Annotated in this window: 52 protein-coding genes (1 of these 52 running past the window's edge); 20 read left to right on the plus strand and 32 right to left on the minus strand. The window is 38.5% G+C overall.

Features of this window, described 5'->3' with window-relative positions; translation table 11 throughout:
• Positions 1-853: 853 nt before the first annotated feature.
• From AC0IWT_RS10730 to AC0IWT_RS10780, 11 genes are all read left to right on the plus strand, one after another.
• Positions 854-1,789: an outer membrane protein assembly factor BamD gene (locus AC0IWT_RS10730; RefSeq protein ID WP_056870171.1), complete on the plus strand. Its 936-nt coding sequence runs from the start codon at positions 854-856 to the stop codon at positions 1,787-1,789.
• Between the two features lie 3 nt (positions 1,790-1,792).
• Positions 1,793-2,119: a DNA-directed RNA polymerase subunit omega gene (locus tag AC0IWT_RS10735; protein WP_056094546.1), complete on the plus strand. Its 327-nt coding sequence runs from the start codon at positions 1,793-1,795 to the stop codon at positions 2,117-2,119.
• A gap of 19 nt (positions 2,120-2,138) precedes the next feature.
• Positions 2,139-3,335 (plus strand): bifunctional phosphopantothenoylcysteine decarboxylase/phosphopantothenate--cysteine ligase CoaBC, encoded by a 1,197-nt coding sequence (gene coaBC, locus AC0IWT_RS10740; RefSeq protein ID WP_471797216.1) that lies wholly within the window; start codon positions 2,139-2,141, stop codon positions 3,333-3,335.
• Entirely contained in the window at positions 3,332-4,225 is an 894-nt protein-coding gene (porD, locus tag AC0IWT_RS10745) for a type IX secretion system protein PorD (RefSeq protein ID WP_471797217.1), read from the plus strand. The genes coaBC and porD overlap by 4 nt, the downstream gene beginning before the upstream one ends.
• Positions 4,226-4,257: 32 nt before the next feature.
• Entirely contained in the window at positions 4,258-5,361 is a 1,104-nt protein-coding gene (locus AC0IWT_RS10750) for a redoxin domain-containing protein (RefSeq protein ID WP_471797218.1), read from the plus strand.
• Positions 5,362-5,756: 395 nt separating this feature from the next.
• Positions 5,757-6,137 (plus strand): BlaI/MecI/CopY family transcriptional regulator, encoded by a 381-nt coding sequence (locus tag AC0IWT_RS10755; RefSeq protein WP_471797219.1) that lies wholly within the window; start codon positions 5,757-5,759, stop codon positions 6,135-6,137.
• Between the two features lies 1 nt (position 6,138).
• Positions 6,139-8,166 (plus strand): M56 family metallopeptidase, encoded by a 2,028-nt coding sequence (locus AC0IWT_RS10760; RefSeq protein WP_471797220.1) that lies wholly within the window; start codon positions 6,139-6,141, stop codon positions 8,164-8,166.
• A 100-nt stretch (positions 8,167-8,266) separates the two neighbouring features.
• The gene (recN, locus tag AC0IWT_RS10765) at positions 8,267-9,919 is read left to right on the plus strand and encodes a DNA repair protein RecN (protein WP_471797221.1); all 1,653 of its coding nucleotides are present in this window, start codon (positions 8,267-8,269) and stop codon (positions 9,917-9,919) included.
• Positions 9,920-9,961: 42 nt separating this feature from the next.
• The gene (locus AC0IWT_RS10770) at positions 9,962-11,200 is read left to right on the plus strand and encodes a carboxypeptidase-like regulatory domain-containing protein (RefSeq protein WP_471797222.1); all 1,239 of its coding nucleotides are present in this window, start codon (positions 9,962-9,964) and stop codon (positions 11,198-11,200) included.
• Positions 11,201-11,282: 82 nt separating this feature from the next.
• Positions 11,283-12,521, plus strand: coding sequence for a carboxypeptidase-like regulatory domain-containing protein (locus AC0IWT_RS10775; RefSeq protein WP_471797223.1), 1,239 nt, complete (start codon positions 11,283-11,285; stop codon positions 12,519-12,521).
• A gap of 64 nt (positions 12,522-12,585) precedes the next feature.
• A complete protein-coding gene (locus AC0IWT_RS10780) occupies positions 12,586-13,653 on the plus strand; it encodes a PA0069 family radical SAM protein (RefSeq protein WP_471797224.1) in 1,068 nt (355 codons plus the stop codon).
• A gap of 9 nt (positions 13,654-13,662) precedes the next feature.
• Here the strand turns inward: AC0IWT_RS10780 and AC0IWT_RS10785 are convergent, their stop codons facing one another.
• Positions 13,663-14,172, minus strand: a complete 510-nt coding sequence (locus AC0IWT_RS10785; protein ID WP_471797225.1) for a CAP domain-containing protein — start codon at positions 14,170-14,172, stop codon at positions 13,663-13,665.
• 125 nt (positions 14,173-14,297) lie between these two features.
• Positions 14,298-16,844 (minus strand): ATP-dependent Clp protease ATP-binding subunit, encoded by a 2,547-nt coding sequence (locus AC0IWT_RS10790; protein WP_471797226.1) that lies wholly within the window; start codon positions 16,842-16,844, stop codon positions 14,298-14,300.
• A 663-nt stretch (positions 16,845-17,507) separates the two neighbouring features.
• On the opposite strand from AC0IWT_RS10790, the gene ettA reads away from it, so the two are divergent.
• Positions 17,508-19,187, plus strand: coding sequence for an energy-dependent translational throttle protein EttA (ettA, locus tag AC0IWT_RS10795; RefSeq protein WP_471797227.1), 1,680 nt, complete (start codon positions 17,508-17,510; stop codon positions 19,185-19,187).
• 43 nt (positions 19,188-19,230) lie between these two features.
• On the opposite strand, the gene AC0IWT_RS10800 is transcribed toward ettA, so the two are convergent.
• The 4 genes from AC0IWT_RS10800 to AC0IWT_RS10815 all read right to left on the minus strand — a co-directional run bounded on the left by AC0IWT_RS10800 (position 19,231) and on the right by AC0IWT_RS10815 (position 21,884).
• Positions 19,231-19,956 (minus strand): GDSL-type esterase/lipase family protein, encoded by a 726-nt coding sequence (locus AC0IWT_RS10800; protein WP_471797228.1) that lies wholly within the window; start codon positions 19,954-19,956, stop codon positions 19,231-19,233.
• A 29-nt stretch (positions 19,957-19,985) separates the two neighbouring features.
• Entirely contained in the window at positions 19,986-20,216 is a 231-nt protein-coding gene (locus tag AC0IWT_RS10805; RefSeq protein ID WP_056870159.1) for a DUF1456 family protein, read from the minus strand.
• 94 nt (positions 20,217-20,310) lie between these two features.
• Positions 20,311-21,633, minus strand: a complete 1,323-nt coding sequence (locus AC0IWT_RS10810) for a DEAD/DEAH box helicase (protein ID WP_471797229.1) — start codon at positions 21,631-21,633, stop codon at positions 20,311-20,313.
• Between the two features lie 32 nt (positions 21,634-21,665).
• Positions 21,666-21,884 carry a hypothetical protein gene (locus AC0IWT_RS10815; RefSeq protein WP_471797230.1) on the minus strand — a complete coding sequence of 73 codons (219 nt, stop codon included), beginning with the start codon at positions 21,882-21,884 and terminating at the stop codon, positions 21,666-21,668.
• Between the two features lie 217 nt (positions 21,885-22,101).
• Here AC0IWT_RS10815 and AC0IWT_RS10820 point away from each other — a divergent pair, with 217 nt between their 5' ends.
• Genes AC0IWT_RS10820 through AC0IWT_RS10830 form a run of 3 tightly spaced genes read left to right on the plus strand, consistent with a single transcriptional unit; the run spans position 22,102 to position 23,653 of the window.
• Positions 22,102-22,575, plus strand: coding sequence for a ribonuclease H-like YkuK family protein (locus tag AC0IWT_RS10820; RefSeq protein ID WP_056870157.1), 474 nt, complete (start codon positions 22,102-22,104; stop codon positions 22,573-22,575).
• Positions 22,576-22,625: 50 nt separating this feature from the next.
• Positions 22,626-23,153: a TlpA family protein disulfide reductase gene (locus AC0IWT_RS10825; protein WP_471797231.1), complete on the plus strand. Its 528-nt coding sequence runs from the start codon at positions 22,626-22,628 to the stop codon at positions 23,151-23,153.
• A gap of 32 nt (positions 23,154-23,185) precedes the next feature.
• Entirely contained in the window at positions 23,186-23,653 is a 468-nt protein-coding gene (locus AC0IWT_RS10830; RefSeq protein WP_056870155.1) for an SRPBCC family protein, read from the plus strand.
• A 9-nt stretch (positions 23,654-23,662) separates the two neighbouring features.
• Here AC0IWT_RS10830 and AC0IWT_RS10835 read toward each other — a convergent pair whose 3' ends face one another.
• From AC0IWT_RS10835 to AC0IWT_RS10855, 5 genes are all read right to left on the minus strand, one after another.
• The gene (locus AC0IWT_RS10835; RefSeq protein WP_471797232.1) at positions 23,663-24,235 is read right to left on the minus strand and encodes a DUF4468 domain-containing protein; all 573 of its coding nucleotides are present in this window, start codon (positions 24,233-24,235) and stop codon (positions 23,663-23,665) included.
• A gap of 84 nt (positions 24,236-24,319) precedes the next feature.
• Positions 24,320-25,336: a porin gene (locus AC0IWT_RS10840; RefSeq protein ID WP_056870153.1), complete on the minus strand. Its 1,017-nt coding sequence runs from the start codon at positions 25,334-25,336 to the stop codon at positions 24,320-24,322.
• A gap of 36 nt (positions 25,337-25,372) precedes the next feature.
• A complete protein-coding gene (locus AC0IWT_RS10845; protein WP_471797233.1) occupies positions 25,373-26,779 on the minus strand; it encodes an ammonium transporter in 1,407 nt (468 codons plus the stop codon).
• Between the two features lie 343 nt (positions 26,780-27,122).
• Positions 27,123-28,070 (minus strand): tRNA modification radical SAM protein MnmL/YtqA, encoded by a 948-nt coding sequence (mnmL, locus tag AC0IWT_RS10850; protein ID WP_056870151.1) that lies wholly within the window; start codon positions 28,068-28,070, stop codon positions 27,123-27,125.
• Between the two features lie 137 nt (positions 28,071-28,207).
• Positions 28,208-29,620 carry an APC family permease gene (locus AC0IWT_RS10855; protein WP_056870150.1) on the minus strand — a complete coding sequence of 471 codons (1,413 nt, stop codon included), beginning with the start codon at positions 29,618-29,620 and terminating at the stop codon, positions 28,208-28,210.
• 262 nt (positions 29,621-29,882) lie between these two features.
• Here AC0IWT_RS10855 and AC0IWT_RS10860 point away from each other — a divergent pair, with 262 nt between their 5' ends.
• The 4 genes from AC0IWT_RS10860 (at position 29,883) to AC0IWT_RS10875 (ending at position 35,839) form a co-directional block, all read left to right on the plus strand.
• Entirely contained in the window at positions 29,883-32,129 is a 2,247-nt protein-coding gene (locus tag AC0IWT_RS10860; protein WP_471797234.1) for a sodium-translocating pyrophosphatase, read from the plus strand.
• 114 nt (positions 32,130-32,243) lie between these two features.
• The gene (locus AC0IWT_RS10865; protein WP_471797235.1) at positions 32,244-33,764 is read left to right on the plus strand and encodes an amino acid permease; all 1,521 of its coding nucleotides are present in this window, start codon (positions 32,244-32,246) and stop codon (positions 33,762-33,764) included.
• A 98-nt stretch (positions 33,765-33,862) separates the two neighbouring features.
• Positions 33,863-35,194: a porin gene (locus AC0IWT_RS10870; protein WP_471797236.1), complete on the plus strand. Its 1,332-nt coding sequence runs from the start codon at positions 33,863-33,865 to the stop codon at positions 35,192-35,194.
• A gap of 78 nt (positions 35,195-35,272) precedes the next feature.
• Positions 35,273-35,839 carry a MarC family protein gene (locus AC0IWT_RS10875; RefSeq protein ID WP_056870272.1) on the plus strand — a complete coding sequence of 189 codons (567 nt, stop codon included), beginning with the start codon at positions 35,273-35,275 and terminating at the stop codon, positions 35,837-35,839.
• A gap of 187 nt (positions 35,840-36,026) precedes the next feature.
• Here the strand turns inward: AC0IWT_RS10875 and AC0IWT_RS10880 are convergent, their stop codons facing one another.
• From AC0IWT_RS10880 to AC0IWT_RS10900, 5 genes are all read right to left on the minus strand, one after another.
• On the minus strand, positions 36,027-37,196 hold the full coding sequence (locus tag AC0IWT_RS10880; RefSeq protein WP_471797237.1) for an RsmB/NOP family class I SAM-dependent RNA methyltransferase: 1,170 nt from the start codon (positions 37,194-37,196) through the stop codon (positions 36,027-36,029).
• Positions 37,197-37,214: 18 nt separating this feature from the next.
• Complete coding sequence (locus tag AC0IWT_RS10885) at positions 37,215-38,435, minus strand: ABC transporter substrate-binding protein (RefSeq protein WP_471797238.1); 1,221 nt, start codon at positions 38,433-38,435, stop codon at positions 37,215-37,217.
• Positions 38,436-38,531: 96 nt separating this feature from the next.
• A complete protein-coding gene (gene guaA, locus AC0IWT_RS10890) occupies positions 38,532-40,064 on the minus strand; it encodes a glutamine-hydrolyzing GMP synthase (RefSeq protein WP_056870271.1) in 1,533 nt (510 codons plus the stop codon).
• A gap of 184 nt (positions 40,065-40,248) precedes the next feature.
• Positions 40,249-40,707, minus strand: coding sequence for a deoxycytidylate deaminase (locus AC0IWT_RS10895; RefSeq protein ID WP_056870144.1), 459 nt, complete (start codon positions 40,705-40,707; stop codon positions 40,249-40,251).
• 63 nt (positions 40,708-40,770) lie between these two features.
• Positions 40,771-42,204, minus strand: coding sequence for an MFS transporter (locus tag AC0IWT_RS10900; protein ID WP_471797239.1), 1,434 nt, complete (start codon positions 42,202-42,204; stop codon positions 40,771-40,773).
• A gap of 143 nt (positions 42,205-42,347) precedes the next feature.
• Here AC0IWT_RS10900 and AC0IWT_RS10905 point away from each other — a divergent pair, with 143 nt between their 5' ends.
• Entirely contained in the window at positions 42,348-42,974 is a 627-nt protein-coding gene (locus AC0IWT_RS10905) for a LysE family translocator (RefSeq protein WP_471797240.1), read from the plus strand.
• Positions 42,975-43,081: 107 nt separating this feature from the next.
• Here AC0IWT_RS10905 and AC0IWT_RS10910 read toward each other — a convergent pair whose 3' ends face one another.
• The 16 genes from AC0IWT_RS10910 to ubiE form a co-directional block, all read right to left on the minus strand.
• Positions 43,082-43,528 (minus strand): hypothetical protein, encoded by a 447-nt coding sequence (locus tag AC0IWT_RS10910; RefSeq protein WP_471797241.1) that lies wholly within the window; start codon positions 43,526-43,528, stop codon positions 43,082-43,084.
• 141 nt (positions 43,529-43,669) lie between these two features.
• Entirely contained in the window at positions 43,670-45,571 is a 1,902-nt protein-coding gene (locus AC0IWT_RS10915) for an amidophosphoribosyltransferase (protein WP_056870140.1), read from the minus strand.
• A gap of 87 nt (positions 45,572-45,658) precedes the next feature.
• Positions 45,659-46,483 (minus strand): glutamate racemase, encoded by an 825-nt coding sequence (murI, locus tag AC0IWT_RS10920; RefSeq protein ID WP_471797242.1) that lies wholly within the window; start codon positions 46,481-46,483, stop codon positions 45,659-45,661.
• Between the two features lie 162 nt (positions 46,484-46,645).
• On the minus strand, positions 46,646-47,221 hold the full coding sequence (locus AC0IWT_RS10925; protein WP_056870138.1) for an OmpH/Skp family outer membrane protein: 576 nt from the start codon (positions 47,219-47,221) through the stop codon (positions 46,646-46,648).
• A gap of 59 nt (positions 47,222-47,280) precedes the next feature.
• On the minus strand, positions 47,281-47,811 hold the full coding sequence (locus AC0IWT_RS10930) for an OmpH/Skp family outer membrane protein (RefSeq protein ID WP_056870137.1): 531 nt from the start codon (positions 47,809-47,811) through the stop codon (positions 47,281-47,283).
• A gap of 104 nt (positions 47,812-47,915) precedes the next feature.
• Positions 47,916-50,459 carry an outer membrane protein assembly factor BamA gene (gene bamA / locus AC0IWT_RS10935; protein WP_471797243.1) on the minus strand — a complete coding sequence of 848 codons (2,544 nt, stop codon included), beginning with the start codon at positions 50,457-50,459 and terminating at the stop codon, positions 47,916-47,918.
• A gap of 152 nt (positions 50,460-50,611) precedes the next feature.
• Positions 50,612-51,352 carry an isoprenyl transferase gene (locus AC0IWT_RS10940; RefSeq protein ID WP_056870136.1) on the minus strand — a complete coding sequence of 247 codons (741 nt, stop codon included), beginning with the start codon at positions 51,350-51,352 and terminating at the stop codon, positions 50,612-50,614.
• 19 nt (positions 51,353-51,371) lie between these two features.
• Positions 51,372-52,169 carry a type IX secretion system protein PorG gene (porG, locus tag AC0IWT_RS10945; RefSeq protein WP_471797244.1) on the minus strand — a complete coding sequence of 266 codons (798 nt, stop codon included), beginning with the start codon at positions 52,167-52,169 and terminating at the stop codon, positions 51,372-51,374.
• 2 nt (positions 52,170-52,171) lie between these two features.
• Positions 52,172-53,053, minus strand: a complete 882-nt coding sequence (locus tag AC0IWT_RS10950) for an NAD kinase (protein WP_056870134.1) — start codon at positions 53,051-53,053, stop codon at positions 52,172-52,174.
• 162 nt (positions 53,054-53,215) lie between these two features.
• A complete protein-coding gene (locus tag AC0IWT_RS10955) occupies positions 53,216-53,353 on the minus strand; it encodes a hypothetical protein (RefSeq protein ID WP_471797245.1) in 138 nt (45 codons plus the stop codon).
• Positions 53,354-53,429: 76 nt separating this feature from the next.
• A complete protein-coding gene (locus AC0IWT_RS10960) occupies positions 53,430-54,092 on the minus strand; it encodes a CBS domain-containing protein (RefSeq protein ID WP_056870132.1) in 663 nt (220 codons plus the stop codon).
• Positions 54,092-54,856 (minus strand): alpha/beta fold hydrolase, encoded by a 765-nt coding sequence (locus AC0IWT_RS10965; RefSeq protein WP_056870131.1) that lies wholly within the window; start codon positions 54,854-54,856, stop codon positions 54,092-54,094. Before AC0IWT_RS10965 ends, AC0IWT_RS10960 begins: the two co-directional genes overlap by 1 nt.
• A gap of 180 nt (positions 54,857-55,036) precedes the next feature.
• The gene (locus tag AC0IWT_RS10970; protein ID WP_471797246.1) at positions 55,037-55,483 is read right to left on the minus strand and encodes a GatB/YqeY domain-containing protein; all 447 of its coding nucleotides are present in this window, start codon (positions 55,481-55,483) and stop codon (positions 55,037-55,039) included.
• A gap of 66 nt (positions 55,484-55,549) precedes the next feature.
• On the minus strand, positions 55,550-56,311 hold the full coding sequence (locus AC0IWT_RS10975) for an SDR family NAD(P)-dependent oxidoreductase (protein WP_471797247.1): 762 nt from the start codon (positions 56,309-56,311) through the stop codon (positions 55,550-55,552).
• An 82-nt stretch (positions 56,312-56,393) separates the two neighbouring features.
• Entirely contained in the window at positions 56,394-57,170 is a 777-nt protein-coding gene (gene porT, locus AC0IWT_RS10980) for a type IX secretion/gliding motility protein PorT/SprT (protein ID WP_471797248.1), read from the minus strand.
• Positions 57,167-57,671 carry the 3' portion of a bifunctional demethylmenaquinone methyltransferase/2-methoxy-6-polyprenyl-1,4-benzoquinol methylase UbiE gene (gene ubiE / locus AC0IWT_RS10985; RefSeq protein ID WP_471797249.1) on the minus strand. Its footprint extends 227 nt past the window's final position, so 505 of the gene's 732 nt are visible here — the last part of the coding sequence; its start codon lies beyond the right edge, outside the window; its stop codon occupies positions 57,167-57,169. The genes porT and ubiE overlap by 4 nt, the downstream gene beginning before the upstream one ends.

A 57,671-nucleotide genomic window follows, 5' to 3' on the forward strand; every position in this document is an offset into this window, starting at 1 on the left:
ACCTCGCGGCGGCCTTTTATATATCGTTAAGCTTTTAATCTGCTGAAGTCTTATTAGTCTTCCGTTTCTTAAACGCTTATTTCAATCTTTTTTTCCCTTTCCGGCATCCGCCGTTCCGGTTTGTTTTCCCTTCGTAATCGTTGGGAGTGCAAAGGTAAGAATCTTTTTTTAACTTCCAAATAAAATATTTTTTATTTTTTCAGCCCTTTCAAATCCCTTAACCCAGCTTTTCATTCTTTCCCGTTCCTTCCGAACAGGGTTGCAAAGGTAATCACTTTTTCCTCACCCGCAAGAAATATTTTAAAATAATTTCAAGCCCTTCTACCTCATCCTTTCAACCTTTTCCCTTCCTCCGAAGCGGGATGCAAAAGTAGAAAAAAATTCCGTCTATACAAAACCATAGCATGAAATATTCTCTATTGCCCACTTAACTTATTTAAAATCAACAAGAAAAAATTCGATGAAATTCAGAACTTTTTTAACAGATGGGTGTTTGGTTACCTCGGCACTGCTTAATGCCTTAAATTAGCACTTGATTTGGTGAACGGCTCATTATATGTAGTGAGTTAAATAATACATGTATATATATAGGCCTGCCTGGAGAGATGGTTGTTTGGAACACGGCTTAAGGTTAACTAAACCCGACCCTAATGGAAAACCCGCAAGCTGAGGAACGAAGCGAGGATTTGAAATGGAGGGCGGGATTGACAATAATAGCAGCGCAGACCCTGCTTTTCTAAAAAATTTACAGATGTTAAAAATTGTTAACTCCTATTTACTACTCAATTGCTTTGCATAGCTTAGCGCCAATTGTTTTTATTGATGTTATCGTATTATTAATTATCTTTGCAGAATGTTTAAAGTTAAACACATAATTGTATTAGTATTTGTTGCTGCTATTGGTATGGCAGGGTGTAAAAGCCGTTTTGAAAAGTTAAGGGCAAGTAATGATGTAAAAAAGAAATATCAGGAAGGTATTAGATTGTATAACAGCAGAAGTTATAGTAAGGCACTAGTACTTTTCGAGGATTTATCGCAAAAATATCGTGGTAGAGAGGAAGCTGAAGGCTTAAATTTTTATTATGCCAATACCTTGTATAAGTTGCAGGATTACACAACTGCCAGGTACCAGTTTAAAAGTTTTGCAGATACCTACCCTGCAAGTAAGGATGCAGAAGAGGCACGTTATATGGCTGCCTATTGTTACTACTTAGAATCGCCTGTTTTTTCATTAGACCAGGAGAATACATATAAGGCGATTGATGCCTTACAGTTGTTTATAAACTTATACCCAACAAGCGAACGTGCCGCAGCTGCTGCTAAGTACATTACGGTATTAAGAGGCAAGCTTGAAGATAAGGTTTTTGAGAACGCTAAAATGTATTTAACTACCGGGCCAAGTAATGCAGACAACTATCGTGCAGCCGTTATTGCTTTAAAGAACGCTCAAAGAGATTACCCGGATATCAAGTATGCAGAGGAAATGGATTTTCTGATGATAAAATCTCAATATATGTATGCTAGAAATAGTGTTCCGGTTCGCCAGCAAGACAGATACAATGAGGCAACCGACTTATATAATGAGTTTACTGAAAATTATCCAAAAAGTAAGTTTACTGATGAGGCTAAAAGGTTAAAATCTGATATTGACGCAGGTATAGCATTTAATAAGCAAGAAATGGCTACCTTTGCAGCCGAACAAGCGAAGTATATGGAAATGCTTAAAAGAACCGGCAAAATAAAAGATACCACGAAAGTTAACAACACCACAGATATTAAAAACAAGTAACACATGAATACTAACAAACCTGCTGTACCAAATACTACGGTTACGAGAAATGTACACGATTTAGATAAAACTACTGATAACTTATACGAATCGTTAGTTGTTATTGCTAAAAGAGCAAATCAGATTTCTAATAACATGAAAGAAGAATTGCATGGTAAATTGGCAGAATTTGCTTCGAGTAACGATAATTTGGAAGAAATTTTTGAGAATCGTGAGCAAATCGAAATCAGCAAGCATTATGAGCGTATGCCTAAGCCTGTTTTAGTTGCTATTGATGAATTTTTGAATGAAAAAATTTACCATAGAAATCCTGCTAAGGAGCAAAAATAATTAGCATAGGGCACAAACCATGCTCAAAAATAAAAACATAATCCTTGGCGTTTGCGGCAGCATTGCAGCATATAAGTCGGCATTTTTAGTTCGGCTACTGGTAAAAGCAGGTGCAAACGTTAAGGTTATTCTTACCCCCGATGGCGCTAACTTCATTACGCCACTTACCCTTGCAACCCTTTCTAAAAACCCCGTTTACACCCAATATTTTGAGGAAGAGACAGGCGTGTGGAGCAACCATGTAGAACTTGGACTTTGGGCAGATTTAATAATCATTGCCCCAATTAGTGCAAATACATTGGCAAAACTTTCTACAGGGATTTGCGATAATCTTTTAACTGCTGTTTATCTTTCTGCAAAATGTAAGGTTTATGTTGCGCCCGCAATGGATTTGGACATGTGGAAGCATGAAAGCACGCAGCAAAACATACAGCGAATTACAGGCTTTGGGAATACTGTTATTGCTCCGGGCAGCGGCGAACTGGCTAGCGGGTTAGTTGGCGAAGGGCGTATGGCAGAGCCTGAAGAAATTGTTCGCTTCCTGGAGAATGCGATTAAGAAATCGATGCCACTCTTTGGTAAAAAAGTTATGGTTACCGCCGGACCAACTTATGAAGCAATAGATCCCGTTCGTTTTATCGGAAATCATTCCTCTGGGAAAATGGGTTTTGCTATAGCAGATGAGTTGGTAAGATTGGGCGCCGATGTAACTTTAGTTGCCGGTCCGACAGTTAATAATGGTGTTGAAAGCTATAAACGAATTGACGTTGTAAGTGCTGAAGAGATGTTTAAAGCCTGCTCGGCAATTTTTGAAACTACAGACATTACCGTTATGTGCGCTGCTGTTGCAGATTACCGGCCAAAGTTTGTTGCGAGCCAGAAAATAAAAAAACAAGACAGCAATTTTGTATTAGAATTAGAAAAAACCACCGATATACTGGCTGCACTGGGTATGCGGAAGAAAGGAAATCAAATTTTAGTGGGTTTCGCTTTAGAAACCAATGATGAAGAAAATTACGCGAAGGGCAAGCTGGAGAAGAAAAATCTGGATTTGATAGTTCTAAATTCTTTGAATGATAAAGGTGCTGGTTTTAAATCTGATACGAATAAAATTACTATTTTTAACAAGGCTTTGCAGAAGACGGTTTTTGAGATGAAGTCGAAAACTGAAGTTGCTAAAGACATATGCGAGGCGATTTTAAAAATATTAAAATGATAAAAAGAATTGTTTGTTTATTGCTATTACTTGGCCTTGGAAAAATCCAGGCGCAGGAGTTAAATGCAAGAGTACAGTTATTGGCTCCGCAGGTATCGAACATAAGTAAACCAACACTGGATGCTTTACAAAAAACAATTCGTGATTTTTTAAACAACAACAAGTTTACCAACGAAACCTACAAACCCCAGGAACGGATAGACTGCAATTTCGTTATCACGATAAACTCATGGGATGGCGGTTCCGGATATACCGCGGAAGCGCAGATTCAAAGCAGCAGGCCGGTTTTTAACAGCACATACAACAGCACGCTGCTGAATATGAGTGACAAAAACTTCGACTTTTCTTTTAATGATGGGTCAGTTATTGATTTTTCGGACCAAAATTATATTTCCAATATCAGTGCGCTTCTCTCCTACTACGCTTATACCATTATTGGTTTAGATAAGGATAGTTTTAGCAAACTGGGCGGAACAGCTTATTTTAAAAAAGCACAGAATATAATCAATCTGGCCCAGGCGTCGGGCAATTCGGGATGGAGAGCAGCGGATGGATTGCGCAATCGTTTCTGGTTCAATGAAAATGCGCTAAATCCAATATTTGGTGAATTAAGGAGTTTCATCTACAGTTATCATTCTGCTGGTTTAGATCAGTTAACCGACAATGACAAAGGATTAATGCCGATTGTTAATGCGCTCTCTGCACTTCAACAAATGGACAAACAAAAGCTAGGCTCTATTTTCCCAAATGTTTATTTTGCATCTAAAGCTGAAGAAATTACCAATGTTCTTGCCAAGTTAAATACGCAGGAGCGCATGAAGGCTTATAATCTGTTAGCAGAAATAGACCCGGCAAATATTGGAAAATACGAGGGTTTAAAACAGAACTAATCCTGGTTGCAACACTTATAATCTCTTAGAGGATGAAAAAGTTTTTGTTACTTACTATTTGCCTTCTTCCATTAAGTGTATTTGCTCAATCCTCTTTCACTATTCGTGGCTTTGGAAAAGGTTTTAAAGATGGTGATAAAATCTTTTTAAGCTACAGACAAAATGGTCAGATAGTTGATGATTCTACTTTAGTGAATAAGGCTACATTCGAATTTAAGGGAAGCGTTAACACAATAGTAAGAGGCTATTTATCCAGAAACAACAATCCCAGATATGCTGAAGAGCTATTTGATTCTTTTAGTATTTACATTGAGGCAGGAGAAATTATGCTAAACTCTGCCGATACCTTGAGTAACTCGATTATTTCTGGCACGCCATCAAATAATGATTATGCAGAACTCCTTGAAGTATTAGATCCTATTAATAAGCAAATAAAAAAACTGAACGATATTAATAAGGAATTGAAAGATACAGCATTGCTAAATTTGAACAAAACAAAATTAGAAGATGCATATTATGATACATTTCCTATTCAATTTAACTTTATAGCTAAGCACCCGGATTCTTATGTAAGTTTGCTCACTTTGGGGAGTATGGCCCGAACATCCAAATTTTTGCCACAGGTAGAACAAAGTTTTACAAAGCTAAGCACCGTACTTAAGGAAAGGCCAGAAGGCAAAGAAATAACCAGACGGATTATTGAAGGCAGAAAAATTTCGATTGGCATGCCCGCAAAGGATTTTATTCAAAATGACATACATGTAAAGCCAATTAAACTCTCTTCTTACAGAGGTAAGTACGTTCTTGTCGACTTTTGGGCATCATGGTGCGCTCCTTGCAGAGCGGAAAATCCAAATATTTTAAATCTTTATAAGCAATACAATTCCAAAAATTTCACTGTTTTAAGTGTATCTATTGATGTAGATAAAACGAAATGGCTGAATGCAATTAAGGAAGATAAATTTCCCTGGATGCAAGTTTCGGATCTTAAAAAAGAAAATGAAGTGGCTAAACTTTATGGTGTTACGACAATACCATCAAATGTATTAATTGACCCTGATGGTAAAATTATTGCCAAAGATATTAAGGGCAAAGATTTACGTGATATGCTAGCTTCGCTATTAGATTCGAAGTAACTTAACCCAAATGTAATTTACTTAACTCATTAGCCCCGACAAACACGAAAATACTTTTGGTTATAAAAACTTAACCCTTTGCAGAATCCTTAACCAAAAGATTGTAGTATTGGCGGGAAAGAGGTTAAAAAAGAACCACAGGTTTTGCGCTTTTACCTATTATTAAAATCGATAAGGCATATAACTATCTCTTGGTAATTTATTAATCAACTTAGAGCAGTTTCTTAAACCCTCTCCTCCCCCAGATAATTGCCGAAAATTACATGCAACATTATTGATAAAACGACGTCCTTTAGCAACATTATAGGTTCTCATTAAAAAAAATGTTAAAATATTTTGTTAATACGAATATCTTCGTACATTTGAATACGAAATAGTTCGTACATCTGTAACATATGAGTAACAACAACATCAAACCAACTGAAGGCGAAATGGAAATTCTACAAGTGCTGTGGCAAAAAGGGCTTTGCACGGTTCGGGAAGTGCACGAAGCTTTGGATAAAAAGGATTCGGGCTATACCACTACCCTTAAGTTGATGCAGATAATGCACGAAAAAGGAATGGTAGAGAGAGATACCAATCAAAAAACACACATTTATAAGGCCGTTGTAAATCAGGATAAGACCGAAAAACAATTGGTAACTAAGATGATTGACAATGTTTTTAACGGCTCGGCCGCAAGATTGGTAATGCAAGCCTTAGGGAACCACAGCGCAAGTGCGGATGAGATAGAGGAGATAAAAAAGTATTTAGAAAAATTAGAAAAAAACAACTAATATGGAAACTCTGGTACAACAATTTATTAAAGCCTTCGGGTGGAGCATTGTAAATTCGCTATGGCAAAGTGCATTAATTTATGGGGCTTTGTTTATCATCATGTTGGGCATACCTAAAATGGACGCAAGGCATAAGCATAATATTGCGTTCGGGGCTATTGTGTTAATGTTTGGTTGTTTTGTATATAATTTTATTGATCATTTATCGAAATTTAAAGTTGGAAATGCAAGTTTAAACAACGCTGCCTCACCCGCAACTTATCAATATTTTAACAACGTTCCGCAAAGTTTAAGCACTAAGGTTGAACAGTATTTTCCGCTAATCGTTGTTTTTTATCTTGTGGGTATAACCCTTCAATTGTTTGTAATAACTAAAGGCTATAGTCAGCTTTCAAAATTTAAAAGAAACGGACTTAGTAATATTCCAGAAAGCTGGAAACTTATATTTGAAAACGTTACCGGAAACCTAAAACTTAATAAGGCAATTCAGTTTCATATTTCGGAGCTGGTAAACGTTCCTTTGGTAATTGGTTATTTGAAACCAATTGTTTTGTTTCCGGTTGCGCTTGTAAATCAACTAGACAATGAACAGGTTGAAGCGATTTTGATACATGAACTATCGCATATAAGACGGGATGATTTCCTTTTGAACCTGATTAAAACGGCCATTGAAACGCTTCTTTTTTACAATCCATTTGTTTGGCTGGCGGGAAGGTTTATCCACATTGAACGCGAGCATGCATGCGATGATTTAGTGCTGAAAGTTACAGGCAAACCACTTAATTACGCTCATGCTTTGCTAAAGCTGGAGCTCTTAAAAGACAAAAGCAGTCCAGCTTATTCATTAGCAGCAACCGGCAAGACGCAAAATTTATATCAACGTATTAAACGAATAACCAATATGAAAACGAACTATTTAAATGCCAAGCAGCAAATGGCAGCCCTAACATTAGGCATTGCCTGCTTATTTTCAGTAGCATGGATTAATCCGGCTAAAGATAAAAGTGTAACAAAAAAACCTTTGAATAACCATGCGCTTCAGCTAAACGCAACAGCCGATAAACATGCTGTAGTTTACCTGGATACGACTAAAAAGCACAAAATAAGAATTGTGACAATTGATGCCAATGGAAAGAAAACGGAGTATAATTCCATTAAAGAAATGCCGGATAGCTTGAGAAAAGACATTTACGTAGATGAACTTTTTGGTGGCCGGAGGGCAATGATTTTCAAAAGCGATTCAGCATTTAAATTTAAAGATTCCTTGTTGAGGGCAAAAATATATCGCGATTTTTCTTCACCAGCAGCGCAGGCAAAATGGAAAAAGTTTGGTGAAGATGTTGCTAAACAATATTCATCACCAGAAGCCCAAGCAAAATGGAAAAAGTTTGGTGAAGATGTTGCTAAACAATATTCATCACCAGAAGCCCAGGCAAAATGGCAAAAGTTCGGCGAAGATGTTGCCAAAGAATACTCATCACCAGAAGCGCAGGCAAAATGGAAAAAATTTGGCGAGGATATCGCCAAAGAATACTCATCACCAGAAGCGCAGGCAAAATGGAAAAAGTTTGGTGAAGATGTTGCGAAACAATACTCATCACCAGAAGCGCAGGCAAAATGGAGAAAAATGGGCGAGGAAATGTCGAAGAAGTTTAATTCCATTGAGGAGCAAAGAAAGTGGCGAAGCGTTGGCGAACTTACCGCAAACTTGCCGAATATTGAAAACTTGGATAAGGAAATTAAACTAAGGATTCTTTCAACTAAAGACATCAAGAGGCTTAAATCAGGAAATGAAGGTGATGCAACAGATTCGGCCTTCGGAGATAATACAGAGGCATATTCGATTAGATCAGGGAAAGATAATATTTTATATCTTGAAGGAAAAAACACGGTACGAAACACCGAAGAATACAAAAAGCTAAAGGAGAAATTCGAGAAACAAGTTAAAGAGCTTGAAGAGAAAATGAAAAAAAAGGAAATAGCTGAGCGGAAGGAAAAACCAGAATCTACTGAAAAGCCTGAACAATAAAACCAACCAAATTATACTAAGTAAAACGGTGAAGATTAATCTTCGCCGTTTTGCTTTTATAGCTGATGTTAAAATAACTTTTTAGTATTTTCGCAATGGTATGCTACAGAAACTTTCAATACGTAATTACGCATTAATAGATAGCCTCGATATAGAATTTGACGAGGGTTTGAACATTATAACGGGCGAGACTGGTGCGGGTAAATCAATCATTTTAGGTGCACTTTCGCTTATTTTAGGTCAACGGGCGGAAAGCAAATATTTTTTCAGTCAAGACAAAAAGTGCATTATAGAAGGCACATTTTTGCTGGCGGATGAAAACCTGAAAACAATTTTTGAAGAAAATGATTTAGATTTTTTTAACGAAACCAGTTTACGCCGGGAAATATCAATTGATGGCAAATCGCGTTCATTTATAAACGACACACCAGTTAATCTAACCTTGCTAAAGCAAATTGGGGAGAAACTAATTGACATTCACTCACAACATGCTACGCAGGAAATTAACGATTCCGATTTCCAGTTGTTAATTGTTGATTCACTTTCAAATCACAATTCGCTTTTGCTCGATTATAGAAACGGCTTTAAAAAACTAAAGTCGGAAGTTTCGCGACTAAAAAAATTAATTAGCGATGCAGACGAGGCAAGAAGCAGGCAGGATTATGAGCAATTTCTCTTTAATGAATTGGAACAGGCAAACATTAAAGAGGGCGAGCAGGAAGAGCTGGAACAAGAACTCGAAAGATTAACGCATGCTGAAACCATAAAACGGGCCCTATTAACTGCTTCTGGCTTACTAACGGAGAGTGAACCATCTGCCATGCAATTGCTCAAAGAAGCACAAATACAATTTCAAGGCATCGAAAAGTTCGATTCATCAATAAATACTTTGTTTGAAAGACTGCGCTCTTCAATAATCGAGATAAAGGATATAGCTGACGAAACTTCGGCAATTGAAGAAAATACCTTACATAGTGCAGAACGTCTTGAAATCGTAAACCAGAGGTTAGATCTGTTCTATTCATTGCAACAGAAACACCGGGTCGCAGATAATCAGGCACTCCTAATCATTAAAGAAGAGCTGGAAAGAAACCTGACTCAACTGCTATCGTCGGATGAAAATATTGAGCTGCTGCAAAAGCAAAATGAACAGCTTAAGAATGAACTCACTAAACAAGCCTTGCAGCTTAGTGCAAATCGAAAGAAAGCAATTAAGCTGGTAGAAGAACAAACAGCAAATACTTTAAAAAGAGTTGGAATGCCAAATGCAAAACTGGTTTTAGCTCAAACTGCGGTTACTGAACTAAACAGCGATGGTTTAGATGAGATTAGTTTGCTATTTACGGCAAACGCAGGCCAGGCTCCGGCGCCGGTAAATAAAGTTGCATCTGGTGGCGAATTATCGCGGTTAATGCTCGCCGTTAAAGCGTTGTTAGCGAAACATACTTCCCTTCCAACCATCATTTTCGATGAAATTGACACCGGGATATCGGGTGAGACTGCATTGAAAGTTGGCGAAGTAATTGCAGATTTAGGGAACAACATGCAAGTGATTTCCATCACGCATTTACCGCAAATTGCTGCAAAAGGGAAATCGCACTATTTTGTGCATAAAAATGAAGATGGTAAAAAGACAACCACTGGGATTCGGAAATTAAGTGAGGAAGAACGTGTTGGCGTAATTGCTGAAATGTTAAGTGGTAAGAATCCTGGAATATCGGCGATTGAGAACGCAAAAGAATTATTGCGATAATGTTTTTACATTATAAACTAATTATTTAGTTTATATTTGAGTATGAAACAATTGTTATCGCTTTGTTTATTGATTTGCCTTTCAGGGCTATCTTTTGCACAACAAACTTTTACGTTATCGGGCGTGGTTAAGGACAAAAAAGGCGAATCGTTGCCCGGCGCAGGAGTATATGTTAGTGGTTACAAAATCGCTACGGTTGCAGACAACAATGGCAATTTCAAGCTGAATTTAAAACCTGGCAATTATGATATTCTTGTTCAGCTGATTGGCTACAAAGCATTAAACCAAAACATAATTATTAGCGATAAAAGCCTGGCAACAAACTTTACGCTACAAGAAGATGCGTTGCAATTAAATGAAGTAACTGTTAAACCAGATCCCAACCGTGAAAGTTACATCAGAATGTTTACCGATTTCTTCATCGGAACCACGCCAAATGCCTTGCAGTGCAAACTTATCAATCCAAATGTATTAATTATCGATTACAGCAACGATGATTCTAAGCTTACGGTGAAAACAAATCAGTTTCTTATCATCGAAAATAAGGCTTTAGGATACAGGATCAAATACCAGTTGAACAATTTTGAGTTTGACAATAAAACGCGTATTATTTATTATGAGGGTTATCCTTATTATGAGGATTTAAAGGGAGGAAAAGGACAAATGAAACGCTGGGCTGCTAAGCGGGAGGTTGCCTACAACGGTTCTACTCAACATTTTTTTAACAGTTTGTATAAAGGAACCTCAATGAAAGAAGGTTTTGTTATAAATAAATTGATAAAACAGCTCGACAAAACACGGCCATCAGATAGCTTGATCACTTCAAAGATAAAACAATTTAGAAGTTTGGCTTTGGGCTCATCAAATAAATTAAACATTACGCTTGGAGGCAGCGACTCGTTAAGCTACTGGTTAAAGCAGAAAAATAAACCCAAAGAAATATCTTTTTTAAGTACGAAGGAAGTTTTACCAGATACTTTGGTTAAAAAATATAACGAGAGCATTAAGGGAATGGAGTTTACAGACATCCTTTACGTTATTTACAATAAAGAAAGGGAGGCACCCACTTATGCAAACCAAATTGGAATGTCGATTTCCCGCCCTATGGATATGCCCGATTATCAGGTTTCTCTAATCAATCTTTTAGTTGCCCCGGTTTATTTTTATGAAAATGGTGGCACTTACAATCCTCGGTCTATGCTTTATCAAGGTTACTGGAGCTGGGAAAAAATTGCAGATAGCGTCCCGTTAGATTATGTTCCAAACACGCCGAAGAAATAATTTAATCGTTTCGTAATGTTAAAATTGTTAAAATAGCAACTCAGTTTTATATTTATTATCCGATTTGGTTACATTCGCTCTTATGATCAAAAGCGCCATCCTGTCTTTGTTTTTCATCTTTTGTGGTTTTATTGCTTTCAGTCAGAACACTTTCTCTATTAGCGGCAAAGTGAAAGATAAGCAAGGCGGTTTACCTGGCGCAGGTGTATATTTAAGTGGTTACAAAATCGCGACTGTCGCAGATAATAATGGAAATTTTTCGCTGCCAAACCTAAAGCCCGGAAGTTACGATCTGCTGGTGCAAATGGTTGGCTACCTACCCTTCTCGAAAAGTGTTATTATTTCAGATAAATCCATCCAACTAGATTTACTTCTGAATGAAAACACTGTTCAACTTAACGAGGTAACGATAAAAGCAGACCCAAATCGTGCCAAATATATCAAGCAGTTTACCGAGTATTTTATAGGTATAACCCCAAATTCTAAACAGTGTAAAATTCTAAATCCTCAGGTTCTAAATGTTGATTTCGATGTTACAAAAAGTCTGCTTACTGTTAAAACCACAGAATTCTTAATTGTGGAAAATAAGGCTTTGGGATACAGACTTAAATATATGCTCGATTATTTTGAATATAACAGCCGCACGAGGATAATATATTTTTCAGGACATCCTTTCTTTGAGGAACTAAAAGCATCAGCAGCCAAAAAGAAGAAATATATTGATGCTAGGGAAATTGCATATTACGGCTCATCGCAGCATTTTTTCAGGTCATTATACGAAGGCAGAAGTAAAGAAGAAGGTTTTCTGATAAACAAAATCATTAAAATACCTAACCCAAACCGTTATCCTGAAGACGTAATTAACCAGAATTTAACTCAAATTAGAACCCTACCTGAAAAAACTGGGATAAGAAAAGTTGCGGGAAAAATTGATGTTGGCTTGCTTGATTTCTGGACGAAACAAAAAGAGATGCCAAGGTATATAGATAAATTCAGTCGTGCTGACGTAAATCCGGATACTCTGGTACACGATTACAATAATAACCTGAAGTGGATAAATTATACCGATGCGCTCTGTATTCAATATACAAAAGAGAAAGAATCACTGGCTTACTCAAACACCGGATTTTGGGTTTTCAGGCCAATGGATGTACCCGAAAATGAAATTTCGGTTGTGAACCACACAACGCCAGACCCGGTTAGGTTTTATGCAAACGGTGGCATTTATGATGCCCGCTCCATGCTTTTCGAAGGTTATTGGGCTTATGAAAAAATTGGCGATATGGTGCCAATGGATTATATTCCCCTAGTGAAAAAATAATTTATTTTCCACATAATTCAAAAACATAAATAAAAATACTAATAATATTAGTATTTTTATTGCTATGGATGGTGAACAAGATTTTCAATATTTCAAAGGAAGAGGCGCCCAGGTTAATCCGCATAATAAGTTTTTAAAGAATAGTTACGTTAAAGAGCACGATGAAGGGATTGATGATTGGGAGGAAACAGACCATAAAACTACTTTTCTTTTCGAAAGTTCAAAGTCTGTAGTAAATAAGGTAGACAGTCCGGATGTTGGCATGGCTTATTCACTAAATCCATACCAGGGTTGCGAGCATGGCTGTACCTATTGTTACGCTCGAAATTCGCATCAATATTGGGGTTACAGCGCAGGCATTGAGTTTGAAAGGAAAATAATTGTTAAGAAAGACGCACCTACCCTTTTTAAAAAGTTTTTAGAACGTAAAGGTTGGGATGCAACTACAATTTCGCTTTCAGGAAACACGGATTGTTACCAGCCTGCAGAACGAAAATTTAAACTTACAAGGCAATTATTAGAAATTGCATTGGAATACAAGCAGCCAATTGGTATGATTACCAAAAACTCACTAATTCTTCGCGACCAGGATATTTTGCAGGAAATGGCCAGGCAAAATCTTTGTATGGTTTACGTTTCTATTAATAGCCTTAACGAAAGCCTTCGTCAGGTTATGGAGCCGCGAACTACAACGGCAAAACAGCGGTTAAAAATTGTTGAGCAGCTTAGCGCAGCAGGTATACCAATGGGCGTGATGGTTGCCCCCTTAATACCTGGGTTAAGTGATCATGAAATTCCTTCTATTTTAAAAGCTGTGGCCAGCGCCGGTGCAATTAAAGCAGGTTACACTATCGTCCGCTTAAATGGTGCAATTGGTGGAATTTTTGAAGACTGGTTACGAAAAAATTTTCCGGACAGGTTTGAAAAGGTTTGGCACATGATTCAAAGCTGCCATGGTGGAACTGTTAACGACAGCCGTTTCGGCGAACGAATGCGTGGGAACGGTAATATTGCCCAGATGATTAGCGATAGTTTTAAATTACACTGTCGTTTAAACGGCTTAAATCAGCAAGAGATTATGCTAGATCATACGCTTTTTAAAGTCCCGAGCGACCAGATGAGTTTGTTTTGAAAAATGTACCTATCGGGCTGCGAAATCCTGAGTCCAGTATTTACCATCTTTGGCTGCACCCATTTCTTTAAAATTTGCAGTCATAATGTTCTTACAATGCCCTTCGCTAGCAATCCAGGCATCAATTACGGCCTGTTCTGTAGGCTGGCCCGCAGCGATATTTTCACCATAAGTGTTCCACTTGTAGCCGGCAGCCGTAATCCTGTCGCCGGCACTTGCACCATTTAAAGAGGTATGGCTAAAAAAATTATTCACATTCATTGCTTTACTATGTGCGAGTGCTGCCGAAGCCAATAAATCGTTCCAGGTTAGCGGATTTACGGCCGGCATAAAAGTAGAACCGCAATTGCAACCCGATTTTCTTTTGTCGTTAACCAATTTAAGCATCAAATCTGCATTTAAACCGGTAGCAACTGCCATACTTGAATTTGCAGGTGCTTCGGCTGGTGTTTCAGCATTTTTTTTGCAGGCTGTAAACAGAAATATGATGCAAAAGCAAAGCAGTAAAGATTTGTTCATTGTGGGATAATGAGGGATGACTTATTTAAGACTTTTGGCGCAAATATAAAACCTTATCCGTTAATAATAGAGTTTTAAAAACAAAAAGCCCCTCAAGTTAAACTTGAGGGGCTCAAAATTATTTGCTAATTTGAAGAATCTTCTTCTTTTGGCTCTTCTTTTTTCTTCTCGCCTTTTTTGTGGACTATGGCGATTAATTCTGTGGTCTTATCGTAATCGATTTCCAAAACATCTCCCTCAGCCAGTTCGCCTTTCAAAATTTCCTCTGCAATTGGGTCTTCGAGGTATTTTTGAATTGCTCTTTTTAACGGACGTGCACCGAAGTTACTATCGAAACCTTTATCAGCAATATATTCTTTTGCATTTTCGGTTAAAACGATTTCGTAACCTAATGTATGTACGCGGCCAAATAAGGCTTTTAGTTCGATATCGATAATTCTGAAAATCTCATCCTTACCTAAGCTGTTAAACACTACAACATCATCAACACGGTTTAAAAACTCCGGCGCAAATGCACGTTTCAATGCGCTTTCGATTACGCCACGACTGTGAGAATCTGCCTGATTTGTTTTTGCAGAAGTTGAGAAACCAACACCCTGACCGAAATCTTTTAGCTGACGGGCACCGATGTTCGAAGTCATTATGATAATTGTATTTCTAAAATCTACCTTACGACCTAAACTATCTGTTAACTGGCCTTCATCCAAAACCTGCAATAAAATATTGAATACATCAGGATGGGCTTTTTCAATCTCATCTAATAAAATTACAGCGTATGGTTTTCTTCTAACTTTTTCAGTCAGTTGTCCGCCTTCTTCGTAACCAACATAACCCGGAGGCGCACCCACTAACCGTGAAACTGCAAATTTCTCCATGTATTCGCTCATGTCAATTTGGATAAGCGAATCGTCGCTATCGAACATGAAACGAGCTAATTCTTTCGCCAATTCTGTTTTACCAACACCGGTTGGACCTAAGAAAATAAAGGAACCGATTGGTTTTTTAGGATCTTTTAATCCAGCTCTTGTACGTTGAATCGCTTTGGTTAATTTCTTAATCGCATCATCCTGACCGATAATTTTCTCGGCCACTTTATCGTACATATTCAGCAGCTTCTGGCTATCTGTCTGCCCAACACGTTGCACCGGAATACCAGTCATCATGGCAACAACTTCTGCTACATTATCTTCAGATACTTCGTAGCGTTTAGTCTTGGTTTCTGCTTCCCACTCTGCTTTAGCCTTATCTAATTCTTCAATTAAATTTTTCTCTGTATCGCGAAGTTTTGCAGCTTCTTCGTACTTCTGGCTACGAACAACTTTGTTTTTCTCTAACTTAATATCTTCGATTTTCGCCTCGATATCAATGATCGTTTGAGGAACGTGAATATTCGTTAAATGAACTCTCGAACCTGCCTCATCCAAAGCATCAATGGCTTTATCTGGCAAAAAGCGGTCGGAGATGTAACGCGAAGTAAGTGTAACGCAAGCTTGAATCGCTTCATCAGTATAAGTTACACCGTGGTGTTCTTCGTACTTATCTTTAATTCTGGTTAAAATCTCAACAGTTTCATCAGGCGTAGCGGGCTCAACCATTACTTTTTGAAAGCGACGGTCTAAAGCGCCATCTTTCTCAATATACTGGCGATACTCATCTAAAGTTGTTGCACCAATACATTGAATTTCACCCCTTGCCAAAGCTGGTTTAAACATATTCGAAGCATCGAGCGAACCCGATGCGCCACCTGCGCCAACAATTGTATGAATTTCATCAATAAATAAAATAACATCAGTTGATTTTTCCAGCTCGTTCATTACGGCTTTCATACGCTCTTCGAACTGGCCACGATATTTCGTACCCGCAACAAGCGATGCCAAATCTAAAGTAACTACACGTTTACCAAAAAGTACGCGAGATACTTTACGCTGAACAATACGCAAAGCTAAACCCTCTGCAATTGCCGATTTACCAACACCTGGTTCACCAATTAAAATTGGGTTGTTCTTTTTTCTACGTGATAAGATTTGTGAAACCCTTTCGATTTCCTTTTCGCGACCTACAATTGGGTCTAAACGACCTTCTTCTGCTGCCTTGGTTAAATCACGACCGAAATTATCCAGAACCGGAGTTTTGGATTTGATATCCGAAACCTTTTTTGGTGTACTAAAGCTTTCTTCTTCACGATAATCATCATCGCCACCTGTTGATGCGCTATTTGAAATATCGTCTCTGAAACCGTTTTTATTTACCTCTACCTCTTGTTTAAAAACATCATAAGTAACCCCGTACTGCAATAAGATTTGAGAAGCAATGTTATCATCATCTCTCAAAACTGAAAGCAATAAATGCTCAGTGCCAATTAAGTCGCTCTTAAATATTTTAGCTTCTAAGTAAGTAATTTTTAAAACTTTTTCTGCCTGTTTAGTTAAGGGGATATTTCCTAAGTTAACAGTTACACTAGAAGTACCGCGAACAGCATCTTCAATTGAGCGGCGCAACTTACCTGTATCAACCCCTAACGATCGTAAAATTTTGATAGCCATACCATCGCCTTCGCGGATGAGGCCTAATAATAAATGCTCGGTTCCGATGTAATCATGCCCTAAGCGGAGCGCTTCCTCCCTACTAAAAGAGATTACATCTTTAACCTGTGGTGAAAATTTTGCTTCCATAATACCTTTCTTAACAGCTCGCCTCTAAACTATAAAATAAATTATAAAAAGTGACTTTACTGTTTTCTTTATTTTATCAACAATTGCGCCATATCAGTGGATAAACAGCCATCTATCAGATTCGATAACGTAAAAATTACCTGACGAATAATATTGGAAAAATGTTAAAAACCTAATTATATCTACGTAATAATGCTTTAGCGGGTTTTAAGAGTCGGATTTTCCTGTTCCACGCCGTTTGTCTGCATATTGTAAGGATTTAAACAGACTTTTTAACTGACAATTTGTTTCTCTCAGCTTATGCAATTTACATTTTTTGACAGAAAAATAAAAGACATCTGACAGCTTTTATCATTCTTAAGTTCGTTACCTTGAAATTGAATGGAAAATCCGAAACTTTCAGGCCAGCATCGAATTGCGGGTATTGATTATCCAATGGATTTACATATCAGCTTTCAGGCTGCTGGTAATTCGATAGCCCAATTCACTAGCGATTAGTTATAGCTATCAGGCAATATGATAAACGTGGATTGAATCAAAACGTTGAGCAGAAATTGAATTAAATTAAAGATAATGATAAAGCACTTTGTATTGGGCCTGTTGTTTTTATCTTTGTAACCAATTTAAAAATTAAGGGCCTTCAGCCTAAACTACACGTAAATTATGTCTGACGAAAAAATAATCTTTTCAATGGCAGGAGTAAATAAAATTTACCCGCCACAAAAACAGGTTTTAAAAAATATATACCTTTCTTTTTTTTATGGCGCCAAAATCGGCGTTATTGGTTTAAATGGCTCGGGTAAATCATCTTTACTAAAAATTATTGCCGGCTTAGATAAATCCTATCAAGGCGAAGTGGTTTTTTCTCCTGGCTATTCTGTAGGTTATTTGGCGCAAGAACCAATTCTCGACCCTGAAAAAACTGTACGCGAAGTTGTAGAAGAGGGTGTGGCAGAAGTAACCGCAATTTTAAAAGAGTACGAGCAGGTTAATGAAGCTTTCGGATTGGAAGAAAACTATTCTGATGCCGATAAAATGGACAAACTCATGGCTCGCCAGGGTGAGTTACAAGATAAAATTGATGCTTTAGGCGCCTGGGAAATCGATTCAAAATTGGAACGTGCAATGGACGCTCTGCGTTGCCCTGATCCGGAAACTAAAATCGGTGTGCTTTCTGGTGGTGAACGCCGTCGGGTTGCGATGTGCCGTTTATTGTTGCAACATCCGGATGTGTTATTATTAGATGAGCCTACCAACCACCTGGATGCCGAAAGCATAGATTGGTTAGAACAATTTTTACAAAATTACGAGGGAACAGTAATTGCCGTAACCCACGACAGGTATTTCCTTGATAATGTTGCCGGCTGGATTTTAGAACTGGATCGTGGCGAGGGGATTCCATGGAAAGGAAATTACAGCAGCTGGTTAGATCAAAAGGCAAAACGTTTATCTCAGGAAGAAAAAACGGAAAGCAAACGCCAAAAAACGCTCGAACGTGAGTTGGAATGGGTTCGTATGGCACCGAAAGCCCGCCATGCCAAATCAAAAGCACGTTTAGCTAATTATGATAAGCTAGCTTCTGAAGATGGAAAAGAAAGGGAAGATAAATTAGAGCTATTTATCCCGGCCGGGCCTCGTTTGGGTAATGTAGTAATCGAAGCAACGAATGTTACCAAAGCTTATGGCGATAAAGTATTGTTCGATAACCTTAACTTTTCACTGCCACCGGCGGGAATTGTTGGCATTATTGGCCCCAATGGCGCAGGTAAAACAACATTATTTCGTTTAATTACCGGCCAGGAAGAGGCAGATAATGGAACTTTCCGGGTTGGCGAAACGGTGGAGTTGGGTTATGTAGACCAGATGCACAACGATTTAGATTCTGATAAAACCGTTTACGAAAATATTACCGATGGGCTTGACAATATTCAGCTGGGAAATAAAGCGGTAAATGGTCGTGCCTATGTTTCAAAGTTTAATTTTAATGGTGGCGACCAGCAGAAAAAAGTTGGCATTCTATCTGGTGGAGAACGCAACCGGGTACACCTGGCAATTACGTTAAAAAAAGGTGCAAATGTTTTATTGCTGGATGAGCCAACAAATGATATTGACGTAAATACCTTACGTGCATTAGAAGAGGCTTTAGAAAACTTCGGCGGATGCGCCGTTGTGATTAGTCACGACAGGTGGTTTTTAGACCGGATTTGTACGCATATCCTGGCTTTCGAAGGTAACTCTGAGGTTTATTTCTTTGAAGGCAACTATTCTGACTATGAAGAAAACCGTAAAAAACGTTTGGGCGATGTTGCGCCAAAGCGAATCAGATACAAAAAGTTAGACTAAAAAAAAACTCCCGATGAAAGTCGGGAGTTTTTTTTTGAATCCTTTATTTTCCAATAGTTTTCCTGATCGCTTCGTCGGTTACCACTTCCATTACTTTGTAACCTGCTAAATTGGGGTGTACACCATCCGTTGTGTATTCTGCCTTCTGCCCGTTACGTTCATCAACCAATGGCGTAAAATAATCAAGAACGGTGAAATTGTTTAGTTTCGCGTAAGCAACGAGTGCTTCATTAAGTGAAATAATCTGGTCGGCAGCACCTTTAATCGCTTTATTCCATGGGTATTCGTAAACAGGAAGATATTTACAAATGATTACTTTGATGCGGTTTTTTCTGGCAAGTTCCGCCATCGATTTCACATTATTAAGAATTGTTTCGCTATTTACATGGCCCTTACTACCCGCTAAATCATTGCTACCCGCTAAAATAATAACGGCTCTCGGCTTAAGGTTTATTACATCCTGTCGAAACCGAATCAGTAACTGGGAAGAAATTTGTCCGCTAATTCCTCTGTCTATATAGGCATGAGCACTGAAGTATTCGGGGTCTTTCTGTTTCCAGAATTCGAAAATGGAGCTGCCCAGAAATACCACTCGCTTCTCCCCTTTTTTTGGTAAACCAATAACTTCATTTTCCTTTTGGTATTTGGAAATGTTTGCCCAATCATCAGAAAAATCTTCCTTTTTAGCCTTGTTTTCAGTTGCATCAGTTTGAGCAGCAGCAATACCTGCGTAAATTAAACATACAGTAAAAATAAACTTCAATTTCATCTTGCTTGGATTACGCTTTATATGTATTGTTATTTGCTTTCCGCTCTTGGCCCTCTTTTATAGATAACCAGCCCATTTAAAAAATTTCGTAAAATCTGGTCGCCACAGGGCTTAAAGTTTTCGTGATCTTCGTTTCTGAAAATATCGCCAAGTTCTGCTTTGGTAACTTTAAAGCCTACTAAATCGCATATTGTTATTATATCTTCTGTTTTTAAAGATAGTGCTACTCTTAATTTTTTTAAAATATCGTTGTTACTCATATTTCTTACTGAATGAATTCTGAATGATTGAATGCTATTTTACACTACTAACTTGCTTGCCCTAATTCCAATGAACCAATGAACCAATGAACTCCTAACTGGCAATTTCAAGTTTAAGTTTTTTTCCTTTTATTTTTTCTCCGCTAAGCGCTTTTAACAATTTATCTACAAGTTCTCTTTTAACAGCAACATAACTTGTGGTATCTTTAACTTCGATAAGCCCTATATCGTCTTTTTTTAAGCCTCCCTTTTGCAGGAATAACCCAACGATATCAATCTTATTTATCTTATCCTTTTTGCCATTTGCGATATACAAAGTAACCCAATCACTCGCTTCGGGCAGTTTATATTTGTCTTCAAGCGTTTCTTCTTCGATATCCTCAGGCAAATACTTATAATGTTCTTCTTCGGTTACAATTGCATAGGCAGTACCTTTCGCATGCATTCGGGCGGTGCGGCCGTTGCGGTGTATGTAAGCGTCTTCTGTATATGGCAGCTGGTAATGCACAATATTTTGCACCTCCGGGATATCAAGTCCGCGGGCAGCCAAATCGGTAGTAACTAAAATTCTATGGCTTCCATTTCTAAACTTAAGCAAAGCTTTTTCCCTATCGGCTTGCTCCATCCCACCGTGAAAAACATCATGACCCAGACCATGTTCGAAGAGCAAATCGCTAATTCTATCAACTGTTTCGCGATGGTTGCAAAAAACCAGCGTATTTGCGCTACCGATTTTGCTCAGAAGCTTAAACAAAACTTCAAGTTTATCGGCCGCCGGGGCGGTAACTTTTCTTAATTTTAAATCGGGTTTAGCTTTGATGTCTTTTGAAAAATCGATTTCAACGGGCTGACGCAATTTAACGAAAGCAGGAATTTCGTCCATTTTTGTCGCCGAGGTTAGCACACGTTGTTTTAACGAATGCAAGGAGCCGATAATGAACGACATATCCTGCTCAAAACCAAATTCCAGCGATTTGTCGAACTCGTCCAAAACCAGATTTTCGACAAGGGATTCGTCGAAGTTACGATGATCCAGATGATAAGCAATTCGACCTGGAGTTCCGATAAGCACTGCCGGAGGGTGCGCGAGATTGTTTTTTTCGATACGTACGGCATGGCCGCCATAACAGCAGTTAACTTTAAACGCAGTGCTCATCTGCTTAAAAACCTGTTCTATCTGCAAAGCAAGTTCGCGGGATGGCACAAGAATAAGCGCCTGGACGCCTTTAGTTTCAGGCTTCAGTTTAGAAAGCAATGGCAGTAAGAACGCGAGTGTTTTGCCAGAACCGGTGGGTGCTACCAACACGAGGTCGACATCCTTTTCTGCCGCCTTAAGTGATGCCGTTTGCATCTCATTCAGGGCGGTAATATTTAATCTTTTAAGCGCTTGCTCTATCATTACGCCAAAGGTAAACATTTATTGGTTTTGCACACCCGCGAAAATGACTGTTAAAACTTCAGGAATCTCCTCTTGATATTTCTAACGAAAGAAAAATCTAATTTTTGGTCTAATAATAAAAGCATTTTGCCTCTTTGCGACATAGAATTCGTAACTTTCTCATTAACAGCATCAACTGATGAAATAATGCGTTCGGCTAAATCGCCGGCAAACTTGTTGGCTCTACTTTGTTGCAACAATTGGAGTTCTTGAATCAATTCTGCGTTCATAGTGATGAAATTTGGTTAAATAATGAATAAATGTAACGTTTAATTACAAACAATTGCTGCAAAAAATATAAAATACTGTTTCCCTTGTTGTGGTAACCTGTTGATAACTAAAGTTTTGTTAGCAAATAAACAACAGCATCTTAATACAGATTTAATTTATAGCGCTTATTTTTATAAAAACCTGATTACCATTTGTTAACCCCAAAACACACAGCGTATGACATGGAAAAAATTTAGTGGCGAAGTGATTCAATCCTCAATCCTCGAAGAGATAGAACTCGCAATCATCAGAGAAACAGAAAACGGACACAAACTAAAGGTTTGTATTGGTACAGATTCGCAGGTTAAAGGTGCTGTTACGGATTTTGCAACTGTGATCGTATTGCTTAGAGCGCACCACGGCGGATTCATGTACATTCATCAGGAGAAATCATCTCAGCAGGTAAGCATTAAAGAACGTATGTTGATGGAAGTTCAAAAATCTATTGAAACGGCTTACTCCATATGCGATTTGCTGGATATTTATGATGTTGCCCTCGAAGTACACGCTGATATTAATACAAGCCCGCAGTTTAAATCCAATAAAGCCTTAAATGATGCAATGGGTTATATTTTAAGCATGGGCTTTATTTTTAAGGCTAAACCCGAGGCATTTGCAAGTTCTACCTGCGCAGATAAAATGGTGCACTAGATTTGTGAAAAGCTTAATTAGGCGTATCTTTAAAATATAAATTCAATGGTATGAAAAAGATGTTCTTACTGCTGTTTGCGTTAACAATTACCTGTTCTGTATTTGCACAAATAGAGGATAATAACGCAAATACCAAACTTGGTGATGAAACACCGGTATTTAGCTTTGAGGTAGAAAAAGGCAAAACAGTAAATATTGCCGACTACAAAGGCAAACTGATTTTGATAAATTTATTTGCAACCTGGTGCCCTCCATGCAATATCGAATTGCCCTTGGCTCAAAAAGAGATCTGGAACAAGCATAAAGATGATAAAAACTTTGCTTTCTTCGTATTCGGGCGGGAAGAAGGCTGGGACAAGTTGCTGCCTTATAAAGCTAGCAAGGGCTTTACCTTTCCAATCTTACCAGATTTAAAACGCGAGGTTTTTAACAAATTTGCCAAGCAATCTATCCCAAGAAACATTTTGATCGATGAAACTGGAAAAATTATTTATCAATCTATGGGTTATGAAGAGAAAGAATTTCAGGCCCTGGTTAAAATAATTAACGACAAACTGAAAGAAAAAGCAACAAAATAGGCTTTTGGTTGTTAGGTTATAAAATTTATAATTTGAAAACTTACCGGTTAGAATTCACTCAAAAAATTCCTGTTGATTTAGATACAGCCTGGGATTTTTTTTCCTCACCTCTTAATTTATCAGAAATTACACCGAAAGACATGACTTTTGATGTGACTTCTCCAATCACAAAGGAAACAAAAATGTATCCGGGGATGATAATAACCTATAAAGTTTCGCCGCTGCTGGGAATCAAATTAAACTGGATGACAGAAATAACCCATGTAAAGGATAAAGAATACTTTATTGATGAACAGCGCTTTGGTCCGTTTGCGTTTTGGCATCATAACCACAATTTTGAGTCGATTGAAGGCGGTGTACTCATGCACGACATTCTTCACTATGCCATCGGTTGGGGACCAATCGGCTTGATTGCAAATGAAATCGTAGTTAACAGCAAGATAAACGGGATATTTAATTTCAGGTATAAAAAAGTAGAAGAGCTTTTCGGCAAGCTGTAACCTTTTATGCTACCATTTTTTTGTTGAAATCGTTTCGCCTTTTATTTGTCGTTTTTCGGTTTGATAACTAGACAACGCCTTTTTGAGACGCTCTGCAAAGTTAACCGTTTTACTATAAGCAGCCTCCACGATGTCTTTCCATTCTCCTGCGCTGAGTTTGCCAGGCGTTTTTTCTAATGGTGTGGCAATTTTTGTAGTTGGCACATAATTACTGTATCTATCTCTTCCATAGGGGATGTACTCAAAATCTGTAAGCCAAAATCTGTATTTTTTATCTCTGGCTTCGAAGTTTAGCGTAAAGCTCACCTCGCCAGTTGGATGGCTCGCAACCAAAATTGTTTTGTCGATAACCATCACACCCTTCGCAGTAATTGATGAATCGGTACTATTCTGTCTCTTTAGTGTTTTGTTATAAGATTCTACAAACGCCTTAGCCCTCAGCATCAAACTATCCTTACCGGCAGCCTTTTCAACAACCTCATAGTAAATAAACTTTCCGTTATCATCAACTGAAAACTGCTTTTGCTGGGCAGAAACTTTAAGCGCAATCAATAAAAAAAATAAAATGGTTTTATAAGGCATAACGAATTTTATCAAATGAAAAATAAAGATAACAAAAAGCCTCCGGCTAATAAGGCGGAGGCTTATATTCAAAATAACTAAATATTAAAAGGCGTAAACTGCGGCAAGAGAAAACTGGCCTGCATTTGGTGCTACCCCACCTGTTTTATTAACAAACGGTTTATCGCCATTATGGTCCAGTCTAACTTCAGGAATAAAAGTTAAGCCTCCGGATTTAATGTTAGCAGTAAGTGTTACACCTGTATAAGATGTGCCTTTGACCGCACCAACATCTTTATATTTGAAATATTCACCCCTCAAACCTATAGTTACTGCATCTGCAACTGCAACCTGAGGATATAGTGCAACGCCGGCATAACCGCCTGCATCATCTGCCATATCATAATTTGCCGCATTTAAACCAAGCTTAAAGGCTTTGCTAATCTGGTACGAAGTTGTTAAATCTTCAATAGTGCCATAGCCGTATGGGTCGGCACCCGATAATACATTTAAGTAAGCTGTCCAGCCTTCTACTGGCGAAACCATCAACTGGCCGCCAATACTTGACACACCTCTTGTTGCGCTATAAAGATTCCAATCATTAAACAAACCGGCCATTAAACTTACTTTATCTGAGAATTTGTAAGTTGCTTTGATACCCGCGTTTTGGAACGGACCATTGGTAAACAGGTATGATGTAGAATAGTTGAAATTACCTACTGGCGATATTACTTCATAGCCGATAAACGTTCCCATGTAACCGGCGGTCATCGAAAAATTATCAGTAAAATCGTAGTTGATATATAAGTTCTGAATGTGGAAAGAAGAACCGTTTGCAGCTGCATCAGGAATTGATTGTGTTTGCCCACGCGGACCAAACGAAATTTCACCAACAAAAGAAGCCTTACCGGTTTTTTTCTTCAGCGCCAGGTCAATCATTCCCAATGAAACGGAATTATGATCAGAGACAAAGGATGTGGGAATATTAGACCTTTTGGCGAAATCATATTTGTAATATGTATCAACCGAGCCAGAAAATTCCAGCGGTGAGGACGGCGTCTCTTGCGCCAGGGCACACGTAGTGCTTGCTATACTAAATATAGCGGTTAAAAATTTCTTCATGTTTGAGCTTTATTGGGGTTTAGATATGGTATTCTTTTAGGAAACTGATTCTGTTAGAGGACTATTTTTCTCAATGTAAACAGCTCGCTCTTCAACAAGCAATGTACCCTGAGAGTACTTCTCATCGTGTTGCGATGCATCAAGACCGATTTCTTCTTCTTCATCAGACACCCTGATTGGATTGATTAAGTTAACCAGTTTGAAAATTACGAATGAAACAACAAAACTGAATAGAATTACAATAACAGCGCCTTTTAACTGCGTGATGAAAAATGCCGGATTGCCATAAAACAAACCATCAGCACCTGCCGCATTAACAGTTTTGGTTGCAAAAACGCCTGTTAATAACATGCCCACTATACCGCCAACACCGTGACAAGGAAAAACGTCTAAAGTATCATCAAGACTTGTTTTTTGTTTCCAGCTAACAACAAGGTTTGATACCACAGCCGCTATAGCACCGATGAATATGCTTGATGGTATGCTTACGAAGCCTGCACCTGGCGTAATTGCCACTAAACCAACAACAGCGCCGATACAGAACCCTAATACTGAAGGCTTTTTACCTCTTGCTACGTCGAAAAACATCCACGATAATCCTGCTGCACCTGCTGCCGTATTTGTAGTTAAGAAAGCAGAAACGGCTAAACTGTTAGCACCCAACGCAGAGCCCGCATTAAACCCGAACCAGCCGAACCATAGCAAACCTGTTCCGATTAAAACGTAAGGAATATTTGCAGGCGGCACTTCTTTGTGCTCCATGTGAGATTTTCTGCGTTTCAAAACCAATGCTCCGGCTAAAGCGGCCATACCAGCAGAGATGTGTACAACTGTACCGCCGGCAAAATCCAAAACGCCCATTTTGAACAAGAAACCTTGGGGATGCCATGTCCAGTGTGCTAAAGGCGAGTAAACAAATATTGCAAATAGAACGATGAATAAGATGTAAGATGTAAAGCGAATACGTTCTGCTACAGCGCCAACTACCAATCCTGGCGTAATAATGGCGAACATTAGCTGAAACACTGCAAAAAGTGAAAGCGGAATAGTTAAGTCTGCACCTCCTTGCAAATGTGGAGCTCCGGAATTTACCCCTTTGAAAAATAAAAAGGTTGATGGATTTCCGATAAAACCGCCAATCGTATCGCCGAAAGCTAAACTGAAACCGACAACTGTCCACAGAACTGTGATTACACCTGCAGCGACAACACTTTTAATCATTGTTGATAATACATTTTTACGATGTACCATACCTCCGTAAAAAAACGCAAGGCCTGGAGTCATTAAGAATACAAGCGCCGCAGCGATTAAAATAAAAGCGATGTCCGGACCGCTATATTTTCCTTCATCAAAGTTCGGGAGCAACGGAACAAAGAGTGATAATATTGCAAATACCATCAATATTACAAAAGGAGCATACTGTTTGACTAAAATTTTACCCATGTTTTTAAGTTTATTTGTTTGGTTTATTAAATAGTTTTGATTTTCTGATTTTATTTGCCTAAAAATACGACTTATTGTAATTTTTACACCATTAAATAGAAATATTCTAATAAAAACTATTAATTTTTACGAAATGGAGCTAAAAATCGATTAAAAAATACCATAGACAAAAAAAACTGCCAAACATTTAGCGCTTTTTTACCAAAAAGAAAATGTATCGAATTAGATGAATTGTAGAATTTTAGCTGAATTTTCTGGAATATTATCAAAAAAATCAAGCTAAAAACAAAAAGCCTCCCAAATTTGGAAGGCTTTTTGAAAAAATATGTATTTTTTTTAGTTTTTATTGAAAATAAGCAGAACCCTGCACAACACCTCGTTTTTCTATTTCTTTGTCGATATAAGTTTGAATTGAAGATTTATTTAAGCCCCAGTTTGGCGCAATTAGCAAATCCCAATCAGAAATACCGAAAAGTCTTTGGATCACAATATCTGGACGCAGCAATGGAATCAACTCACACAGCAAGTCGGTATATTCCTCTAAGGAAAAAAGTTTGAAAGGCTCCTTTTTATACTTAACGCCCATTATCGAACCCTCTACAATGTGCAAGTGGTGAAATTTTACAAACTTAATTTGAGGAAACCGATTAATTTCGTGAATGTAATTGAGCATCATCTCCCTTGTTTCCCAAGGGAAACCGAAAATTGTGTGCACACACAATTCAAGTTTACTGTTTTCAAGTAGTTTTACTGCTTCTACAAATTCACCATGACTGCAACCTCTGTTAATTTGGTTCAAGGTCTCATCATAAATAGATTCCATCCCCATTTCCAAATCCACATCATACCTATCCGTATAACTTTCTAATAAGGCAACTTTTTCAGCATCAATACAATCAGGCCGTGTGCCTACAGAAAAACCAACCACATCATCTGGATTTACCGAAAGGGCCTCATCATACATCATTTTGAGGTAATGTACGGGGGCGTAAGTATTGGTATTAGGTTGAAAATAAACGATAAACTTATCTGCCTTATAGAAATTCTTGCCACGCTCCATACCTTTTTCCAGCTGCTCGCGGATGGTAGGCATTTTGCGGGAAATTTCAGGCGTAAAAGAATCTACATTGCAATATGTACATCCACCATAACCCTTACTGCCGTCACGGTTTGGGCATGTAAAACCTCCATCAACGATCGTTTTAAAAACCCGCTGACCGTTATATTTTTCACGCAAATGTGTTCCGTAATTGTTATAGCCTTTTATACCTAAATCTACCTGTGTTCCCATTGTTCGCAAAAATACACAAATACTATTAAGTTATCGATAAAGCCATCAGAGATTACAAAAACCAAATAATTTACGGGAAAACAAAACGTTACATAAAAACAACGCCCGAATCAGGTTCGGGCGTTAATCCATTACGATTATTCTTTAGGTTTTGTTAGGTAATATATTGGTACGCCCGCCAGCATAATGGCTACGCCCCAGCCACATGTACTGGTTTTGAAAACTAATAAGCCAATGCAAATTGCGATAGCCACTAAAATATAAAATGCTGGCAACACTGGATAACCGAAAGCCTTATATGGCCTTTCGGTATTGGGTTGAGATTTACGGAGAATGAAAATTCCATAAATGGTAAGGATGTAAAAGATCATTACGATAATGATAACGAAATCCAGCAAATCTCCATATTTACCTGTTAAACACAATGCCGAAGCCCAAACACATTGCGCCCAAAGTGCCCAGCTCGGAACACTTGCTTTATTTAAAACTGCCGCTTTCTTGAAAAACAATCCATCTTTTGCCATTGTGTAATACACGCGTGCGCCAGCCATAATTAATCCATTATTGCAGGCGAAAGTCGAGATCATGATCATAATGGCGATTATATATGTACCGATACTTCCGAAAATTGGTTGTGCCGCAGCTACAGCCACCCGATCATCCGCCGCGGTTGCAATTTCCTGTAACGGCAAAACAGCCAGGTACATCAGGTTTGCAAGTATATAAATGACGCTAACGATAAAAGTTCCTAAAAATAGACTTAAACCAACGTTGCGTTCAGGATTTCTGATTTCGCCGGCAATAAAAGTTACCCCGTTCCATGCATCGCTGCTGAATAATGAACCAACCATAGCCGCAGCAATACCTGAAAGCAAAGCTTTTCCTGCCACGTCGGTCCAAACGCCCGCTTTTGGATCAAATGAACGTGTAGACCAGGCATCGGCCCAGTTAGCATGCCAGATTTCCGCATTAGCGGCCAAACTGAAACCGAAAATAATTAAGCCAAAGAGCGAGAGTATTTTAATAATTGTTAATATGGTTTGAAGAATTTTACTATCCTTTACGCCTTTACTGTTTATGTAGGTTAATAGAATTATAGTCGCAATTGATACCAGTTGGGCGGCATTTAGTTTGAAGCTGCCCGCATCATATAAAATATTTTTATCGCTTAGCGGTGCGTATAAATAGGCTGCAAATTTTGAGAAAGCTACGCCAACAGCGGCAATAGTTCCTGTTTGTATAACCGCGAAGAAACTCCATCCGTATAAAAAAGCGATAAGCTTATTATATGCCTCTTTTAAATAAACGTACTGACCACCAGCCTTCGGAAACATGGCACTCAGTTCGCCATAACTTACAGCTGCAATCATGGTAACCACGGCTGTTAAAACCCAAATCAAAATTAGCCACCCAGCCGAGCCAACCTGCCTGGTAATGTCTGCACTAACAATAAAAATACCTGAGCCAATCATCGACCCAACGACCAGCATTGTACCATCAAAAAGGCCAAGTGCTCTTTTAAAAGCATTGTCCTGTGGTTCTTTCTCCATAATTAAGTTTAGTTTGTGGCTAATTTATTTAAAAAAAACAATTCGTGGCGACTTGTACTGTATTATTTTAATCGAATAAAAAAATATTTAGCAGTGATGTTAATTTTCTTTTACCTGTTGATCAGTAGAAAATTATTTTATTATATTGCTAAACTAATAACCAAAATCAAAAAATCAATGTTCTTTAATTAAGTACTAACCATACTTATAAGATATGAGCAACAGAACGTTGAAGAACTAAATCAAAAACCAAATATCAACTATGGATTTTTTACAAAACAATTTAATTTATGCTATTCCTGCACTTGGCCTTGTTGGAATTATTGTGATGCTGATTAAAAGCGCCTGGGTGAGTAAGCAAGATGCGGGCGACGAAAAAATGCAGGAACTTGCGGGATACATTGCCGACGGCGCTATGGCTTTTTTAAAAGCTGAATGGCGGGTTTTAAGTATTTTTGCAGTTTTTACGGCAGCGTTGCTGGCCTATTCAGGAACGATAACTGAAATTAAGGGAGTACCAATGCACTCCAGCTGGATCATTTCCATCTCTTTTATCATTGGAGCAGTTTTTTCCGCGTCAGCGGGATATATCGGAATGAAAGCCGCCACAAAAGCAAATGTGAGAACAACGCAAGCCGCCAGAACCAGCCTTAAGCAGGCACTAAAAGTTTCTTTTACCGGTGGTACAGTTATGGGTTTAGGTGTTGCCGGGCTCGCTGTTTTAGGTTTGGGAGGATTATTTATTGCCTTTCTGCAAATATTTCATGTAACTAATGCAAATAGCGTAGAAATGAGAACCGCTATTGAAGTTTTAACAGGCTTCTCACTAGGTGCCGAATCTATTGCATTGTTCGCCCGTGTGGGCGGTGGCATATATACAAAAGCAGCCGATGTTGGCGCCGACTTAGTAGGTAAGGTTGAGGCTGGAATTCCGGAAGATGATGTTCGAAATCCTGCCACTATTGCTGATAATGTCGGCGATAATGTGGGTGATGTAGCAGGCATGGGCGCCGATTTATTTGGATCGTATGTTGCCACTATTCTTGCTACCATGGTTTTAGGACAAGAAATTACAGTTGTCGATAAATTCGGCGGCATGTCTCCTATCCTGTTGCCAATGGTAATTTGTGGATTAGGCATTATCTTTTCAATCATCGGTACGTGGTTCGTAACTATTAAAGACGAAAAATCAAATGTGCAGAATGCATTAAACTTAGGAAACTGGTCTTCAATAGTTATAACTGCGGTTTCATCATATTTTATTGTTAAATGGATGCTGCCAGAAACTTTAAACCTTCGGGGATATGAGTTTTCGAGTATAAATGTATTTTATGCCATCATTGTGGGCCTGGTTGTAGGCACAATAATGAGTGTGGTAACGGAGTACTTTACCGCAATGGGCAAAGGACCGGTAAATTCAATTATTCAGCAATCTTCAACGGGCCATGCCACTAATATTATTGCAGGTTTATCTGTTGGTATGAAATCTACGGTGATTCCAATTCTGGTTTTAGCAGGTGGAATTATGGCATCGTATCATTTTGCAGGATTGTACGGTGTTGCGATAGCTGCCGCCGGCATGATGGCGACTACGGCAATGCAACTCGCAATTGATGCCTTCGGACCAATTGCCGATAACGCAGGCGGGATTGCAGAAATGAGCCAGCTTCCACCCGAAGTTCGTGAGCGTACAGATAATTTAGATGCCGTTGGTAATACAACTGCAGCTACCGGAAAAGGATTTGCAATTGCCTCAGCAGCGCTAACTTCATTAGCGTTATTCGCGGCTTTTGTAGGTATTGCAGGCATTACTGCAATTGATATTTATAAAGCACCAGTTCTGGCTGGCTTATTTGTTGGGGGCATGATTCCTTTTATTTTCTCGGCATTGTGCATTCAGGCAGTAGGTAAAGCAGCAATGGATATGGTGCAGGAAGTTCGACGCCAGTTTAGGGAAATTCCGGGCATAATGGAATACAAAGCGAAACCTGAATATGAAAAATGTGTTGCCATTTCAACAAAAGCTTCTATCCGTGAAATGATGATGCCGGGTGCTATCGCATTAATTACACCTATAGTTATTGGTTTCACCTTCGGACCAGAAGTTTTAGGTGGCTTATTGGCCGGCGTTACCGTTACAGGCGTGTTAATGGGAATTTTTCAGAGTAATGCAGGTGGTGCCTGGGATAACGCCAAAAAATCATTCGAACAAGGTGTAATGATTAATGGCGAAATGTTTTACAAAAAATCCGAACCACACAAGGCTTCCGTTACCGGAGATACGGTTGGCGATCCTTTTAAAGACACATCTGGTCCCTCGATGAACATTTTAATCAAATTAATGTCTATCGTTTCACTTGTTATTGCTCCATACATCGCTGTTAAGGCAGTAGCAGGGGAGCAACGTCAGGAAGTTCGCAAAGAAATCAGGATTCAGCAAAAAATGGATGCTTCAGGTAAAGTAATTATTGATACTTTGGTAAATACAACCGACACGCTAACGCATTAGTTGTAAAAACTAAGATATAATACCATTAAAAGGGATTTTTAACCAAAATCCCTTTTATTTTTCCGTAATTTTTAATTACGTTTGGAACTGAATTAATCTAAACAAAACTATAATATGGGTTTATTTTCTAAAAAGCCGATGCATTTGTTGCTTGAAGAAGCAGGAGATTCTGGCAAAGGCTTAAAGCGTACACTTAGTGCCGGAGCATTAGTAGCACTGGGTGTTGGAGCTATTATTGGTGCTGGTTTATTCGTTCGTACTGCAGCTGCAGCCGCTCAAAATGCCGGACCATCAGTTACAATCGGTTTCATTATTGCCGCTATCGGCTGCGCATTAGCTGGCTTATGTTACGCTGAATTATCATCATCTATCCCAATTTCGGGTAGTGCGTATACATATACCTACGCAACCATGGGCGAGTTAATGGCTTGGGTAATTGGCTGGGATTTAGTATTAGAATATGCTGTTGGTGCCGCTACCGTAGGTATTGCCTGGAGCGAATATTTAAACAAATTACTGGTCGAGGTGCTCCATGTGGCTCCAATACCTTATGAATGGTGCCACTCGCCTTTTCAATCACACCCTGATGGAACGGTTAATGGAATCATGAACTTACCTGCATTGTTTATCGTTGGTATTTTGAGCTTATTGCTTATAAAAGGAACTTCTGAATCTGCTTTTGTAAATGGCGTTATTGTTATTACGAAAGTTGCCATAGTAATTTTAATCATTGTATTGGGTTGGGGTTTCATTCACGAAGCCAACCACCATCCATATATTCCACCTGCCACAACATATGTCGATCATGCAGGTATCAGTCATAGTTTTGGTGGCTTCTGGGGCGTAGTCGGGGCCGCTGGAACGGTATTTTTTGCCTTCATCGGATTTGATGCAGTAAGTACGGCTGCTCAGGAAACTAAAAATCCAAAAACAGCAATGCCGATAGGAATTTTAGGTTCATTGGCGGTTTGTACTATTCTTTACATCCTTTTTGCACACGTTTTAACAGGTATTGCACCGGTAGAGTTTTTTAGAACGAAAGGTGGCGAAGCTTCTGTGGTTGCCGCAATAAGTGAATATATGACCGGTTATGGCTGGCTTGCTAAACTGGTTACCGTTGCAATTTTAGCTGGTTTCTCTTCAGTAATATTAGTGATGTTATTGGGCCAGAGCCGCGTATTTTATTCGATGAGTAAAGATGGTTTATTGCCTAAAATGTTTAGCGATTTACATCCAAAATTTAAAACACCATACAAAGCCAACCTCGTAATTTTAGTTATTGTGGGCTTGTTTGCTGCCTTTATCCCTGGTGATGTTGTTGGAGATATGACAAGTATCGGTACCCTATTTGCATTTATGCTGGTATGTATCGCTGTTATTATTTTAAGAAAAACAGATCCTGATCTTCCTCGTCAGTTTAAAACACCTTGGGTGCCATTAATACCGGTTTTGGGTGTGCTTGCATGCGGACTGATGATTCTTGGCCTAGGCTGGACAAATTGGTTAAGGCTGTTTGGCTGGTTAGCTTTAGGTTTCATAATCTACTTTGGCTACAGTGCTAAACACTCCGTTTTAGGTAAAACAGGAAAGGGTATTCACCCAACTGACCCTCCAAAACCAGAAATATTAGATTAGTATTTTTGACCGAAATATTTTAAGCCCTGCAAAAAACGCAGGGCTTTTTTTTGTGTTAAATAATTGTTAATAAATTACCTTTGCACAAAAAGTAACCGATGAATTTTTTTCAGGCAACCATTAAAAGCAACTTTATAGTTTCAACATTATTTCTTTTCGTAGTTGGAGCCAATGCCTTTGCGCAAAGAACAATAAATGATGTTATGGATTCGACCACGGTTAATCACTTGCTGATTATATCCAAAAAATACGGTTCGTTATCTTTTAGTGGCTACTTACAACCTCAATTTCAGGTTGCCCAAACAAACGGAACGCAGGCAGAATATCAAGGCGGCAACTTTGGCGAATTTACCAATAACCGTTTCCGGCTAAGGCGAGGCCGGTTAAGGGCAGATTATATGCTGTTAACTGATGATGGAGCACCCTCAACATATTTTGTACTTCAGTTTGATGGCACCGAGCAAGGCGTTGCCGTTAGAGATTTTTGGGGAAGGTATTACGAAAACAAATGGAAAATTCTTGCCGTTACACTGGGTTTATCTGGTCGTCCTTTTGGCAATGAACTACAGTTATCTTCATCGGTAAGGGAGGCGCCGGAACGGGGCAGAATGTCGCAGATTTTAATGAAAACCGAACGCGATTTAGGCGTTACCTTTACATTGAACCCCAGGTGGAAAGATGCCCGTCTTAAAAACATATCGTTAGATTTTGGAATTTATAACGGCCAGGGTTTAGCCGGAGCCGGGGAGTTTGATAACAGCAAGGATTTTATCATGAGGTTGAGCCACAAACCATATAAGCTAAAATCGTTTACGGTTGCTGGTGGTATTAGTACGCTGCAAGGCGGACTAAATCATCGTTTGCCTGTTAGTTATAAGATGGAAAAGTTAAACGGAAACTGGTTTATGTCTAAAGATTCATCAGCTTCTACTCTAAATAAGGTAGCCCCCAGAAGATACTACGGCGCAGATATTCAGCTGTCGACAAACACGAAAAGCTGGAAATCTGAATTTCGGGCTGAGGTAATTACGGGGCTGCAAACCGGCACCTCAACAACCTCAACCACGCCGGGCTCTTATCCTGTTGATAATAAAGCAGTGCCGCTACCATATTACACCAGAAATTTTAATGGCGCATACATAACTTTTGTACAAACCTTGAACAGTACCGATAACCAACTGATATTGAAATACGATTGGTACGACCCAAATACCAAGGTAAAAGGCATGAATGTATCTTCTGCAGCGGGGCTATCTGCAGCCGATGTAAGATTTGATACCTTCGGGTTCGGTCTTCTGCATCACTTCAACACCCACTTTAAAGCTGTACTGTATTACGATGTAATCAGGAATGAATCTACCCAAATTTCTGACTATACAACCGACAGAAAAGATAATGTGTTAACATTGAGAACACAATTCTATTTCTAATAAATAATTTGATAAATAAGGATTTAAGTCAAATTCCTCTACCTTTGTCAAAATTGCCGGCCTATGAAATTCGATTTTATGAAATTTAACCTGAGTGAGATTTTATCTACTACGATGGTTCTTTTTGCCATCATCGATATTTTGGGCGCTATACCTGTGGTGATTGAGCTTCGCCGAAAAGCGGGCCACATCGAATCAGAAAAAGCGTCACTTGTTGCTGCAGGCCTTATGATTCTTTTCCTCTTTTTGGGAGAATCTTTGCTAAAAGTGATTGGCTTAGATGTTGAATCTTTTGCCATTGCCGGTTCCTTCGTGATATTTTTTATAGCGATGGAAATGGTTTTAGGCTTAACAATTTTCAAAGAGGAAGCACCTGAAACAGTTTCGATAGTTCCCCTGGCTTTTCCGTTGATTGCAGGCGCAGGAACAATGACAACCCTCCTATCATTAAAAACAGAGTACCACACTCAGAATATCCTGGTTGGCATAATTTTAAACATACTTTTTGTTTATTTCGTACTAAAAAACACCAACAGGCTCGAAAAGCTTTTCGGTAAGTCGGGTTTAAACATTTTGAGAAAGGCTTTCGGCGTAATTTTATTGGCAATCGCCATTAAGCTATTCAGAAACAACACAGGCCTTTAGGCTAATCTGTAACAAAATTTAAGTATATTTATCTAAACAATAAAGCTAAAATGAACAGCTTTGAAAAATATACCGTAATAATTGGCGCCCTTGCCGTTTTAATAGAAGCGTTGAAACATTTGAAAAAAAGTTTTAAAGCCTGGCACAACCATGTTTAATAGTTCTGCTTCGTAAACTGGTGATCTTTTTAATCCTGGTTTTTTTTCAGCAACCTGGCTACAAACATCGTATCTGCATTTTGTTCATAACCTTTAATCAATTCCATTGATTCTAACTCTAACGGGAAGTTATCTGTTATGTATTTAACTACGTCTTCATTTTCTGCAGCAAAAGCCGAACAAGTGATATAAATTAAAGGTTTACCTGGCTTTAGGTATTTTACAACATTGCCGACTATTGATTTTTGAATTGTTGAGAACTGGCTTATCTTGCGTTCTTCAAAAAAAGTCAGCATTTCTGGAGTACGGCCCCAGGTTCCTGAACCAGTACAGGGTGCGTCGAGAATTATGCCATCAAACGCATAATGATGTAAAATTTGCTCGTTATTTTTTAAAAGGTCTAACTCTTTTTTGTGGTATTTTTTAATTCCCGCCAGCCTGAAACGCTCATCTAAATTTAACAATATGCTTTCTCTTAAATCCGTTACCAGCAAATCCAGCACAGGCTCTAAACTATGTAACAGGAGTGTTTTACCACCCGAAGCTGCGCAACAATCCCACCACTTATCCCACTTACCCGGCCGAAAATAGGTTCCGGTGTGTTGCGAAGATAAGTCCTGAACCTGATAGCTTCCTTCTTTTAAAATATTTTCGAGCTTTGTGCCGTTTGGTAATGATAAAGCGGTTTCGGTAATCTGTTTCACCGGAATCTGTTCTGATTCTAGTGTCGCCATAATCGATGGCGCAGCTTCGGCAGAAACTCTTATAAATAAATCGGGTTGCAGAAAGAACGACTTAAAAAATTGACCGGTATCAATACCATTGGACAAGTGTTTCGCAAAAGGATAAATGTCTTCTAAATTAAATTCGGGGTATTTCGAAGCGATTAAATCTATCTTCTCAATTTGAGAAGCCGTGATTTTGTGCACTAAGTCGGGAAGGTTTTTTTCTACAATTAAGCTCAATGTATCATGGCAAAGGAAATCAGCTATGCTTAATCTTTCCTCAGTTGTGAGCTTCGGCAAAGCCTTCCCTAACCTAAAAAAGCTATAAAGATGTCGCATTGCCCATCTTCTATCCGACGAGCCCATTTGCTTATTCTGCTTAAAATATGCCGGTAAAAATCGATGTAAGGGTAAAGTTCCATCGTAACTTTGCAAAACCTGTTCAAATGCCTTCAGCTGGTGCTCTACTCTCATTCTTTTAATTTATAGCTTTTACTCGATTATATTTAAGGCGAAATTTTTGTATTTCAAAAGCATTAAGCTGGTATTGATATAGCCAAACTGTTCATCATAAACAAAGGCGAAATTATTGTGTAAACCCTTATGTTTTTCTTTGGTTATGTATTGAAGATAATCTTCGCCGTAAGTAGCCATAAGCTTTCCGAAATAAAACCCTTCATCAAAGCCTTTAAAAGCATATTCCCCTGGTTCAAAACCATATTTGTTTCTATATTTTTTGATAAAGCTAATAACATTTGTGCTTCTGTAATCGATTTTGTAGGAGGAACTGATAACGGTATTTAAGCCCTGGAGTTTATCTGCGGGATAATTTTGTTTATACCAAAGCGGGTGACCGAAAAGATTCAAAGCATAACCGCCCGTAGGCAAATTTTTGAGTTTGTATAACTTATCAATCGTCGGCAACACGAAGGCTCTATCTGAAGATGTAACTACTACCGCGTACTGCTTCCCTTTTATCATCTTAGTTTCGAAGGCAAAGGCCGAGGGATACTCCTGTACAATAAATTTACTGTTTGTTAGTGTCTGAAAGTATTTTCTAAACGGGGAGGCAAATTGTTCATCTTCCGTTTTCTTTGTGTTAATAATCACAATTATTGAATTGGAAGGATTAAAAGTTTTAGAAATATAGGCGGCAATCTTCGTGGCATGTAAATCAATATTATTTACAACTGAAATGAGGTTTGGATTGTTAAAATCAGAAGGCTCCGATGCTGCCAGAGGCGAAACCACAGGAACATTATTTAGCCTGGAATAGTTGGAAATGTATTTGAGTCCTTCCGGAAAAACCGGACCAACAATCATATTACTTTTTCTAAAGTTCTCGTTTTTATACAATGCACCAATGTGCGCATTATCATCCTGAGTATCGTAAACATTTAATTTAAAATTTAGGCCTGAAGCAGCTGCAGAGTCAATGCCTAGTTTAAATCCCTGGTAAAAATCTATCGGCATTGCATACTTCTCTACATCTGCTTTGCTCATTGATTTTAAGTTAACCTCATTCAACTTAAAAGGAATAAGAAGCGAAATACTTGCTTGAGAAAACTTTTTAACGGTTTTCTTTTCAGCAGGCTTTTCTTTCTCGACAGGCTTTTTGGGAGGTTCTGTTTTTACCGTAGTAATTTTTGGCGAGCAAGCACCCAAAATTAGAACAGCTACCAATCCAAGCCAGTGTTTTTTATTTAACATCATTGTATGGTTGTTAACAAAATATGCTGACAAAAGTTATCTTTTCTGTCAGCATATATAATAATAGTGATAAAAAATTAAATCATTGCGATTGATTTCCTATTCCCATTCGATAGTTGCCGGTGGTTTAGAGCTGATGTCGTAAACAACCCTGTTAATACCTTTAACTTTATTTATAATTTCATTCGAAATTTTTGCGAGAACCGGATATGGTAAATGACACCAATCGGCAGTCATTCCATCAACTGATTCTACCGCACGTAAACAAATTACATTTTCGTAGGTACGCTCATCACCCATAACCCCAACCGATTGAACAGGCAAAAATATAGCGCCAGCCTGCCAAACTTTATCGTAAAGGCCTGCAGCTTTTAATTCATTAATGTAGATTGAATCTGCATGCTGAAGAATTTCAACTTTTTCTGCCGTTACATCGCCAAGTATTCTAATGGCCAAACCTGGCCCCGGAAAAGGATGGCGACCCAAAATAACATCGTCTATACCCAAGGCCTTACCTACTCTTCTAACCTCATCTTTAAACAACGTTTTAAGTGGTTCAACCACTTTCAGTTTCATAAAGTCGGGCAAACCGCCTACATTATGGTGAGATTTTATGGTAGCAGATGGTCCGTTTACTGAAACAGATTCTATAACATCGGGATAAATTGTACCCTGACCCAACCAGTTTACACCCGTAACTTCATGAGCAGCATCATCAAAAACCTCTATGAAAACACGACCAATTGCTTTTCTCTTCAATTCGGGATCTTTTAATCCTGCAAGCTGACCAAGAAAGCGCTCTTTAGCATTAATACCTTTAATATTTAAGCCCATGTGTTTGTACTGCTCCAGCACTTGTTCGTACTCATCTTTACGCAGAAGACCGTTATCAACAAAAATACAATGTAAGTTCGTTCCGATAGCCTTATGCAAAAGAACGGCAGCTACGCTGCTGTCAACGCCGCCAGATAATCCCAGCACAACCTTGTCATCACCCAAGGTTTCTTTTAACTCGGCAATAGTTGTTTCAATAAATGCAGCAGAGGTCCAATCCTGCGAACAGCCACAAATATCTACAAGGAAGTTTTCTAAAAGAACCTTACCATCGATGCTGTGCGTTACTTCAGGATGAAACTGAATGGCATAGGTATCAGAGTTTTTAATGTGATAAGCAGCAACTTCTACGCTTTCGGTACTTGCAATTAACTCCGCACCTTCTGGCATTTTGGTAATGGTATCGCCATGGCTCATCCAAACCTGAGAATCGATGTTGATGCCTTTAAATAACTTATTTTCCTGGTTTACGAAACTTAAGTTCGCACGACCATATTCACGTGTTGACGATGCACGAACATCACCACCAGATTTCTGTGCAATGTACTGTGCGCCATAGCAAACGGCTAATAAAGGAAATTTTAAATGATAATTGTTTAAATCAACCTGAGGTGCATCATCCTGACGAACAGAATAAGGGCTCCCGGAGAAGATAACGCCTTTAACATCCGGGGTATTTATATCAGGAAGATTGTTGAATGGATATATTTCACAGTAAATATTCAGTTCGCGAACTCTACGGGCAATGAGTTGTGTAAATTGCGAACCAAAATCGACAATAATGATTTTTTCTTGCATCCGCAAAGATAGGGAAAGAAAGGGAATTGTTAAATTGTTTTGTTGAGTAATTATTAAGAGATTATTGTTTGTTGAACAAGACTGGAATTCGCCTTAAATTGAACCCACATTTCGTTCTGATGCCAACCTATTTGCCAGCAAAGCAACCAATTTAACAATCTATCAATTTAAAGCCTTGCTTTTTTCAGGATTCCATAAGTTTAACTTCCACACCAAATTTTCTCAAAAAGTCCACGCCTTCATCGCTTGGCAAGCCTTTGTAAGCTGCATACGATTTTGAGTAATAAACTAATTTTATTCCGGATGAGAGAATCAACCGGGCACAGGCAATGCAAGGCGATAAAGTTGTGTACAAGGTGCAACCTTCAATTTTCGCACCGTTTTTTGAGGCATACAGAATTGCATTTTCCTCGGCATGAAGCGCCAGCGAACAACTTCCCTTGCTGTCGCGGGCACAGCCGGTTTCAGGCCATTCTTCATCGCAATTATGTGTGCCCGCAGGCGGCCCATTGTAGCCTATAGAAATGATACGCGTATCTTTTGTTAATACAGCGCCAACGTGCGCACGAACGCAATGTGATCGCGTGGCAAGCTCAGTCGCCAAGTTCATAAAAATACTGTCGAAGCTCGGTTTGTTAATCATGCATAAAATGAAAAAAGCCACAGAAATATATTTCCTGTGGCTGTAAAATTAGTTTATTATATTTTAATGTCCGCCGGCAATTTTTCTGTCGAAATCGATGCCCTGCGATTTTAAAATTCCGCTAACCCTAACCGCATAAAAAGCGAGGTAAGCGAAGCAAAGTACGCCAACAATATAACTGTGCTGAATACCAGTAAACTCAGATACATAACCTTGCAACCAGCTAATGATGCCGCCACCCATAATCATCATAATTAAAAAACTACTTCCCTGACTCGTGTTTTTACCAAGTCCGCTAACGGCAAGTGTGAAAATACACGGCCACAAAGTGCTGCAGAATAAACCAACACTGGTTATCGCATAAACGCTCACCATGCCGGTTGTAAACATTCCTATTAATAAAGCGCTGATCCCAATAACAGAGAATATTAAGAGCATCCTCGCCGGATTTCCTTTACTTGCCATATCAGCAATGATTAAAACCAAAATTATTAATCCATACACATAAAATGGTGCAAGGTCGTGTTTCGCAATTGCATTAACGGCTAAGAAAATCCCGAAAGCAAGGTAAGGCGCAACAAATCTTAGTATTTTCTGGGTACTAACGTTATCAGTAAATGCTTCAACAGCGCCAGTCCAGCGACCAATCATCATACTAGCCCAATAAAGCGAAATGTATGGTGCAATATCCTGAATGGCAAAACCCAAATCTTTTTCCATGTATGCCGGAAGGTTACTCGCTGTAGAAACTTCTACACCAACGTAAACAAAAATCGCAATCATACCCAAAACAAGTTGTGGATACTTTAACGCCGAGCCCTTAACGCCCAATTCTTTATCATCAGCCTCTACTAAAGCTGGTCTATCCGGTAAGGATGATAATTTTAAGAATACAGCCACTGCAATAAAAGCAGCCCCCAAAATTAAGTATGGAATTTTTACACTTTCTATGCTGATGTTCGAACTTGCATTTGCTGCCGAACCAAAAATGGCAAAACTCACAACCAGCGGTCCAATTGTAGTTCCGAAGTTATTAATACCACCCGCTAATGTTAAGCGCTGCGAACCTGTTCTTATCGGGCCGAGTGCAATGGCCAGCGGATTTGCCACAGTTTGCTGCAACGAGAAGCCCAAAGCCACAATAAATAAACCCGAAAGCATTAAGGGAAACGAGCCTAAGTTAGCAGCAGGGTAAAACAACAAAGTTCCAACTGCAGATATTACTAAACCTAAAGCGAGGGAATTTTTGTACCCCAGCTTGTTAACAATATCTTGCTTAATTAAAACTGAAATGGCATTGTAAATTAATGCACCAACGGTGTACGCAATATAGAAAGCCAGAGATACCCACTGACTTTGACTTTGTGTTAAATCGAAAGCTTTTTTAAATACAGGTATCAGGATATCATTACTGGCTGCTACGAAGCCCCAAAAAAAGAAAACTGTTACTAAGGGAATAAACTGCCCCCATTTGGTTTGCGCTTGTTCTTGACTCATTTTAAAATTTAGTTTTAGTGGGGCTAAACTTAAATAAAAAAAATTAAAAAAAAGCCAGTTTTACGAGCCAGCTTGTAACAAAAATAAAGTTGATATGTTTAGCTTTAAATCGCATATTCGCATATTCATAAATAACACAATGCATGTTTGAAGCCATATTGTTAGGTATAGGGGCAGGGATTATTTCGTCGTTTTTAACAGGTCCGGTATTTTTTGCAATGATAAAAACCAGTATCGAAAAGGGCTTCAAAGCTGGTTTTTCTTTAGCTATTGGTGTAATTATTAGTGATGTTATTTTAATAGCCCTTGTGCTTTTCGGCACGCAGTTTTTTGAGTATAAGGCCGATTTTGATAAATATGTTGGCGTGGTTGGCGGATTGTTTCTGCTTGCCGTTGGCATTTACTACTTAGTTTCGAAAATAACAATCCAATACGATAGCGCTACACTGCAAAAAGTGAGCAAGCGTGGCTATGTGTTAAAAGGCTTTTTAATGTGCATATTAACACCATCCACCTTAATGTTCTGGATTATCGTTAGCGGTATTATTTCGGTTAAACTAAATAATATGCTTAATGAGAAGCTGGTGTGCTTTTTCGTTGCAATGGCTACACAACTTGCCATTGATGGTGCAAAAAGTTTCTATTCGAGTAAACTACGCTACAAAATCAAAGAAGATTCTTTAAAAAAGCTAAACAAAATTGCGGGTGTTATAATTATATTTTTCGCTTTTTGGCTCGTGATAAAAACTTATTTAAAGTTCTACGCCTAACTAATCGATAACCTTGTCCAAGTCGTAAAGGTCTACATAATCTAACAGGTTACCACCAGCGCAGTTCTTCATATTTTGTAACCTGTAGTAGTTTCTGCCATCTTTTTTCATGAATTTCTGAGTACCAGTTTTTTCACAAGGCTTCCTCCGTTATTGTCTTTCACGTACGTTATTATTGTTCCCTCGAAAGAAAGATTATTGGCATCTAATCGCTTAATTTTTCCATCTATTTTTAAAAACTCATTTTTGCTGTTGGTTTGCCCGCCATTGATGGTATAGGTGCCATTAGCTTTCTTTATCAGTTTTGCACTTCCCTGTTCTTCAAAACTTATCCATTGCAACGAAACAGGAACGGTTCTAACCACGTCAATCTCTACTTTGGGAATACTCCTTTTAATGTCGTCTTTCACCCTGCTCAGCGTGTCGCCAACCCTGTCAACTTTCGCAGCCAGGCTATCACTTGTTTCGTTAATAATGTCATCAACCTTTTTTTGGCTGTTATCCGAGCAACCCAGAGCCAAACAAGCAACCAGCAACAATAATATCTTTTTCATAACAGTTTTTCTTTGAACCTTAACGTTTTTGGCCGCAAATGGTTTGAGTGCTTAAAATATCCACCTAAAATATGTAAAAAAAAATAGCCCGCATAAAATGCGGGCTATTATATATTTAGTTGGTGTAAGAGAAATCCTGACTTAATAAGCCCTTTGATTATTTCCTTCTTTCCAGTTAACAAAAGCTTTATTTACTACCTTATTGCCGCCCGGAGTTGGGTAATTGCCAGAGAAATACCAATCACCTTTATTTTTCGGACAAGCTTCATGAAGGTTTTCCAAACTTTGATAAATAACTTCTACCTCTGCAACCGTACCTTTTGGCGTGATAATCTGCGCAATTTTTGCCGAAATTTCTTCGGGTGTAAATGGCTTGTAGATTTCCTTAACGTGGTTTACAATTTCTTCTTTTGGCAATAACAATGATGCTTTACATTTAGCGTAAACATCCTCTATTACCTGCCATTGGCCGCGTTCTGTTAGCAACTGTATCGCCGCATCGAATGCAACAAACTGCCCCATTCTGCTCATATCAATCCCGTAACAATCAGGATAACGAATCTGAGGTGCCGATGAAACAATAATAATTTTCTTCGGGTGAAGTCTGTCAACAATTTTTATAATGCTTTGCTTAAGGGTTGTGCCACGCACAATCGAATCATCAAGCGCAACCAACGTGTCTTTGTGGTTATTTATAATGCCGTAAGTGGTATCATAAACGTGGGCAACCATCTCGCTTCTATCCGCATCCTGAGTAATGAAAGTTCTCAGTTTAACGTCTTTAACAGCAAGCTTTTCTACACGTGGCGCCATTGATAGGAGTTCATCCAGCTGCTCATCGCTTAATTGCTCTTTATTATGGAGCAATGTGTTTTTTTGATGATTACGTACGTAACGCTGAACGCCATCTACCAAACCAAAAAAAGCAACTTCGGCTGTGTTGGGAATAAAAGAAAAAACAGTGTTCTTTAAATCGTAATTAACAGCTTGCAATACTTTATCGCTTAACAAACGACCCAGTTGTTTCCGTTCGCGGTAAATTTCAACATCACTTCCCTTTGAGAAATAAATACGCTCAAAAGAGCATGATAGCCGCTCAGTTGGCTCGCGGAATTGTTCCATGCTCACTTCACCATTTTTCTTAATGATTAAGGCATGACCAGGATCAATTTCTTTAACATCTTTAAATTGGATATTGAAAGCGGTTTGCAACGCCGGACGCTCAGATGCTGCTACAACAATTTCATCATCGTAATAATAGTAGGCAGGACGAATACCAGCCGGGTCTCTCATAATGAAAGAATCGCCATTTCCTACCATTCCGCAAATTGAATACCCACCATCCCAGGTTTTAGCCGAACGGCGAAGGATGTTGGCAATATCTAAATTGTCGGAAATTTTGTGTGTAATCGCAACGTTATCGTGGCCTTCCTTTTTATATTGGTCGAAAAGGTCTTGATTTTCATCATCCAAAAAGTGGCCGATTTTTTCGAGCACAGTAACGGTATCCGCTTTTTCTTTCGGGTGCTGACCTAACTCATACAACTGCTCTAAAAGCTCATCAACATTTGTCATGTTGAAATTACCCGCAATAACAAGGTTTCTGGTCATCCAGTTATTTTGCCTTAAGAAAGGATGGCAGTTCTCAATACTGTTTTTACCATGTGTACCATAACGTAAATGGCCCATTAACACTTCGCCGATAAAGCTTACATTGTTTTTGAGCCATTCTGTATCCTGCATTAATTCAGGCGTATTTTCCTGTATATCTACGAACTTGTTTTGAACATACTCGAAGATATCTGCAACCGCATTTGATGCCATGCTACGATACCGGCTGATATACCTGCTGCCAGGTTTCATATCTAGTTTAATGGTTGCAATACCTGCGCCATCCTGGCCCCGGTTATGCTGCTTTTCCATTAAGAGATATAATTTGTTAAGGCCGTAAAGTGCTGTACCGTACTTTTGCTGGTAGTAAGAAAGTGGTTTTAACAGGCGAATAAAAGCGATTCCGCATTCGTGTTTTATCTGATCACTCATTGTGTGGGTTTGAAGCCGCAAAGTTATCCTTTTAAACAATTACAACCTAAACAAAAATGTTTTCTTTTATACTAGAAATGTAAAGGATTAAATATGAGCAAGACCTGATTTTAACGCTTCACCGAAAAATATGGAAGCGTGCTCATCAAAGGCTTTTGGATCACCACTGGTAAAAAAGGCCTTCTCTCCCGTCCTGGATAATCCGGACTCGATTTCAGGATGCCTTTCCAAATAATTCGCCAGACTGTTGGCTACTATTTCACCCTGTGTTAGAATACTTGTTTCCTTTGGAAAAACAGCCTTGAGCTTTGGCAACAATAGTGGATAATGTGTGCAGGCCAGTAGAACACAGTCAATATCTGCAGATTGTGCGGTTAATGCGTTACAGTATTCCTGAACAAAAAAATCAGCGCCGGCCTGTAAATGTTCATTGTTTTCAATTAATGGCACCCACATTGGACAAGCCTGTTGATGAACTTTAATTTCAGGGAAAAACTTTTTGATTTCGAGTAAGTAGGATTCAGAATTTACAGTACCACGGGTGCCCATTACGCCAACATTGTTCGTAAGCGTGAACTTGCCTATTACTTCAGCTGTCGGTCTGATGACACCAAGTACCCTTTTATCAGGATATTTGGAAGGTAAGTCCTTTTGCTGGATGGTTCTCAACGCCTTTGCCGAAGCCGTGTTGCACGCAAGTATCACCAGGTTACAGCCTTTGCTAAACAACCATTCAACACATTCTAAGGTATACTGGTAAATGGTTTCGAAAGCATGGTCACCATACGGGGAACGGGCATTATCTCCGAGGTAAATATAGTCATACGCCGGAAGTTGCCCGGCAATGGAACGGAATACGGTTAAGCCGCCATAGCCTGAATCGAAAATACCAATTGGTGATGGGTTCTGCATTTTTATTGATGATTTTAGATTACGGCTAAACTCTTTTTTTAAAAGTGTATTTTTTGATTGAGCGAATACACAATTTAGTAAATTATTAACGAACGTAATCCTTTTAAACAAAAAAGCGGAATTAAGTCTGCCTTAATTCCGCTTTTATAATACTTAATGTTCTTATTTTTTAGGAGCCGGAGCTTTTGCAGTTGCAGTAATACCTAATTTAGTTTTAACGGCTGCAGTGATATCGTCACCACCTTCCCAGAATACTAAATTATTACCACCTTGTCCGTTTGCAACATCGAAAACGTAAGCTAAACCTTTTTCTTTAGCGATAGCCGAAATTGCTGTTGCTACTTTACCTTGAATTGGTTGAAATAATTCGCCTTGTTTAGTACCTAAATCTTGTTGAGCTTTAGTTTGGGCGTCACCAATACGTTTTTGTAAATCCTGTAATTCAGTCGCTGCTGTTTGTAATTCTTTATCAACAGTTTCTTTATTAGCCTCGCTACGCGTTTTTTCTTTCGCCTGTGCTGCTGTTAATTTAGACTGATATTCTTTAATCATCACATCTATTTCAGCTTGCTTAGTTTTACTTAAGTTTTCTAAAGTAGTTTGTGCTGTTTTAGATTCGGGTAAGTTAGCAAATACCTCTTCTGAATTTACGTGACCGATCTTTTGCTGTGCATTTGCCATATTTGCCGTAAACAATAAACCTGCTGCTACAACAAATACGTTAATTAACTTTCTCATGTTTTATTTTACTTTTTATTTTTTTTAATTGTTTTTCCTTAATTCGAGGGGCGAATATACTAATTATTTACACTCCCTGGTTTGTAACCTAATTTTACAATCACATCATTACTAACATCGTAGCTGCTGCTTGCATAAATCATCATTGTTGCTTCACTACTCTTATCGAAAATGAAATCTAAATATTTCGCTTTCGCAATTTGCTTAATAACATCGGCAACTTTATCCTGGATAGGCTTAATTAATTTTGCCCTGCTTTGGAAAAGATCACCGTCCGGACCGAATTTCTGACGTTGAAACTCTTTAGCCGCCTTTTCTTTTTCGATAATTTCGTTTTCACGACGTTTACGCATATCATCAGTTAATAAAACCTGATCTGCCTGATAGGCTTTGTACATCCTGTCGATTTCGCTGAAATTCTGATCGACTTGCGCCTGCCATTGTTTTGAAGCTACATCCAGCTGGCTCAATGCAGATTTATACTCGGGCATATGCTTTAAGATATACTCGGTATCTACATAAGCAAACTTCTGGGCAAAAGCGCCAAAAGTTGTGCAAAGTAAAAATGCTATAAAAAGATACTTTTTCATTTGTGTGTGTGTGTTTAATGACTAGTTTTTATAAGATTAGCTTTCTATAAACTCAACTTATAATGTTTTATTGCATAATTAATTATTTTTTTAATCATAACCAATTAAAATCCACCTAATTGTTGTGCGATACTAAAGTGGAACTGACCTTTATTAGCATCTGGCAAACCAGGTATCGCATCGAAGCCATAACCATAATCAATACCCAGCAAACCAAATATCGGTAAGAAGATACGGGCACCTACACCAACAGATCTTCTGATATTGAACGGATTGAAATCGCCAAACCTATTCCAGGTATTACCACCTTCGGCAAAGGCCAAAACAAAAGCTGTAGCCTGTTGACTCGCAATTACAGGATAACGGGCCTCTAAAACATATTTTGCGTAAATTGGGCTACCTGATTGCTGTGCAATTGTAGGGTCAGAACCAACCGGAATTACGGTATTATTTGCGTAACCACGCATTGCAATTAATTCAGAACCTTGTAAGAAGTCAAATCCCTGCATACCATCACCACCCAGTTTAAATCTTTCGAATGCTGATTGGCCGACTGCCTGAGTATATTGACCTAAGAAACCAAACTGCGCCTGTGCCTTAATTACAAAGTTGCCGGCAACACGTTGAAACCATTGTGAATCGAATTTCCATTTGTGGTATTCCGTAAATCTGTATTTTGTTTTATCAGATGCTGTTGCATAGTTTACGTTGTTAAACAATGAATACGGTGGCGTAGCCTGAACTGTAAAACGGATAAACGAACCTGATTTCGGGAAAATTGGAGAGTCCCTTGAATCGCGGCTAATCTCTTGTGTTAAGTTTAAGTTGTACGAGGTACCAGTGCTAAATAAGTAACCAGGATAATTCTGCAAAATGTATTGTTGCAGGTTTACAGAGTGCGTTAACTGGAAGTAGTTATCTGGCCAGTTTAATCTTCTACCCAAACTAACCGTTACACCATTTAAACGGATTTTGTAATAACCTTCTGCCCCAACAGCATTACCGCTTGATTGTAATGACGTAAACGCACTTACACCGAAGCTAACCGGTTTCTCGCCACCAAACCAAGGTTGAGAAAATGAAAAACTATAAGACTGGTAATACTTACCGTTGGTTTGTCCACGTAAACTTAATTTTTGTCCATCGCCTTTTGGTAAAGGTTTATAAGCTTTTAAGTTAAATAAATTTCTTAATGAGAAGTTGTTAAAGGTTAAGCCTAATGTACCAATGATACGGCCACCACCAAAACCACCTGAAAGTTCGATTTGGTCAGAAGGCTTTTCTTCTACGGCATATTCAATATCAACAGTTCCATCTGCCGGATTAGGGCGAGGCGTTGGTACGGTTTTTTGCTCATCGAAGTTACCTAGAGCACCAATTTCACGCACGGTACGGATTAAGTCGCTCTTATTAAATTTTTGTCCCGGCTTGGTACGAATTTCACGCAAAACAACTTTATCGTTCGTAATTGTGTTACCCTTTAACGTAATGCGGTTGTTGGTATACTGCGGACCTTCGTAAATACGCATTTCAACATCTACCGTATCATTATAAATTTTCGTTTGAACAGGGTCAATATTGAAAGTCAGATAACCGTTGTCGGTATACAAACTATTAATATCACCACCGTTTTCACCGCCACCATTAATTTTTTTATCTAGCTTATCTTCACTGAAAATATCACCCTTTTCGATGGTTAAAACTTTATTTAAAACATCAGTACTGTAAATAGCATTACCAGCCCATGTTATTTTACCAAAGTAATATTTTTTACCTTCGTATAAATCCATTTTAATGTTCACCTTTTTATTGTTGAACTGGTAAATACTATCTTTTAAAAGTTCAGCATCGCGATAGCCTTTTTCGTGCATTTTGGCAATCATCTTAACTTTATTCTCTTCGTATTTTTCTTTACTGAATTTACCCGAACCCCAAAAACGCCACCATGCAAACTGCTTCGGGCTTTTTAAATATTTTCTAAGTTTTGCGGCCTTAAAATCTTTGTTTCCGGTAAAATCGATATGCTGTACTTTTACACGATGACCTTTATTAATATTTGCCTCTAAAACAACGCTGTTTTCCGAGTTAGGATCTTTTCGGGTAGTGTAATTTATTGTGGTAAAAAAGTATCCCTTATCTAAAAGGTATTTTTTTACAATAGCCGATGTTGTGTTGTATAAATTATCGTTAACGATTTTACCTGTTTTATCATTTAACTTTTCCTGAATGGCAGTTTTTTCTGACTTGCGAACACCTTTTAAATCGATAGAACTTAAACGCGGGCGCTCAACTACCTCAATTTCAAAGTAAACCGTATCCTGAACAAATTTTTCGATATTTAATTTAACATCGTCAAACAAACCTTGCGACCAAAGTGTTTTAATTGCCTCGGACGTAGCTTCGCCCGGCAATACAACTTTATCGCCTTTGGTTAATTTTGATAAGGTTACCAATACTTCTTTATCAAGGTATTCTGTTCCTATAATTTTTGTACCGCCGATAATGAATTCTTTTGGACTAAAATAATCTAGGTCTAAGCCGCCAACCTTTAACGAGGGAGTTGCCGGAGCCTGACCTATAGGACGAATTTGAGCAAAGGCCGGTGTGGCTAAAACTAATAGGATTAAAACTTGAAATATTCTTTTCATTAAAATAATTTGTTCAGTAATGGCCACGAAGGTAGCAATGTTTTACAAAGCAAAATTGCTTTATTTTCCATACCTCTGATGTGGTTACATTTATCGTATAAAAGTGCTGCTAAGTTAATTTAAACCCTTGTTAAAAAGTGTTAAAAGAAAAATTAGTTTAACTGCTCGCTAATTTTGCCAAAACGTCTTTCGCGTTTTTGATAATCTACAATGGCTTCGAAAAGGTTTTCTCGTCTGAAATCCGGCCATAAAACATCGGTAAAATAAAACTCGGTATAAGCCATTTGCCAAAGCAGGTAATTGCTTATTCTATGTTCGCCACTGGTGCGTATCATTAACTCCGGATCAGGAATATTTACAGTTGTAAGTTTCGATGAAAACAAATCTTCATCAATGCTATCTACATCAATTTCGTGGTTTTTTACCGCAGCGGCAATTTTCTTTGCTGCGTTTACAATTTCCCATTTCGAGCTGTAGCTTAAAGCGAGTGTTAAAGTACACTTTTCGTTGTGTGCGGTTTTAGCCATGGCCTCTTTCAAGTCATCGATACACTCTTGTGGAAGCGATTCGATATTGCCGATGGCATTTAATTTAACGTTATTCTTGTTCAGCGTTTCTGTCTCCTTGTTAATCGTGGAAATCAAAATTTGCATCAAAGCATCCACTTCTTCCTTGGGGCGACTCCAGTTTTCTGTAGAAAAAGCATATAGCGTAAGGTACTCGATGCCAACCTCAACACAACCTTCTACAATGTCTTTCACAGAAAGTACACCTTGTTCGTGTCCGAAAACACGCATTTTACCCTGGCCTTTAGCCCAGCGGCCATTACCATCCATAATTACGGCAATGTGCTTTGGCAGGCGGCTATAGTCTATTTGTTCTTTAAATCCCATTAATTATGTCAAAATCAGCTTAAAAGGAATAGCATTTTGAGGATACAAAGGTAAAAGATATGCCAACACTAACAAATAGATAAGTATCTCTTTTTCTAAAATCGCCTCTTTGTACGCCAGGTGCTCCGGTTTGATGTAAAGAAGGATCGGAAATATTCAGTGATGGGTTATCGCCAATAAAGACTTGCCTTGCAGGATAAACACCACTAACATCATCAATGTAATCGGTAAATGCCGTTCTGTAGCCGATTTCGGAAAAGATGCTCCAGGTATCCTTATAGTTGTATCTGATGCCACCGCCGTAAGGAATTGTTAAAGCCGTGTTGCTGTAGCCATTTACCTGCCCTTCGGTTGCTAATCTGTCCAGCCGGTATTTTGTTCCCTGGTATTTTATTTCAGGCTTAAAATTTATGAGGCCAACCCCGGCAAATAAATAAGGTGTAAATCGTCTGTTGCCACCATTTATTTTGTAATCGAAAAAATTAAAATCGAGAATTGCGCTACCTTCATTCAATCCTGTTTTGAAACTTAAGTTACGTTCGCGAAACTGTTCGTTTTTTGTATCTGCATCGCTGGCCTGAATCTGCCCGTAATTATAGTTTAACCTAACACCCAAATAAGAGGAAAAGTTATGTTTAACGAAAATACCTGCATTAACACCACTTATTTTAACAGGGTTATTCTGGTTTAAATCACCCATATACCCTGCGCCCCCAGCCGAAACGCCTATTTCCCAGGTAGCAAAAGACTGCGCCTTGGAAATTTGAGCTATTGATACGAGAAGGAGGATGAATAAGACAGGTTTGTTTAGCGCCATACTTAGTAGTTACGGGTATCAATGCCCCATAATAATTTATTCCTTAACGTGTTTAAATAGGTTTCATTGTTAAGACGAATAAGATTTACGCAAAAATCTGCTTTTCTTATGGTAATTTTAACGGAGCGTTCTACAGTAACTGTTCTGCTATCGCAGGATACCAGAAATTTCGACTCTCTAGCTTCTACTTCAAACGATAAATTGTTATCATCGGGAATAATTACCGGACGAACATTTAAATTATGCGGTGCAATTGGGGTAATTACAAAACTTTGAGAATCAGGGTAAATTATTGGCCCGCCGCAACTGAGTGAATAAGCTGTTGAACCAGTAGGTGTTGCAATAATCAAACCATCGGCCCAATAAGAGTTTATAAATTCACCATTCATTGAAGCGTGGATAATCATCATTGCTGAGTTATCGCGGCGATGAATGGTAATATCATTCAGTGCAAAGTTTTCTTCACCAAAAAGGTTATTATCAGATTCTAAACGCAAAAGAGAACGTTCATCTAAAGTGTAATCGCCATGAATTAAAGCAGTTAACGCAGATTCGATTTCTCCTTTGTTAATACTTGCCAAAAAGCCTAAACGACCGAAGTTTATCCCGATAACAGGAATGCCAGAGTTTCTGATCAGCGATAGCGTATCTAATAAAGTTCCATCACCACCCAAACTTAGCAGAACATCAGCATGTTGCTTCAATTCTTCATGGTTATGGAAAATTACAGTGTGGGCTGGCACCTTTATTTTGCCATGCAAAGAATTTTTAAATTTGTGGTGGAGGACCGGTTGAACACCGTGGCGTTTTAAATGATCGAAAACCTCCTGTATGTAAGGCAATACGGTATCATTAAAATCTCTTCCATAGATTGCAATCCTCATAGTAAAAATTAAGCGTTTAAGCCGTAAATTAAATTTGATTTTAATTTATCGCTGCAAAAATACCTTATTCTTTTTATATAAATGTTAATTAAAAAATTTCATTGCGTGCTACGCTAGAATTCATCAAAAAGAAATGGGGCAGTGAAGAAAGTCAATCTAAGATTACCAACCGGTATCGGCATTTAATTTATAGTTTGAGGAAAGAAAAATATATGTTGAATTATCTTTAGAAGTTGATACCGCCTTTTGCCAGTTAGACCTGTCATTTTTATTGTAAGCAGAAACCAATTCTTTGCTCAAGCAGTTTTTTATTGTGACGGATTTTTCCGAACTAAAATTGCAGAACAATAAAACTATTCAGATTATACAACAAATACTACACGTTTAAATAGTTCATAAAAGAATCGAAACGCTCTTGAGAACCATCATCAATTTGAGTATTGTTATACACCTCTTTTACCTGATAATCGTATCGTTCGAAAGACGCAACCAAAGATGTAATCTCGGTTTTATTCACTTTTAGCGTAACCTCAAGCCGGGTAGAATCTTCGAAAGAATTTACGTATGATGACAGAATTTGTGCATTATCTGCTTCTACAATTTGAGCGATGTGCGCAAGGGAATTATCGCGGTTGCTGATTTCCAAAACAATGATCCCGCCAGGCTCATTAACCGCATACAATTCGGCAACAGAATCGATAATATTATTTATCGAGATTAAACCGGCGTAATTTTTCTGCTGGTCGAGTACCGGTACTGCTGTTAACTTGAGTGTACTTAACAATCTAAGTACATCGTAAGTATGCGCATTGTTAAAAACGAACGCGTTTAATAAATTTACAGATACATCTTTAATCAAAATATCATGGTTGCGTATTTCGAGTAAATCATCTTCAGAAAGTAAGCCTAAAAACTGCACGTCGTTTACCACAGGCATATGCTTTAGCTTAAATTCGTTCATACGATCTAAAGCTTTCTGCACCGTGTCGTCCGTTTTTATGGGCGGTATAACATTGGATATGATTTCTTCAGCAAACATTATTTTAATAGTATCCTATCTAAAAATTTTTCTAAGTAAGCGTTAAATTGTTCAGGATGCTCCATCATTGGCGCATGCCCACATTTATCAACCCAGTTTAATTCTGAATTGGGAAGCAACTGGTGAAACTCTTCTGCAACTTCTGGCGGTGTTACCTTATCATTTTTGCCCCAGATTAATGAAACCGGGATGGTGATTTTTGATAACTCCTTGCCCATATTGTGTCGAATGGCAGACTTAGCCATTGTTAAAATCCGAATTACCCTTGACCTGTCATTTACAGTTTTGAAAACCTCTTCTACAAGTTCGGGAGTGGCAGTAGCCGGGTCATAAAAAGTGAATTCAACCTTTTCTTTTATATAATCGTAGCTTTCTCTGCGGGGAAAAGAGCCTCCAAACGCGTTTTCATACAATCCCGAACTGCCAGTTAGCACCAACGCTTTCACAAACTCCTGGTGCGCAACGGTAAAAACCAGGCCAACATGGCCGCCCAGCGAATTACCAATAAGCACCACCTGCCCAAGGTTTTTAAATTTTAAAAAGCGATGCAGGTATCTCGACAAAGCTTTAACCCCAAGAGTTAAAATGGGTAACTCGTAAATAGGAAGGATAGGAACAACAACACGGTAACGATCTTTAAACTGTTCAATAACCAATTCCCAGTTGCTCAATTCGCCCATTAAACCATGAAGTAATACCAGCGTTTCACCTTGTCCGGCTTCTACGTATTTAAATCCTTCTTCTTCTGTTACCTGGTATTTCATATATTCTGAATAGTATATTGCTACTAAGTTAGTAGAGTAAAATTAATTTTATGCATTTCTGTTCCATTTTTCTGAAATAAAACGGAAAACGGTACAAAAACGGCAATATCAGCCCACTGAGGTATAAGTTAAATATTTTTCAATACCTTATACCAGGCACGCGATGTGTGTAAATTTGTTTTAAGCTAATTTCTCTTTAACAATCTCAGCAATTAACTTCCCATCGGCTTTACCGGCAAGCGCTTTATTGGCCATGCCCATCACCTTCCCCATGTCTTTAACTGATGTTGCGCCCGATTGTTTGATAACATCCGCAATTATACCTTCAACTTCACCCCTATCTAATTGCTTTGGCAAAAACTGATTAATAACTTCAATTTCTTCCTCTTCTACTTTGTATAAATCTTCGCGATTTTGTTGCTTGTAAATATCGGCAGATTCCCGGCGTTGCTTAATCAGTTTCTGGAGAATTTTTAATTCCGTTTCTTCGGTAATTTCTTCAGAAGCACCTTTTTCTGTTTTAGCCAAAAGAATTGCGGCTTTTATAGCCCTTAGCCCTCTTAACTGAGCTTCATTTTTAGCCAACATGGCTTTTTTTATTTCCTGGTCTATCGTGTTTGATATCATTGATTGTTTTATTATTTAATCGTTAATCGGTCAGTTTTAAACCTCATACCTAAATTAATCTAACAGTTATCCAGCTCTGTTTACAAGTGTAGCTGTTGCCTGGGCTGTAGGCATTATAAGCATGTCGTTAATGTTTACATGTTTAGGCCTGCTTACAACATACCATATTGCATCGGCAATATCATCGGCAATTAATGGCTCTAAACCTGCATAAACGTTTTTAGCCCGTTCGGCATCGCCTTTAAACCGCACAACCGAAAACTCCGTTTCTACCATACCCGGGTTAATTGCAGTTACTTTAATTTCGTGCTGTAAAAGATCTATGCGCATCGATTTACTTAGTGCATCTACAGCATGCTTGGTGGCACAATATACATTTCCGTTGGGATAAACTTCCTGCCCGGCAATGGATCCGATATTTATGATGTGTCCGGATTTATTTGGAATCATCCAGTTGGAAACAATTTTCGTAACGTAAAGCAATCCTTTAACATTGGTATCAATCATGGTATCCCAATCTTCTATATTTCCTTTATCAATTGGGTCTAAACCCTGACTTAGCCCTGCGTTATTAATCAACACATCAACATTTTTCCAATCCGCAGAAATTTTATTAAATGCCGTATTCAGGCTTTCCTTTTCACGCACATCAATCACTATCTGCTTAATTTCAACTGCATATTTATCTTCAAGGTGATGGGAAATTTTTGCTAAACGGTCTTCCCGGCGGGCAACCAGAATTAGGTTGTAACCATTTTGGGCAAAGCGGTGAGCGCAAGCTTCGCCGATTCCAGAAGTTGCGCCTGTTATTAATGCAATTTTAGCCATTTTTATGAATTTATAATCCCTGGAAAACATTTCACATGCTTTCCCCAATGGCAACAAAGGTAAGTTTTTTTGGATTGCTCTTTTACTCGAAAAACAAACTGAATGTAAAATGACGCAACTTAGTTTTATCAATCGGATTTGCGAAAGCAGTATTATCGTGCTGTAAAATATCACTCATAGAATACGATACCTTTAGCTCTGGCGACATTTTGAAGTACTCGAAATATAAATCAAACCCAATTCCGGTTTCGTAAGAAAGGTAATTTCTCTTGTTTTTAAGCAGTTTATTTATTGGTATTTCCCCTTCATCAAAAGTTTTCTTTTTTGAAGCGATGTCCATCGAGTATTTTGCACCGCCAAGCCAGTAAGCCCTAAAATTGTTTAACCTGTTGGATTTAATTTTTATTCCGACAGGAATTTCGAACATGGTAGCCTGAACTTTCTTATCAATTGATGTTTGAAAGCTGCTTTGTGCATCGAATGTTGGATTTTGCTGAGTACTTACCGGAGCCGGCTCATATTCGTAACGCACCACCCTGTCGCTAAAAATTAACGAAGGTGTAGCACGCAAATCAAAATTTTCAGAAATTCGCCTGTTTACAACAAAGCCCAATCCAAAACCTACAGATGGCGGACTGGAGATTGCTTTCATAGGTTGAGTTACCTGTTTCCCATCAAAAGGGTCGAAATAAGGATCACGCCAGTTTGCATTCTTTAAAATTTTATACTCGGCAGAAATATACTGAAAACTAAAGCCAAAATGTAAGTCTTCATCATCTACACCTCCACCCCAGTTTTGGGCAAATGATGTTGTTGCGATTGTAAAAAGCAGGATGATGAAGCTTAATTTTTTTATCATTTAGAACCGGTGTATATCGAACTTATTCCAAACGTAAGAATTTTCTGTTTGGTACTTTTGAAACCTACTTTTTCCATCAAACTTGTAAATTCAATCCCATCCGGGAAAGCCGCCACTGATTCTGGCAAATAACTATATGCCCTGGCATCTTTAGAAAACAGCTTGCCGAAAAAAGGAGTTATATGTTTAAAATAAAAGTTGTATAGCTGCTTTACAGGAAAAACTTTTGGCTTGGAAAATTCCAATACAACAAGTTTACCTCCCGGTTTTAGCACCCTGAACATATCGCTTAATCCTTGTTCAAGGTTTTCGAAATTACGAACACCATAAGCCACCGTGATGGCATCGAAGGTATCGTCGGCAAAATGCAAACCTTCAGAATCGCCCAGTTGAACAGAGAAAGTTTCATTCAGGCTACGTTCATTAATTTTCTTCTTGGCCACTTCCAGCATCCCCTCAGAAATATCAACGCCAATGATTTTTTCGGGATGTAGTTTTTTG

The organism is Pedobacter sp. AC464 (genome assembly GCF_979253075.1).

Excerpts from the sequence above, each read along its gene's own strand:
- AC0IWT_RS10755 (WP_471797219.1), top strand. The coding sequence starts at position 5,757 with ATGAGTAACAACAACATCAAACCAACTGAAGGCGAAATGGAAATTCTA.
- AC0IWT_RS10930 (WP_056870137.1), bottom strand. The coding sequence starts at position 47,811 with ATGAAAAAGTATCTTTTTATAGCATTTTTACTTTGCACAACTTTTGGC.
- mnmL (WP_056870151.1), bottom strand. The coding sequence starts at position 28,070 with ATGGGAACACAGGTAGATTTAGGTATAAAAGGCTATAACAATTACGGA.
- AC0IWT_RS10865 (WP_471797235.1), top strand. The coding sequence starts at position 32,244 with ATGGGTTTATTTTCTAAAAAGCCGATGCATTTGTTGCTTGAAGAAGCA.
- AC0IWT_RS10975 (WP_471797247.1), bottom strand. The coding sequence starts at position 56,311 with ATGGCTAAAATTGCATTAATAACAGGCGCAACTTCTGGAATCGGCGAA.
- AC0IWT_RS10910 (WP_471797241.1), bottom strand. The coding sequence starts at position 43,528 with ATGAAAAAGATATTATTGTTGCTGGTTGCTTGTTTGGCTCTGGGTTGC.
- porG (WP_471797244.1), bottom strand. The coding sequence starts at position 52,169 with ATGGCGCTAAACAAACCTGTCTTATTCATCCTCCTTCTCGTATCAATA.
- AC0IWT_RS10775 (WP_471797223.1), top strand. The coding sequence starts at position 11,283 with ATGATCAAAAGCGCCATCCTGTCTTTGTTTTTCATCTTTTGTGGTTTT.
- AC0IWT_RS10825 (WP_471797231.1), top strand. The coding sequence starts at position 22,626 with ATGAAAAAGATGTTCTTACTGCTGTTTGCGTTAACAATTACCTGTTCT.
- bamA (WP_471797243.1), bottom strand. The coding sequence starts at position 50,459 with ATGAAAAGAATATTTCAAGTTTTAATCCTATTAGTTTTAGCCACACCG.
- murI (WP_471797242.1), bottom strand. The coding sequence starts at position 46,483 with ATGCAGAACCCATCACCAATTGGTATTTTCGATTCAGGCTATGGCGGC.
- AC0IWT_RS10770 (WP_471797222.1), top strand. The coding sequence starts at position 9,962 with ATGAAACAATTGTTATCGCTTTGTTTATTGATTTGCCTTTCAGGGCTA.
- AC0IWT_RS10750 (WP_471797218.1), top strand. The coding sequence starts at position 4,258 with ATGAAAAAGTTTTTGTTACTTACTATTTGCCTTCTTCCATTAAGTGTA.
- AC0IWT_RS10950 (WP_056870134.1), bottom strand. The coding sequence starts at position 53,053 with ATGAGGATTGCAATCTATGGAAGAGATTTTAATGATACCGTATTGCCT.
- AC0IWT_RS10785 (WP_471797225.1), bottom strand. The coding sequence starts at position 14,172 with ATGAACAAATCTTTACTGCTTTGCTTTTGCATCATATTTCTGTTTACA.
- AC0IWT_RS10860 (WP_471797234.1), top strand. The coding sequence starts at position 29,883 with ATGGATTTTTTACAAAACAATTTAATTTATGCTATTCCTGCACTTGGC.
- AC0IWT_RS10855 (WP_056870150.1), bottom strand. The coding sequence starts at position 29,620 with ATGGAGAAAGAACCACAGGACAATGCTTTTAAAAGAGCACTTGGCCTT.
- AC0IWT_RS10840 (WP_056870153.1), bottom strand. The coding sequence starts at position 25,336 with ATGAAGAAATTTTTAACCGCTATATTTAGTATAGCAAGCACTACGTGT.
- guaA (WP_056870271.1), bottom strand. The coding sequence starts at position 40,064 with ATGCAAGAAAAAATCATTATTGTCGATTTTGGTTCGCAATTTACACAA.
- AC0IWT_RS10810 (WP_471797229.1), bottom strand. The coding sequence starts at position 21,633 with ATGTTTACCTTTGGCGTAATGATAGAGCAAGCGCTTAAAAGATTAAAT.
- AC0IWT_RS10835 (WP_471797232.1), bottom strand. The coding sequence starts at position 24,235 with ATGCCTTATAAAACCATTTTATTTTTTTTATTGATTGCGCTTAAAGTT.
- AC0IWT_RS10925 (WP_056870138.1), bottom strand. The coding sequence starts at position 47,221 with ATGAGAAAGTTAATTAACGTATTTGTTGTAGCAGCAGGTTTATTGTTT.
- AC0IWT_RS10895 (WP_056870144.1), bottom strand. The coding sequence starts at position 40,707 with ATGATTAACAAACCGAGCTTCGACAGTATTTTTATGAACTTGGCGACT.
- porD (WP_471797217.1), top strand. The coding sequence starts at position 3,332 with ATGATAAAAAGAATTGTTTGTTTATTGCTATTACTTGGCCTTGGAAAA.
- AC0IWT_RS10815 (WP_471797230.1), bottom strand. The coding sequence starts at position 21,884 with ATGAACGCAGAATTGATTCAAGAACTCCAATTGTTGCAACAAAGTAGA.
- porT (WP_471797248.1), bottom strand. The coding sequence starts at position 57,170 with ATGATAAAAAAATTAAGCTTCATCATCCTGCTTTTTACAATCGCAACA.
- AC0IWT_RS10900 (WP_471797239.1), bottom strand. The coding sequence starts at position 42,204 with ATGAGTCAAGAACAAGCGCAAACCAAATGGGGGCAGTTTATTCCCTTA.
- AC0IWT_RS10730 (WP_056870171.1), top strand. The coding sequence starts at position 854 with ATGTTTAAAGTTAAACACATAATTGTATTAGTATTTGTTGCTGCTATT.
- AC0IWT_RS10880 (WP_471797237.1), bottom strand. The coding sequence starts at position 37,196 with ATGAGAGTAGAGCACCAGCTGAAGGCATTTGAACAGGTTTTGCAAAGT.
- AC0IWT_RS10760 (WP_471797220.1), top strand. The coding sequence starts at position 6,139 with ATGGAAACTCTGGTACAACAATTTATTAAAGCCTTCGGGTGGAGCATT.
- AC0IWT_RS10970 (WP_471797246.1), bottom strand. The coding sequence starts at position 55,483 with ATGATATCAAACACGATAGACCAGGAAATAAAAAAAGCCATGTTGGCT.
- coaBC (WP_471797216.1), top strand. The coding sequence starts at position 2,139 with ATGCTCAAAAATAAAAACATAATCCTTGGCGTTTGCGGCAGCATTGCA.
- ettA (WP_471797227.1), top strand. The coding sequence starts at position 17,508 with ATGTCTGACGAAAAAATAATCTTTTCAATGGCAGGAGTAAATAAAATT.
- AC0IWT_RS10805 (WP_056870159.1), bottom strand. The coding sequence starts at position 20,216 with ATGAGTAACAACGATATTTTAAAAAAATTAAGAGTAGCACTATCTTTA.
- AC0IWT_RS10790 (WP_471797226.1), bottom strand. The coding sequence starts at position 16,844 with ATGGAAGCAAAATTTTCACCACAGGTTAAAGATGTAATCTCTTTTAGT.
- AC0IWT_RS10800 (WP_471797228.1), bottom strand. The coding sequence starts at position 19,956 with ATGAAATTGAAGTTTATTTTTACTGTATGTTTAATTTACGCAGGTATT.
- AC0IWT_RS10885 (WP_471797238.1), bottom strand. The coding sequence starts at position 38,435 with ATGATGTTAAATAAAAAACACTGGCTTGGATTGGTAGCTGTTCTAATT.
- AC0IWT_RS10820 (WP_056870157.1), top strand. The coding sequence starts at position 22,102 with ATGACATGGAAAAAATTTAGTGGCGAAGTGATTCAATCCTCAATCCTC.
- recN (WP_471797221.1), top strand. The coding sequence starts at position 8,267 with ATGCTACAGAAACTTTCAATACGTAATTACGCATTAATAGATAGCCTC.
- AC0IWT_RS10780 (WP_471797224.1), top strand. The coding sequence starts at position 12,586 with ATGGATGGTGAACAAGATTTTCAATATTTCAAAGGAAGAGGCGCCCAG.
- AC0IWT_RS10845 (WP_471797233.1), bottom strand. The coding sequence starts at position 26,779 with ATGGGTAAAATTTTAGTCAAACAGTATGCTCCTTTTGTAATATTGATG.
- AC0IWT_RS10960 (WP_056870132.1), bottom strand. The coding sequence starts at position 54,092 with ATGTTTGCTGAAGAAATCATATCCAATGTTATACCGCCCATAAAAACG.
- AC0IWT_RS10870 (WP_471797236.1), top strand. The coding sequence starts at position 33,863 with ATGAATTTTTTTCAGGCAACCATTAAAAGCAACTTTATAGTTTCAACA.
- AC0IWT_RS10735 (WP_056094546.1), top strand. The coding sequence starts at position 1,793 with ATGAATACTAACAAACCTGCTGTACCAAATACTACGGTTACGAGAAAT.
- AC0IWT_RS10915 (WP_056870140.1), bottom strand. The coding sequence starts at position 45,571 with ATGAGTGATCAGATAAAACACGAATGCGGAATCGCTTTTATTCGCCTG.
- AC0IWT_RS10875 (WP_056870272.1), top strand. The coding sequence starts at position 35,273 with ATGAAATTTAACCTGAGTGAGATTTTATCTACTACGATGGTTCTTTTT.
- AC0IWT_RS10965 (WP_056870131.1), bottom strand. The coding sequence starts at position 54,856 with ATGAAATACCAGGTAACAGAAGAAGAAGGATTTAAATACGTAGAAGCC.
- AC0IWT_RS10905 (WP_471797240.1), top strand. The coding sequence starts at position 42,348 with ATGTTTGAAGCCATATTGTTAGGTATAGGGGCAGGGATTATTTCGTCG.
- AC0IWT_RS10940 (WP_056870136.1), bottom strand. The coding sequence starts at position 51,352 with ATGGGATTTAAAGAACAAATAGACTATAGCCGCCTGCCAAAGCACATT.